At 40.1% G+C, this 57,671-nt stretch carries 48 protein-coding genes and 2 pseudogenes (1 of these 50 only partly in view); 37 read left to right on the top strand and 13 right to left on the bottom strand.

Annotated features, from left to right (window positions below; translation table 11 throughout):
• On the top strand, positions 1 to 581 hold the 3' portion of the coding sequence (locus HMPREF1517_RS07995) for a GIY-YIG nuclease family protein (protein ID WP_037600909.1). It extends 556 nt beyond the left edge of the window; 581 of the gene's 1,137 nt are visible here — the last part of the coding sequence; the start codon falls outside the window, past its left edge; its stop codon occupies positions 579 to 581.
• A gap of 188 nt (positions 582 to 769) precedes the next feature.
• On the opposite strand, the gene HMPREF1517_RS07990 is transcribed toward HMPREF1517_RS07995, so the two are convergent.
• A complete protein-coding gene (locus HMPREF1517_RS07990) occupies positions 770 to 1,132 on the bottom strand; it encodes a hypothetical protein (RefSeq protein WP_051412006.1) in 363 nt (120 codons plus the stop codon).
• A 544-nt stretch (positions 1,133 to 1,676) separates the two neighbouring features.
• Between HMPREF1517_RS07990 and HMPREF1517_RS07985 the strand changes: the two genes are divergently transcribed.
• From HMPREF1517_RS07985 to HMPREF1517_RS07960, 6 genes are all read left to right on the top strand, one after another.
• Positions 1,677 to 2,669: an ABC transporter ATP-binding protein gene (locus HMPREF1517_RS07985; RefSeq protein ID WP_037600906.1), complete on the top strand. Its 993-nt coding sequence runs from the start codon at positions 1,677 to 1,679 to the stop codon at positions 2,667 to 2,669.
• Position 2,670: 1 nt separating this feature from the next.
• Complete coding sequence (locus tag HMPREF1517_RS07980) at positions 2,671 to 3,489, top strand: ABC transporter permease (protein ID WP_037600903.1); 819 nt, start codon at positions 2,671 to 2,673, stop codon at positions 3,487 to 3,489.
• A gap of 1 nt (position 3,490) precedes the next feature.
• Positions 3,491 to 4,276: an ABC transporter permease gene (locus HMPREF1517_RS07975; RefSeq protein ID WP_014634663.1), complete on the top strand. Its 786-nt coding sequence runs from the start codon at positions 3,491 to 3,493 to the stop codon at positions 4,274 to 4,276.
• A gap of 597 nt (positions 4,277 to 4,873) precedes the next feature.
• On the top strand, positions 4,874 to 6,163 hold the full coding sequence (locus HMPREF1517_RS07970) for a hypothetical protein (RefSeq protein ID WP_232219570.1): 1,290 nt from the start codon (positions 4,874 to 4,876) through the stop codon (positions 6,161 to 6,163).
• Positions 6,164 to 6,228: 65 nt separating this feature from the next.
• Entirely contained in the window at positions 6,229 to 7,134 is a 906-nt protein-coding gene (locus HMPREF1517_RS07965) for a hypothetical protein (RefSeq protein ID WP_037600898.1), read from the top strand.
• Positions 7,112 to 8,008, top strand: coding sequence for a hypothetical protein (locus HMPREF1517_RS07960; RefSeq protein WP_037600895.1), 897 nt, complete (start codon positions 7,112 to 7,114; stop codon positions 8,006 to 8,008). Before HMPREF1517_RS07965 ends, HMPREF1517_RS07960 begins: the two co-directional genes overlap by 23 nt.
• Positions 8,009 to 8,114: 106 nt before the next feature.
• On the opposite strand, the gene HMPREF1517_RS07955 is transcribed toward HMPREF1517_RS07960, so the two are convergent.
• The gene (locus HMPREF1517_RS07955) at positions 8,115 to 9,026 is read right to left on the bottom strand and encodes a helix-turn-helix domain-containing protein (RefSeq protein ID WP_037600892.1); all 912 of its coding nucleotides are present in this window, start codon (positions 9,024 to 9,026) and stop codon (positions 8,115 to 8,117) included.
• A gap of 216 nt (positions 9,027 to 9,242) precedes the next feature.
• On the opposite strand from HMPREF1517_RS07955, the gene HMPREF1517_RS07950 reads away from it, so the two are divergent.
• From HMPREF1517_RS07950 to HMPREF1517_RS07940, 3 genes are all read left to right on the top strand, one after another.
• Positions 9,243 to 9,764, top strand: coding sequence for an RDD family protein (locus HMPREF1517_RS07950; RefSeq protein ID WP_226973104.1), 522 nt, complete (start codon positions 9,243 to 9,245; stop codon positions 9,762 to 9,764).
• A gap of 123 nt (positions 9,765 to 9,887) precedes the next feature.
• On the top strand, positions 9,888 to 10,808 hold the full coding sequence (locus HMPREF1517_RS07945) for a DMT family transporter (RefSeq protein ID WP_037600886.1): 921 nt from the start codon (positions 9,888 to 9,890) through the stop codon (positions 10,806 to 10,808).
• 254 nt (positions 10,809 to 11,062) lie between these two features.
• Positions 11,063 to 14,974 (top strand): GH32 C-terminal domain-containing protein, encoded by a 3,912-nt coding sequence (locus tag HMPREF1517_RS07940; protein WP_037600883.1) that lies wholly within the window; start codon positions 11,063 to 11,065, stop codon positions 14,972 to 14,974.
• A gap of 83 nt (positions 14,975 to 15,057) precedes the next feature.
• Here HMPREF1517_RS07940 and sdaAA read toward each other — a convergent pair whose 3' ends face one another.
• Positions 15,058 to 15,927: an L-serine ammonia-lyase, iron-sulfur-dependent, subunit alpha gene (sdaAA, locus tag HMPREF1517_RS07935; protein WP_021147208.1), complete on the bottom strand. Its 870-nt coding sequence runs from the start codon at positions 15,925 to 15,927 to the stop codon at positions 15,058 to 15,060.
• 12 nt (positions 15,928 to 15,939) lie between these two features.
• Positions 15,940 to 16,611: an L-serine ammonia-lyase, iron-sulfur-dependent subunit beta gene (gene sdaAB / locus HMPREF1517_RS07930; protein ID WP_002885347.1), complete on the bottom strand. Its 672-nt coding sequence runs from the start codon at positions 16,609 to 16,611 to the stop codon at positions 15,940 to 15,942.
• Positions 16,612 to 16,889: 278 nt separating this feature from the next.
• On the opposite strand from sdaAB, the gene HMPREF1517_RS07925 reads away from it, so the two are divergent.
• A complete protein-coding gene (locus tag HMPREF1517_RS07925) occupies positions 16,890 to 17,585 on the top strand; it encodes a YjjG family noncanonical pyrimidine nucleotidase (protein WP_037600879.1) in 696 nt (231 codons plus the stop codon).
• A 72-nt stretch (positions 17,586 to 17,657) separates the two neighbouring features.
• Positions 17,658 to 19,442: an excinuclease ABC subunit UvrC gene (gene uvrC / locus HMPREF1517_RS07920; RefSeq protein ID WP_037600877.1), complete on the top strand. Its 1,785-nt coding sequence runs from the start codon at positions 17,658 to 17,660 to the stop codon at positions 19,440 to 19,442.
• Here the strand turns inward: uvrC and HMPREF1517_RS10825 are convergent.
• Positions 19,439 to 19,747, bottom strand: a pseudogene (locus HMPREF1517_RS10825) (hypothetical protein); the annotation flags it as partial. The gene uvrC and the pseudogene HMPREF1517_RS10825 sit on opposite strands and share 4 nt — an antisense overlap.
• Positions 19,748 to 19,896: 149 nt before the next feature.
• On the opposite strand from HMPREF1517_RS10825, the gene cls (HMPREF1517_RS07910) reads away from it, so the two are divergent.
• The 8 genes from cls (HMPREF1517_RS07910) to smc all read left to right on the top strand — a co-directional run bounded on the left by cls (HMPREF1517_RS07910) (position 19,897) and on the right by smc (position 31,447).
• Positions 19,897 to 21,447 (top strand): cardiolipin synthase, encoded by a 1,551-nt coding sequence (cls, locus tag HMPREF1517_RS07910; RefSeq protein WP_198017477.1) that lies wholly within the window; start codon positions 19,897 to 19,899, stop codon positions 21,445 to 21,447.
• 80 nt (positions 21,448 to 21,527) lie between these two features.
• Positions 21,528 to 22,040: a GNAT family N-acetyltransferase gene (locus tag HMPREF1517_RS07905; protein WP_037600872.1), complete on the top strand. Its 513-nt coding sequence runs from the start codon at positions 21,528 to 21,530 to the stop codon at positions 22,038 to 22,040.
• Positions 22,041 to 22,170: 130 nt separating this feature from the next.
• Positions 22,171 to 23,745, top strand: a complete 1,575-nt coding sequence (gene cls, locus HMPREF1517_RS07900; protein ID WP_037600870.1) for a cardiolipin synthase — start codon at positions 22,171 to 22,173, stop codon at positions 23,743 to 23,745.
• Positions 23,746 to 23,760: 15 nt separating this feature from the next.
• On the top strand, positions 23,761 to 24,414 hold the full coding sequence (locus tag HMPREF1517_RS07895) for a DNA alkylation repair protein (protein WP_037600867.1): 654 nt from the start codon (positions 23,761 to 23,763) through the stop codon (positions 24,412 to 24,414).
• A 295-nt stretch (positions 24,415 to 24,709) separates the two neighbouring features.
• Complete coding sequence (locus HMPREF1517_RS07890; RefSeq protein ID WP_003096845.1) at positions 24,710 to 25,786, top strand: aspartate-semialdehyde dehydrogenase; 1,077 nt, start codon at positions 24,710 to 24,712, stop codon at positions 25,784 to 25,786.
• Between the two features lie 343 nt (positions 25,787 to 26,129).
• Positions 26,130 to 27,065 (top strand): 4-hydroxy-tetrahydrodipicolinate synthase, encoded by a 936-nt coding sequence (gene dapA, locus HMPREF1517_RS07885; protein WP_013990425.1) that lies wholly within the window; start codon positions 26,130 to 26,132, stop codon positions 27,063 to 27,065.
• A gap of 156 nt (positions 27,066 to 27,221) precedes the next feature.
• Positions 27,222 to 27,911 (top strand): ribonuclease III, encoded by a 690-nt coding sequence (gene rnc / locus HMPREF1517_RS07880; RefSeq protein WP_002885331.1) that lies wholly within the window; start codon positions 27,222 to 27,224, stop codon positions 27,909 to 27,911.
• A gap of 2 nt (positions 27,912 to 27,913) precedes the next feature.
• Positions 27,914 to 31,447 carry a chromosome segregation protein SMC gene (gene smc, locus HMPREF1517_RS07875; protein WP_037600863.1) on the top strand — a complete coding sequence of 1,178 codons (3,534 nt, stop codon included), beginning with the start codon at positions 27,914 to 27,916 and terminating at the stop codon, positions 31,445 to 31,447.
• A 389-nt stretch (positions 31,448 to 31,836) separates the two neighbouring features.
• On the opposite strand, the gene HMPREF1517_RS07870 is transcribed toward smc, so the two are convergent.
• Together HMPREF1517_RS07870 and HMPREF1517_RS07865 are read right to left on the bottom strand one after the other, a co-directional pair.
• Complete coding sequence (locus HMPREF1517_RS07870; protein ID WP_037600861.1) at positions 31,837 to 32,382, bottom strand: DUF3278 domain-containing protein; 546 nt, start codon at positions 32,380 to 32,382, stop codon at positions 31,837 to 31,839.
• 26 nt (positions 32,383 to 32,408) lie between these two features.
• Entirely contained in the window at positions 32,409 to 32,606 is a 198-nt protein-coding gene (locus tag HMPREF1517_RS07865; protein WP_037600858.1) for a helix-turn-helix transcriptional regulator, read from the bottom strand.
• 437 nt (positions 32,607 to 33,043) lie between these two features.
• Between HMPREF1517_RS07865 and pheS the strand changes: the two genes are divergently transcribed.
• The 5 genes from pheS (at position 33,044) to HMPREF1517_RS07840 (ending at position 38,413) form a co-directional block, all read left to right on the top strand.
• A complete protein-coding gene (pheS, locus tag HMPREF1517_RS07860; RefSeq protein WP_014633009.1) occupies positions 33,044 to 34,087 on the top strand; it encodes a phenylalanine--tRNA ligase subunit alpha in 1,044 nt (347 codons plus the stop codon).
• A gap of 16 nt (positions 34,088 to 34,103) precedes the next feature.
• Entirely contained in the window at positions 34,104 to 34,622 is a 519-nt protein-coding gene (locus HMPREF1517_RS07855) for a GNAT family N-acetyltransferase (protein WP_037600854.1), read from the top strand.
• A gap of 296 nt (positions 34,623 to 34,918) precedes the next feature.
• The gene (gene pheT, locus HMPREF1517_RS07850) at positions 34,919 to 37,333 is read left to right on the top strand and encodes a phenylalanine--tRNA ligase subunit beta (RefSeq protein ID WP_443030969.1); all 2,415 of its coding nucleotides are present in this window, start codon (positions 34,919 to 34,921) and stop codon (positions 37,331 to 37,333) included.
• Between the two features lie 68 nt (positions 37,334 to 37,401).
• A complete protein-coding gene (locus HMPREF1517_RS07845; protein WP_037600848.1) occupies positions 37,402 to 37,983 on the top strand; it encodes a hypothetical protein in 582 nt (193 codons plus the stop codon).
• 91 nt (positions 37,984 to 38,074) lie between these two features.
• Positions 38,075 to 38,413 (top strand): ATP cone domain-containing protein, encoded by a 339-nt coding sequence (locus HMPREF1517_RS07840; RefSeq protein ID WP_002891184.1) that lies wholly within the window; start codon positions 38,075 to 38,077, stop codon positions 38,411 to 38,413.
• 40 nt (positions 38,414 to 38,453) lie between these two features.
• On the opposite strand, the gene HMPREF1517_RS07835 is transcribed toward HMPREF1517_RS07840, so the two are convergent.
• The gene (locus HMPREF1517_RS07835) at positions 38,454 to 39,719 is read right to left on the bottom strand and encodes an aminotransferase-like domain-containing protein (protein ID WP_037600845.1); all 1,266 of its coding nucleotides are present in this window, start codon (positions 39,717 to 39,719) and stop codon (positions 38,454 to 38,456) included.
• A 159-nt stretch (positions 39,720 to 39,878) separates the two neighbouring features.
• Here HMPREF1517_RS07835 and HMPREF1517_RS07830 point away from each other — a divergent pair, with 159 nt between their 5' ends.
• From HMPREF1517_RS07830 to nox, 6 genes are all read left to right on the top strand, one after another.
• Positions 39,879 to 40,409, top strand: a complete 531-nt coding sequence (locus HMPREF1517_RS07830) for a DUF5067 domain-containing protein (protein ID WP_037600843.1) — start codon at positions 39,879 to 39,881, stop codon at positions 40,407 to 40,409.
• A 136-nt stretch (positions 40,410 to 40,545) separates the two neighbouring features.
• Positions 40,546 to 41,055 carry an ECF transporter S component gene (locus HMPREF1517_RS07825; RefSeq protein ID WP_037600841.1) on the top strand — a complete coding sequence of 170 codons (510 nt, stop codon included), beginning with the start codon at positions 40,546 to 40,548 and terminating at the stop codon, positions 41,053 to 41,055.
• Positions 41,056 to 41,913, top strand: a complete 858-nt coding sequence (locus HMPREF1517_RS07820) for a pyridoxamine kinase (protein ID WP_037600838.1) — start codon at positions 41,056 to 41,058, stop codon at positions 41,911 to 41,913.
• On the top strand, positions 41,903 to 42,433 hold the full coding sequence (locus HMPREF1517_RS07815; RefSeq protein WP_037600834.1) for an ECF transporter S component: 531 nt from the start codon (positions 41,903 to 41,905) through the stop codon (positions 42,431 to 42,433). Before HMPREF1517_RS07820 ends, HMPREF1517_RS07815 begins: the two co-directional genes overlap by 11 nt.
• Before the next feature lie 138 nt (positions 42,434 to 42,571).
• Positions 42,572 to 44,110, top strand: a complete 1,539-nt coding sequence (locus HMPREF1517_RS07810) for an ABC-F family ATP-binding cassette domain-containing protein (protein ID WP_002891178.1) — start codon at positions 42,572 to 42,574, stop codon at positions 44,108 to 44,110.
• A gap of 288 nt (positions 44,111 to 44,398) precedes the next feature.
• A complete protein-coding gene (nox, locus tag HMPREF1517_RS07805) occupies positions 44,399 to 45,772 on the top strand; it encodes a H2O-forming NADH oxidase (RefSeq protein WP_004182358.1) in 1,374 nt (457 codons plus the stop codon).
• A gap of 90 nt (positions 45,773 to 45,862) precedes the next feature.
• Here nox and HMPREF1517_RS07800 read toward each other — a convergent pair whose 3' ends face one another.
• Positions 45,863 to 46,849, bottom strand: a complete 987-nt coding sequence (locus HMPREF1517_RS07800) for an L-lactate dehydrogenase (RefSeq protein WP_022496720.1) — start codon at positions 46,847 to 46,849, stop codon at positions 45,863 to 45,865.
• 220 nt (positions 46,850 to 47,069) lie between these two features.
• On the opposite strand from HMPREF1517_RS07800, the gene gyrA reads away from it, so the two are divergent.
• The 5 genes and pseudogenes from gyrA (at position 47,070) to HMPREF1517_RS07775 (ending at position 53,220) form a co-directional block, all read left to right on the top strand.
• Positions 47,070 to 49,538, top strand: coding sequence for a DNA gyrase subunit A (gene gyrA / locus HMPREF1517_RS07795; RefSeq protein ID WP_037600831.1), 2,469 nt, complete (start codon positions 47,070 to 47,072; stop codon positions 49,536 to 49,538).
• Positions 49,538 to 50,299, top strand: coding sequence for a class A sortase (locus tag HMPREF1517_RS07790; protein ID WP_037600766.1), 762 nt, complete (start codon positions 49,538 to 49,540; stop codon positions 50,297 to 50,299). The genes gyrA and HMPREF1517_RS07790 overlap by 1 nt, the downstream gene beginning before the upstream one ends.
• A gap of 36 nt (positions 50,300 to 50,335) precedes the next feature.
• Positions 50,336 to 50,736: pseudogene (gloA2, locus tag HMPREF1517_RS07785) on the top strand (SMU1112c/YaeR family gloxylase I-like metalloprotein).
• 114 nt (positions 50,737 to 50,850) lie between these two features.
• Complete coding sequence (locus HMPREF1517_RS07780) at positions 50,851 to 51,819, top strand: DUF1002 domain-containing protein (protein WP_037600827.1); 969 nt, start codon at positions 50,851 to 50,853, stop codon at positions 51,817 to 51,819.
• A 138-nt stretch (positions 51,820 to 51,957) separates the two neighbouring features.
• The gene (locus tag HMPREF1517_RS07775) at positions 51,958 to 53,220 is read left to right on the top strand and encodes an NRAMP family divalent metal transporter (protein ID WP_037600825.1); all 1,263 of its coding nucleotides are present in this window, start codon (positions 51,958 to 51,960) and stop codon (positions 53,218 to 53,220) included.
• Between the two features lie 126 nt (positions 53,221 to 53,346).
• On the opposite strand, the gene HMPREF1517_RS07770 is transcribed toward HMPREF1517_RS07775, so the two are convergent.
• From HMPREF1517_RS07770 to yghU, 4 genes are all read right to left on the bottom strand, one after another.
• Positions 53,347 to 53,589 (bottom strand): type B 50S ribosomal protein L31, encoded by a 243-nt coding sequence (locus HMPREF1517_RS07770; protein WP_003093591.1) that lies wholly within the window; start codon positions 53,587 to 53,589, stop codon positions 53,347 to 53,349.
• A 106-nt stretch (positions 53,590 to 53,695) separates the two neighbouring features.
• Entirely contained in the window at positions 53,696 to 54,628 is a 933-nt protein-coding gene (locus HMPREF1517_RS07765) for an FAD:protein FMN transferase (protein ID WP_037600822.1), read from the bottom strand.
• Positions 54,615 to 55,559, bottom strand: coding sequence for a DHH family phosphoesterase (locus HMPREF1517_RS07760; protein WP_037600820.1), 945 nt, complete (start codon positions 55,557 to 55,559; stop codon positions 54,615 to 54,617). Before HMPREF1517_RS07760 ends, HMPREF1517_RS07765 begins: the two co-directional genes overlap by 14 nt.
• A gap of 80 nt (positions 55,560 to 55,639) precedes the next feature.
• Positions 55,640 to 56,428, bottom strand: a complete 789-nt coding sequence (gene yghU, locus HMPREF1517_RS07755; protein ID WP_037600817.1) for a glutathione-dependent disulfide-bond oxidoreductase — start codon at positions 56,426 to 56,428, stop codon at positions 55,640 to 55,642.
• A gap of 174 nt (positions 56,429 to 56,602) precedes the next feature.
• Between yghU and add the strand changes: the two genes are divergently transcribed.
• A complete protein-coding gene (gene add, locus HMPREF1517_RS07750; RefSeq protein ID WP_037600814.1) occupies positions 56,603 to 57,613 on the top strand; it encodes an adenosine deaminase in 1,011 nt (336 codons plus the stop codon).
• Positions 57,614 to 57,671 lie beyond the last annotated feature (58 nt).

Here is a 57,671-nt window from a genome sequence, read left to right as displayed (position 1 = left end):
TTTACATCCAAAATGGAGTAATGATGTATATCGTTTCCATTTCGAAGGATACCTTTATCGCTGATAATGGGAAGACAAATGCCAGAATGCATGTTGTTTACGAGAATGGGACAGAGAATAAGAATCTGTTGTTACAATCTTTAGCTTCATCTCTTTATTCGACTGAACGTCATGGAAGAATGGTGACAGAACCAGTGGATGAGGAAACGTTAGCTGAAAGTTTTGGAGAAGAGTTCACGACAGGTTATATCTACGTGTTGAGGTCATTAAGCACGAATCCGGATATTAGTAAATGGACCAATCTTTATAAAATTGGATTCACTCGGAATGATGTGGAAAGTAGGATTGCTAATGCGAAAAATGATGTAACATATTTAAATGCACCTGTAAAAATTATGCTTTCTGCTAAAGTGCAAAATGTGAACGCTCAGCTGCTTGAACGAACCCTGCATCATGCATTCCAGGACAAACAAGTTGTCTTTCAGGATGGAAATTTCAAAAAAGCGACTGAGTGGTACATGCTTCCATTAAATGATATTGAATTAAAAATCAATGAAGTAATCGCTGGATTACAAAAATAAATATGAAAATGTACTGTACTCCTAAATTGGATATTGTGCTTTTTATATTTTTCTAAATTGGTCAAATTATTTTAGATTTTCACAAGTAACCCAGATAAACGTGGTAGGATGTTTGATAGTTCAAAGACGTATTAAAACAAATTGAGAGATTATATTAAAAGCCATCTGTTTCAACAGTTCGAATAGCCTTAATAAGCTGTTAGAGTGTTCATTTGGCCTTCAATGTTCAAGTAATTCTTAATCATAAAAGAAAATATTAATGTCATGCTCATTTGAAATAAACTTACAGTTAGCAATTTCTTTATCACAATCAAAGGTGATTGACTTAAAGAGATGTTTAGAAATTTGAGACAGTCATTGATGGATAGACGTTTTACTATTACTGTTGTTACACCCTTGTTTTTTAGCGTGATGATGACCTTTGAGAGAGTTTTTACCATGGTAGTGACTGCACTTTTTAGGTATCCAAACTCTGTATGAAAATCATGATAGAGATCAGCTCTTTGGCGTAAGTCTCTGCGAAATGTTTGTTTTTCATGTTCTTTCTTCATGGCTTATGGAATTCTTTTTGGATGAAGACTTTCATCTTTTCCATAACTTGGTTCTAAAGCTTACAACTACTTGAAGCAATTGTTCAAAGGAATTTTTATCATTGTGTAAAGTTATGATTTATACTCACAGAGCTCAAAAAAGTAATTATTCCAAATTCTTTTTAGATTGTCTATCATTAAGTCACCATATGGTGGCTTTTTTGTACCTTATAATCTATCTAAATATTCACAAGCAAGCCAAGTCCAGAATTCAACAGAAATTAAATGACCAATCTCCTGTAGATTATAGAAAACTGGTCGCATAAGAGGTTTTTCTCTTGTCCCATTATTGGCGTGCAGTACCGGGTGGTTTTGATTTTTTCAAGTATCAAAACTATTTTCTCTTTTTCGAGAATAACACTTGGTTTCCTTTTTTAACTGCTTTATAATAGAGTAATACTGAGGTCTTCTGCTGTGATAAAGAAGGCAGATTTTAGGAGATGAGAAATTGGCTTTTTGTGTTTAGAGGACACGGTTTGTTGATTTTTTACTGTAGGAGATAGATATGGCAATGATAGAAGTGCAACATCTTCAGAAAAATTTTGTGAAGACAGTCAAGGAACCGGGGTTGAAGGGGGCTTTGCGTTCCTTTATTCATCCTGAAAAGCAGACCTTTGAAGCGGTCAAGGATTTGACCTTTGAGGTGCCCAAGGGGCAGATTCTAGGTTTTATCGGGGCAAATGGTGCTGGGAAGTCGACCACCATTAAAATGCTGACAGGAATTTTAAAGCCGACATCTGGCTATTGTCGGATTAACGGCAAGATTCCGCAGGATAATCGCCAGGATTATGTCAAGGATATTGGAGTCGTTTTCGGACAACGCACCCAGCTATGGTGGGATTTGGCCCTGCAAGAGACCTACACGGTTTTGAAAGAGATCTATGATGTACCGGACTCGCTTTTCCATAAGCGCATGGATTTTTTGAATGAAGTCTTGGATTTGAAGGAATTTATCAAGGATCCTGTGCGGACTCTTTCCCTAGGTCAACGGATGCGGGCGGATATTGCGGCTTCCTTGCTTCACAATCCCAAAGTTCTCTTTTTAGATGAGCCGACTATTGGTTTGGATGTGTCGGTCAAGGACAACATTCGTCGGGCCATTACTCAGATTAATCAGGAGGAAGAGACAACTATTCTCTTGACTACTCATGATTTGAGTGATATTGAGCAACTCTGTGATCGGATTTTTATGATTGATAAGGGGCAAGAGATTTTTGATGGAACGGTTAGCCAGCTCAAGGAGACCTTTGGAAAGATGAAGACTCTCTCCTTTGACCTGACACCAGGTCAAAATCATCTAGTCTCTCATTATGAGGGCTTGCCTGATATGTCCATTGATAGACAAGGAAATACTCTCAATATTGAATTCGATAGTTCCCGCTACCAGTCGGCCGATATTATCAAGCAAACCTTATCTGATTTTGAAGTCCGTGATTTGAAGATGGTAGATACGGATATTGAAGATATTATCCGTCGCTTCTACCGAAAGGAGCTCTAAGATGGTCAAATTGTGGAGACGTTATAAACCCTTTATCAATGCAGGGATTCAGGAGTTGATTAGCTATCGAGTCAACTTTATTCTCTATCGGATTGGTGATGTCATGGGGGCTTTTGTCGCATTCTATCTCTGGAAGGCTGTCTTTGACTCCTCCCAGGAGCCTTTGATTCAGGGCTTCAGTATGGCGGATATCACCCTCTACATCATCATGAGTTTTGTGACCAATCTTTTGACCAGGTCTGATAGCTCCTTTATGATTGGAGATGAGGTTAAGGATGGCTCCATTATCATGCGTTTGCTGAGACCAGTGCATTTTGCGGCCTCTTACCTTTTCACCGAACTTGGCTCCAAGTGGTTGATTTTTATCTCTGTTGGACTGCCATTTTTAAGTGTCATTGTTTTGATGAAAATCCTGTCTGGGCAAGGGATTGTAGAAGTGCTGGGGTTGACGGTTCTATATCTCTTTAGCTTAACGCTCGCCTATCTGATTAACTTTTTCTTTAATATCTGTTTTGGTTTTTCAGCCTTTGTATTTAAAAACCTTTGGGGTTCCAATCTACTCAAGACTTCCATAGTGGCCTTTATGTCTGGAAGTCTGATTCCCTTGGCTTTCTTTCCAAAGGTGGTTTCAGCTATTCTCTCCTTCTTACCTTTTTCATCCTTGATTTACACTCCGGTCATGATCATTGTTGGGAAATACGATGCCAGTCAGATGCTTCAAGCGCTTTTGCTCCAGTTCTTCTGGCTTATAGTGATGGTGGGCTTGTCTCAGTTGATTTGGAAACGAGTCCAGTCATTTATCACCATTCAGGGAGGTTAGTATGAAAAAATACCAACGCATGCATCTGATTTTTATCAGACAATACATCAAGCAAATCATGGAATACAAGGTGGATTTTGTAGTAGGTGTCTTGGGAGTCTTTCTGACTCAAGGTCTGAACCTCTTGTTTCTCAATGTTATCTTTCAACATATCCCATCCCTAGAAGGTTGGACCTTTCAAGAGATTGCCTTTATCTATGGATTTTCCTTAATTCCAAAGGGATTAGATCATCTCTTTTTTGACAATCTCTGGGCTTTAGGTCAACGACTAGTTCGAAAAGGGGAGTTTGACAAGTATCTGACTCGTCCTATCAATCCTCTCTTTCACATCCTCGTTGAGACCTTTCAGATTGATGCCTTGGGGGAACTTTTGGTCGGTTGCATTCTATTGGGAACAACAGTATCAAGCATTGCTTGGACGCTTCCAAAATTCCTGCTTTTCCTAGTCTGTATTCCATTTGCTACCTTGATTTATACTTCCTTGAAAATAGCGACAGCCAGTATCGCTTTTTGGACTAAACAGTCAGGTGCCATGATTTACATTTTCTATATGTTTAATGATTTTGCCAAGTACCCGATTTCTATTTACAATTCGCTCCTTCGTTGGTTGATCAGTTTTATCGTGCCTTTCGCCTTTACGGCTTATTATCCAGCTAGCTATTTCTTGCAGGGTAAGAATGGGCTCTTTAACATCGGTGGTTTGATTCTGATTTCCCTTGTCTTCTTTTTCATTTCCCTCAAACTCTGGGATAGGGGTTTGGATGCCTACGAAAGTGCTGGCTCGTAAGGGGGAAAGATGGATTGACCATCACAGACTCTACACTGGCTGAGAAAATAAAAAGGTCTGTCTAGATCTTTATGATTTAATCATTACGCACCAAAGCAATGATTATTTCGAAGGTTTAAGCAATGACTTTAAGTACCAGCAGTCTACTACCAAGTCTTGAATGCTACTCTTAAAAGAGATATACATAGAGCAAGTTAGTCTTAGAAGATAAATCGCTCTATATCGTTCGAAAGGCTAAACAATACTTGAAGGATGAAGAAAATCATCTGAAAATTTCTCAATCGAATAGAGATTAATTGGAAGTGCTTGAAAAAACTGTACTGATTCCTAAAAGTTAGATTTTTTCTGTCTAACTTTAGGGCTATCGTTCTTATATCTTATTTTAGGTAGTTTTTTACTATTATTTCTAAGTTTTGTGATGTGGTACTTATTTATTATTTTGGCATTATCAGGGCAATTTAAGAAAACCAAATATTTGAAAATCTTGGAGAAGGAAGAGAAACCCTACTAAGCTATTTTTATTGAAGTATTCACCCCTTTGGGTGTTTTCTTTTTCAGCTTATCGGTGAACTTGCGAATGCTAAATAATCAGATATAATGAAAAGTAAGTCTATTTCAAAAATGAATATAGGAGATAAATTGATGGATTATAAGAGGATTTTGAAAAAATATACCCTTATTTTACGTATCACTACTGTATTACTTATTATTTTGTTATTTTTCCTTAGATGGCTCTTTTTAGAAAATTCCACTATACAGTTGATCGCTTTAGTAAGCGTCGTTGGTCTAGTCCTTATATTAAAAAATTACTTAAATAGCTTACTTGTAGGGGAAACTCAAAAGATCCTTAAAGAAACGATGGGTTTGGATTTCTGGTATGAATCTATTCAACTGTATGGTAAGTCTCGACGTAAAAAGAATCAGATCAATGCTAGGATTGCATCTATTACCTACGCTTACATGATTGGCGACTTCCCATCGGTCATCAACCAAACAGAGGAATTACAATTTGCAGGTATTAGGAAGACTTACCTTGATTTTCTATGGTTTATTTCCCTGAAAGCATCCTTACTTTCTGGAAAAATAAACAATAAAGATGACCTTTTAAAATCACTCCATTATCTAAACTCTAAAGACGAGAAAGCAAAAGAAGTCGAGCAGAGGGAATTTATTGCTATGTACGATATTCTTGTGGAGCGTAAACCCAATGATTTCTTTAATCAGACGACTGCTCCACAGGCCTTTGAACGACTCGAACTTCAGTATTTTAAAGCCTTAAACGAGCAATTAAGTGGAAATAAGGCTCAAGCCAGAAGCTTGTTTGAAGAGATTGCACAAGAAGATGAGCGCCTGTACTTTGTACAAATGGCAAGACATTGGTTGGCCAACAATGGGGAAGGGATTCTCAAATATTCAGAACAGGAGTTAGAAAGAATCGAGACTCTAACTGCCGATTTACCGAGCCTAGAACTTGGGAAACCTAAAAAGAACAAGAAAAAATGGTTATGGCTTCTCTTGATTATTCCAGTCCTAATGCTGCTGGGAATTATTCAAACAACCATTGATGAGAAAAAATCAGATGATGGCATTTATTATCTCATCGTCAAAAATCAATCAACAAAAACAGCAACAATCGATAAACGTTTTTGGATAAAAATAGACGGTGAGCAGATTTCTCTAAAGGATGTGGAGGGAGAGCATACCTATCACTTTGACTCCCAAAACGATGAATTCACCAAAGATTCGGAGACTTATAGTTGTATGTTACATGACGGTACCCTACTTCTTGTAAATGATGGCATAGAGAATGAACAAGCAGAGTATGTCAGCCCTGAAAGTAGTTGGTATTCAGGTTATGAACAAGGAAAAGTCAAAATAGAGAAGTAGCTTAAACTGGAAAGACAGGCAAATAGAAGGCTTGAGTATAGTAAGAGAGGGGGGACAGTTAATAAATGAAAAAATCAATCTTTAGTGCAAGTTTTGAAGAGAGTTTAAATTTATTAGACGATGCTTCGCTTCAGTATATAAAAAAAGACTATTACGAAAAACTTGGAAAAGGTTTAAATAATGGAAAGCCAAGTATTGGCTTTAGAATAAAAAGTATTCTCTACAGTATTTTGTTTGTATTCGGATGCAACTTTCTCTTGGCCATATTTGCCTCTTCTTTGGATGTTGCAGAGACTAAGGATTTAACTCTGCCAGTTCACAAGCCATCACTGTTGACCCCTGAATTATTCCTTATTTGTTGTTTTATTTGGCTATCACTCGTTCTTATTGGAAAATTTGTGCGAAAACCATTTCTTCGACCATACAGATATCTCTTTCATATCGAGACCTTTTTGTTTTGGTTCTTTCTTGAATTCAATCTCTTGGCCATAACTGTAGCTCTACCGACCCTAATCTCACTAGGTATCTGTTTCATTTATATTCTCTTGTTTATCATTGCCCTAATATTCCTCCGTATGGAGAAAAAAAGTTTAACCACTTGTTTATTTGGCGAGAAGATTGGAGAGACGCTACTTGATAGGATAGCAAGCCTAATCGCTACCTATGGTTCAGGAGTGCTAGGACTTGCTGTAATCATCAAAATAATCTTATCGCATTCGGGTATAGCAGTTTCACAAAGCTTGACTTTGTTAGGTATGTTCTTGACATGGATAATCATAGATATTGGATTATTGGCAATGGTTATCTTCATGGAGTTCCCTTTCTTTTTAGAAGGTTACTACAAAATAAAATATCCTGAAGAATACCGCGACTGGGAAGGCAAATCAGTAGAAGACTGGTATGGGAAGCGGTACTTGAAGAAACACAAGGAGTTGTTGGAAGCTAACAATGAAAAAGAAATCAATCTTTAAAGCTAGTTTTGAAGAATCTTTAAATCTATTAGATGATGGTATTTCGGGAAAATTTGCTCAGGAAAATTATCAAGATGCTTTAAAAAAAGAAAAATACAGAGGGACCTTGAAGTCGTATATTTGGTTAGTGATTTTGACGATCTTATTTATAATCGGTCCTAATTGGTTGATTGTTGCTTTAAATGATTATTTATTTTATCATGCTAATCCTAGAGATTTGTCAGTAGGCTTGTCCGAAATTAATTTTCTTCCATACTGGGCATTTTGGATGGGGCTAGCAATATGGATTCTGTTGATTATATTAGGAAAGCGATTCAACCAACAGTTCATTTTAATCTATAGAGGTCAGTTTCATTTTATGGTTTCTTTTATAATATGGCTGCTAATTGAACTTAATCTTTTCTTGATGAATTTACTTTATGGTTTAGTTGGATATTTGGGGTTATTTGCCATGGAAGGATTAATTCTATTCACAATCATTTATATGATACGTGATAAGTCTACCTCATTGCTAAATTTATTATATGGTGGTACTGAAATAGAGAGTTCGACCGATAGAGTGTTTAATAGAGTATTTAGATTCATTGTCAAGTATGGTGGAGTAGTCGTAGCACCCTGGATAATTTTTCGTATGATATTTTCGGATTCAATAAGAAATGTAGATAGTCTGGTTGGAGGATTAAGCGTTCTATTTTTATTCCTAGTGTTCAATATACTAATTGCTGCCTTTGAAATTTATTTCATGTTTCCCTATATGTTGCAAGCCTACTACAAATGGAAATATCCTGAAGAATACCGTGACTGGGAAGGCAAGTCAGCAGAAAAATGGTATGGGAAAAAGTATTTGAAGAAGCATAAGGACAAGTTTAAGTGAAAAAATTGAAATAATAAAAGAGGCATCTGAGTTTAACTTCAGATGCTTCTTTGGTAGTTATTACATTTAGAATGAATCACGTTTAAAATGTTGCTGATATATTTGTCTATTCTAAGTTTAAATCTTTTTCCATTTCCATTTTAAGATTTTTGATGAAGACTTGGTCACCGAAGGCTTGAGATAACACCTGAGCCGTATTATAGATTTCTCTTGCTTTGTCTAGGTCATTTTCAAAATATAAATAATATTTCGCTTCAAAAATGAGTACGGCGGGTTTGTAAGCATGTTGTAGCGTCTTATCAATAATAGTATGCATTTTATCGACAATAGTTTTCATATTTCTATAATCATGATGCATCACATAGATTCCACCTATAGTTGACAATGCCCCCAGTAGTTCAACATTAACTAGCTCTTCCCCTTGTAATTCTTGATTAATTAATTTACATCGAAAACTTTCAACAATTTCTTCATCATAGTCACCAACTTGACATTGAAAGGTATAGTATTTTATTAGCAGAAGGTCATTCAAGGTGTACTCTTCTTTTTTTAATACCTGGTTCAAATAGTCTTCATATACAATCTCAACAAGATCTTCTTTCTTCTCTTCAGATATAAAATTCAGGGTTCTTTCAATGATATCAATGGTTAAAAGTTCTTCTTCTGGTAGAATATCAATATAGTTGTCGTAGAGTTCCTCAATATCTTTTAGCTTCTTCTTGATACGTTCGGGGTCGCCATAGACAGGAGACTTCATGAGTTTATATTTAGCCTTGTAATAGTCTTCAGGAATGTCTAGTTTTGTTTCACCTAGCAAATAGTTGAGGGAAACTCCCAATTTATCACTGATATACTGCAGTTTGACAATAGTTGGTAATGAGCGACCGAGTTCAATTCTCATCAGTTGTTTTACTGTTATTTCTTCCTCAGTATCACAAACTTGCTCTCGAGTTAGCCCTTGGCGCTCACGTTCTTGACGAATTCTTTTTCCAATTTCTACTTTAATATTCTGAGACATATATTACCCTTATGATTTAGATTTTTAATACTACTATAACGTAAAATCGAAATAAAGTCCAAAAGCCATAATAGAAGTAGTGTAAAATAAAACCTATAGGTGTTTACAGTTATGAAATAATCTCAATTTGCGAGCTCAATGACCTGCAATTTTCCTCTCAAATATTATTTAGAATATTAAAAAATGTTATAATAGGAGATGAGAAAGGAGGAGTCGATGATGAAGATCTTAGCAATCAATCCTATTTCGTTTAAAAAAAGAATGATTGAATTTCTATTCGATTATCTTTTCATTCTAGCTTATTTAGGTCTTCTGTTTTTAAGTTCTATGCCTATATACATTATTTTTTTTAATGGCGTCCCAGAGTTTACAGAAATTCAGTCGCAGTGGCTTGTATTTTTCACCTCTGTTTTGCCAATCACGCTCCTTTTCACATTCTTGGATTATAAACATGATGGCAGTTTTGGGAAGGTAAAAGCTGGACTTGAACTGGTCTACCAGAAAAAAACAGTGCAGGCTAGCTTGACTAGAAATGTCATCAAATTTTTACCTTGGCAACTCGGTCATATGGGCACGATTCATGGCTTATATAGTGATTTTGATGTATTGTCCATTATCCTCTCTATTTCGGCGACTCTCCTCGCAGTTTCCTTACTGGCAATGACGATGTTTCGGAAAGATAAGAGACATCTAGGAGACCTACTAGCACATACACAAGTGCAGCTAAAAGGTGATTAAAATATAGATTGTTTACTTGGTCCATAAGTAAAAATTGAAACGAAACTAAGGAAGTCATCATAATGACCTCCTTTTTCTATTGCTTCAATTACTGTATAATAGAATCTACAGGAGTTTACACTTATGAAACAAACGCATTTTGTGAGGGCTCTTTGGTTTGGTATTCTTGGTGCTCTCTTTTTTGCTTTTACTTTTATTTTCAACCGTAGTATGAACCTTTCAGGTGGGTCCTGGATGTGGAGTGCTAGTCTACGCTATTTGTTTAGCTTGCCTATGCTGGCTGTTTTGGCCTGGCGTAAGGGTGAGCTGGCAGGTGTTCTGTCTGCCATTAAGAAAGCACCCCTGACTTGGTTGATTTGGAGTACGGTTGGTTTTGGGCTTTTCTATGGGCCACTGTCTCTAGCCTCCATTTATGGTGAGTCCTGGTTTGTGGCAGCCACTTGGCAGATTACCATTCTAGCTGGTCTGCTCTTGACACCTCTCTTTGGTCAGAGGGTACCTGGTAAGCAACTGCTTATGACATTGGTTATCCTTTTAGGTATTATTCTCATCCAGATTCCTTACTTTGGTAGTGGTCTTGGTAGCGGTGTGGTTCGTGCCAGTCTCTTGATTTTACTGGCTGCTTTTGCCTATCCTTTGGGCAATCGTAAGATGATGGTCCACTGTAAAGAGGATCAGCTTTCAACGACGCAGCGCGTGTTTGGGATGACCTTGATGAGTACGCCTTTTTGGGTGATCTTATCAGTTTTTGCTGTAACGGATTCTGGACTTCCATCAGGGGGACAGATTTTACAATCTTTAATTGTAGCTGTCTTTTCTGGGGTTGTCGCAACCTTGCTTTTCTTCGAGGCGACTAATCTGGTTAAGCATAACCATAAGCAACTGGCAGTAGTTGAGGCTACTCAGGCTGGTGAAGTTCTCTTTACCCTCTTGGGTGGTTGCCTCTTCCTCGGAGATAGTCTACCTAGCCTTTTGGGATACTTAGGGATTGCTATTGTAACCATTGGTATTATTGGAAATAGCCTGCTAACAGGCTCAGATTAAGCATAAGTATGAGACTTTCGAATGGCAAATTCGGAAGTTTTTTATTTTTATTGAAAATATTATAGAAAAATGCGACATTTTCAGACTATAGTGCTATAATGATATTAAAAGTAAGCGTTTACCGTTTTAATGTAAATCCTAGAGATATTTCCAGAAACTTTGATAGGCTTATTAATAAAGGCGAATGTATTGACTTTGAATTTTCATGAAAACTGAGTTAACATTTAATGTTGCTCTAAAGAAGGAGAAGAGTCATGAATGATACTGTTTGTAAAAATTGGTTTATGCGTAAAAGTGGGAAGACTTGGGTCTATGGCTGTGCCTTGGTAAGTTTTGCAGGTTTGGCTCTGGCTGGTCCTGTCTATGCGGATCAAGTGGAACAGGCAACTGTGAGCCCAACACCTCAAGAAGTGGTAACTCAAACTGACCATCAAGTTGCCCCTCAAGCGGAGCTTGCTCCTAGCACGACCAAGGAAGTCCCCCAAGTGGTAGAGCCGAGCTCGTCTCTTGTTTCCGAATCTGCTAAAACAGCTCAAGAGAATCCCACTCAGCCTAGCCTTGACCAGTCAAAAGAAGTACAAACACAGGCTAGTGAGGCTGAGAAAGTGACTAACCAAGCGCAAGAAGCCGATTTGAATCAGACCAGTCAAGACCAATCTCCAGTTGTAACGAATAGCACCAGTCCTGTTCATGTGACAGCGGAAAAAACGGATTTGCCTAATAATGAAGCGGTTACCAATCTAGAAGGGATGACCGCAGACCAAAATGGTCACTGGGAAATGCAGGCTGACGGTATTCATTCAGAAGCCAAAGACAAGGGAGACTCTTTCCTTTATTCTCAATCTGAGGGCAAGAATTTTATCTATTCAACAGATGTGACCTTCAAGGAAGCTGGTGGTGCCGCTGCCCTCATTTTCCGTGGTAACAATGATAGTAGCGATAAAAATATGTACGGGGTCAATGTAGACTCTGGTAACCATAAGGTTAAGTTTTGGCGTTGGGTCAATAATCATGATATTCAACTTGTAGATGAGAAAGATGTGACACCAACTGCCGATGAAACCTACAATCTTAGAGTAGTTGCGGCTAATCAGTGGCTATCTTACTATGTCAATGATGTGCTTGTCGCAAGTACAGGTGACGCTGTTCTTCAAAAAAGTGACAAGGGCCAACCTCAAGTCCTTCCAGAAGGTTACTTTGGACTTCTTAATTGGAATGCCAATGTCATTTTCAAAAACACCCGCTATGTTAATCTTGATGATGCCAGTCTTCCTTTGATTGACAATCTTGTAGTGACCTCAAAGACAGGTTCTGTTGAAAAACAAGCCCAATTCTTCTCTGAAGAACCACTCCATATTCAATATGTGGGACACAATGCTGAGACAGTAGGCTTTGACATCACTAAGCATAATCCAAATGCTGTTATCAAGGTAGAAGATGCCAAGGGAAATGTCTACACAGATATTTCACAATTGCCAGTGGCTGTAGGTGCCAATTACTTTATTATTGAAAGTAGTATGACTGATTCGCTTGACCGTCCTGTGACCTTGACTTATCGTGTTAATATCCACCGCAGACAGAGTGATGATGTGTATTACAACGAGCTTTATCGTGATCAGTATCATTATTCTGTCAAGGATGGCTGGGCTAATGACCCTAATGGCTTAGTCTTCTACAAGGGACGTTACCATCTCTTCTATCAATTTTACGATGATACCAAATGGGGTCCAATGCACTGGGCCCATGCGACCAGCCGAGATTTACTTCATTGGGATGAAGAGCCGATAGCCTTTTATCCAGATGCGACAGGTCACATGTTCTCAGGCTCTGTCGTGGTTGATAGTACCAATAGCTCAGGCCTCTTCAAATCTCCGGAAGGTGGCCTAGTAGCTATTATCACTTCAAATGGTAATGGGCAACGGATTGAAATCGCCTATAGTGAGGACGAGGGTAGAACTTGGCAAAAATATGACAAGGTAGTTGCCGACTGGTCTCAGGACCCACTTCAAAACCAAGATTTCCGTGACCCTAAGGTCTTCCGCTGGGATAACCAATGGTTTATGGTCCTTGCAGGTGGTCCACTCCGCATTTATTCTTCACAAGACTTGAAGAACTGGCAAGTGGAAACAACCTATAAGGATTTGCATACGGAATGTCCTGACCTTTATCCGATTGTAGCCAATGATGGCGCACTCAAGTGGGTCCTCTCACGTGGCGGTCGTTCTTACAAGGTTGGTGATTTTAAACAAGTGGATGGCAAGTGGGCCTTTGTAGCTGATGATGTTTACCAAGATTATGACGAAATCATGAATTTTGGTAAGGATTCCTATGCTGCTATGACTTATTATGTTCATGATTTTGGAACAGCTGACCATCCAAACATCCCACAATTGACTGAAATTAACTGGATGAACACTTGGGAAGATTATTGCAATCTGGTTGCAGATACTGTAGGTCAAAAATTTAATGGTACCTTTAACCTTAACCTTGACCTTGGTTTGGTTAAATCAGGCGATCGTTACCTTTTAACCCAAACCCCTGTTAAGGCCTATGAAAGCCTTCGTGATACAGACGACGCTCAGTATTTTGAAAATGTCACAGTAGCTTCTGACAATGAACTGCTTAAAGATTTTAAAGGTGACACTTATGAAGTGGTTTCTCACTTTGTACCAGGTAAGGACACGACAGCAGTTGGATTTAACCTTCGCGTCGGTGATGGTCAAGCTACCAAAGTCGTTTACGATTTAACTAAGGAAACTTTGTCTATTGACCGTAGCCAATCTGGTACTATCCTTTCAGATGCTTTTGCTAAGGTTAATAGTCAACAAGTGACTCGCAATGAAGATGGTTCAATTGATTTGCATCTTTATGTGGACCGTGCGAGTGTGGAAGTCTTTGCTAAGGGGAATACGGTAGCTGGTGCTAATCAGATTTTCCCAAGCCCAAGAGCCGTTGGAGCGAGCGTCTTGGTTGAAGGTGGTCCAGCCAAAGCAAATATTGCTATCTACCCAATTAAGAGTACTTGGACTGACAAGAAGGAAGTCACTAAGGCTGTTGCCATGAACACCACAGTTGCAGGTCATTTGGCTCTTGAAGTTGGTCAAAGTAAGGATTTGCAAGTTTACCTCGCACCAGCTTCTGAAGAGCAGGATGTGACATGGACAGTAAGTGATCCAAGTTTGGTGTCCTATACTGAACATGACAATAAACTTTCTCTCAAAGCCCTTCACAAGGGTCATCTCACTGTCACAGCAACTTCAGTTGAAAACCCTTCATTGACCAAGACCTTTAATATTGACATTACGCTCAACAATTTTGCGACCAACCTTAAAGGCTTAAAGGCTGTTACTGGTGATTGGTATATTGATGACGATACCCTTTACGATAGCAATGTTAGTGCCAATGACTTCTTCATGGCCTATGAAAGTAATGGCTTCAAGCAATTTGACTATGATATCGATGTCAAATACCAACATGGCTTGGTCAACCTCTTTGTAGCTGCGGAACGTGAAGAACCAGGTCGTGCCTACTCTGTCCAATTTGCTGATAACGATACTGTTCGTCTCTTCCGTTTTGGTGGTGAAACCATCGCTGAAGCTCACTTGGATAAGGCTATCAATGACGGCCAGTACCACCACGTCAAGGTTGAAAAGGGCAAGGACACCATGACAGTCTATGTCGATGGCAAGGAAGTGCTCCATCATCAATTTGATGCTGTGGATAATTACTTCAATCAAGCCCATGTAGGTGTTGGTCTTTGGGATGGCTCAGTAGAATTCCAAAACTTCTTCGTTACTGAAAAAATGACAAACACAAGCAGTGACACTACTGACGAACCAATTAAACCTGATCCTCAGCTAGAACCTAGTCCAGAGCCAAATCCAGAAAATAAAACAGATGAACCTGAGCATCAGCCTGAGCTTGCTCCAGAGCCTGAACCGACAGGACAAAATAATGGTCACGACAGTACAAACACAGTGCCAGATCCATCTCAGGATAATACTAGTAAGCAAGAAGAAAGTAAGGCTCCAGTGGAAACACCTAAGACTGTCACTCCACTAGTTGAGAACCTTCTCAAAAAATTCAACGCATTTAGTCTCTCAACTTTTCTTGCAAGTATTGCCAAAGAAACATGGCACTTTTTGACAAAATGGCTATTCAGCTAAAATCAAAACGTTGAAAAGGCTATGTAAGAAGAAAAAAACTTAGAAGTATGAGTGCTTCTAAGTTTTTTTGTTTCTACTAAAAATTATCCAAAAATTTCTTTTGCGAGTGCTTTTCCTTTCGGAGTTGCTGCTAAGCCACCTTCAGCAGTTTCACGGAAGGCAGTTGGCATAGCTGAACCAACCTGATACATAGCATCAACGACCTGGTCGACTGGAATGGCTGATGTGATGCCTGCCAAGGCCATGTCAGCAGCTACTAGGGCAAAGCTTGCCCCCATAGCATTACGTTTGACACATGGGACCTCAACCAATCCGGCTACAGGGTCGCAAATGAGTCCCAACATATTCTTAAGCACAAAGCAGATGGCCTGGCTGGCTTGGAAAGGTGTTCCACCAGCAGCCATTGTAATAGCGGCAGCAGCCATAGCAGAGGCGGAACCGACTTCAGCTTGGCAGCCTCCCTCGGCACCAGATATCGAGGCATTATTTGCGATGACTAAGCCAAATGCACCAGCAGTAAAGAGAAAATCCAATTGTTGTGATTCGGTTAAGCCCAGTTTTTCGATAGCAGTTGTAAGAACAGCAGGTAGACAACCAGCTGATCCAGCAGTTGGTGTGGCACAAACCAAGCCCATCTTGGCGTTAGATTCATTGACTGCCATGGCATTTCTAGCAGCACCTAAGACGGCAGAATCAGCCAAGGTCTTTCCATTTTTGATATAGGCATCCAGTTTGGCAGCGTCTCCCCCGGTTAAGCCAGTTGGTGATTTCTCAGGAGACAAACCAGCCTGAACAGACTCCTTCATCACTTCAAGATTTCGAGCCATCAGAGCTAGGATTTCAGGACGTTCCCGTCCAGTTAGCTCTGTCTCTGTAGCAATCATGAGTTTGGCGATATTACCTTGGTAATCTCGGTCAGCTTGTTGAACTAATTCTTCAATAGTGTAAAACATGCAATCCCCCTCTTAGCTGAAAAAGTTGACATTATGTAGATGAGGAATTCTAGCGATTTCAGTGACGGCCTCATCACACTGGTGCGAGTCAATTTCGATAATCATAATGGCCTTTTCACCGGCGTTTTCCCGAGTAACAGTCATTTGGGCGATATTGATGCCATAACGCGACAAAATATCTGTGACAAGGGCAATCATTCCTGGAACGTCTTGGTGGACAATGATGAGAGTCGGTGTATTCATCTTGAGATTGACCGCAAAACCATTGAGTTCAGTTACTTGGATATTTCCTCCACCGATAGAAACGCCTGTGGCAGAAATGGTTTTTGTAGCATTTTTTAAGGTGATACGAGTCGTATTGGGGTGTGGCGCATTACTATCCTTGTTAATTTTCCAGTAGACCTTAATGCCTTTTTCGTATGCGATATCCAGAGCGCGTGGGATGTCAGGGTCGTCCGTTTCCATACCTAAAATACCAGCCACTAGAGCCACATCTGTCCCGTGACCTCGATAGGTTTTGGCAAAGGAATTAAAAAGTTGAAATTCTACCTCAGTCGGTGTCTCACCAAAGATGGCAGAAACAATCTTGCCAATACGAACAGCTCCTGCAGTATGACTAGAGGAAGGCCCGACCATGACAGGTCCAATGATGTCAAAAACGGATTGAAATTTTAAATTTTTCATAACACGCCTCGTTTGATTAATCTTGTATTTTCAGTATACCATGAATTATAGAGATTAGGTATTTAAGTAAAATCTATAGAAATCATAAAAAAATAACCTATTTTAAGCTTTCTTTAAGGTTCAATAGATATAATAGTGGTCTATTAAGTAAGCAATACTTATTTTTCATAAATCTGAGAGGGTGGCCTGCGGGTCGCCTTTTTGTGTTTCTTTCTTTATATGTAGCTGGATTGTGGTAAAATAGAGCCTAAAGATTTTCCAGTTAGAAAGGATATACCATGACCTACACCCATTTACTTTTCGACCTTGACCACACCCTCCTAGATTTTGACCGTGCTGAAGATTTGGCTTTGACCTACCTTCTTGAAGAGGCTGGGGTGGCTTCACGAGATCTTAAAGTTTACAAGGATCACTATATTCCCATGAACCGTTCCATGTGGGAAGATCTTAATCATGGTTTAATCACTAAGCCTGAGTTGCTTCGCACGCGCTTTTCTCGTCTTTTTGAGCATTTTGGACAGGAGGTTGATGGCAGTCACTTAGCTGGCCGTTACCAACATTTCTTGAGCCAACAGGGGCAGGAGTTGCCTCAGGCCCATGCCTTCTTATCGAACGTTAAAGACCGAGGCCACAAGATTTATGCAGCCACTAATGGTGTTAGCTACATTCAACGCGGCCGTCTGCAAGCCTCAAGCATCTTGCCATTCTTCGACGATATTTTCATTTCAGATGAAGTGGGTGCCCACAAACCGTCTACGGACTTTTTTGAAAAAATTGCGGATCAGGTACATGACTTTCACCTTGCTTCAGCCCTCATGATTGGTGATAGTCTAACTGCCGATATCCAAGGTGGTAATAATGCAGGAATTGACAGCATTTGGTTTAATCCCAAAGGTTTGGTTAATGAGACTCCAGCTGTTCCAACCTATCAAGTCAAAAACTACCAAGAAATCTTGACGATTTTGAGCAAATAGGCCACTTTTCAAAATTGTATTCACCCATGACTATTAAGAGCTTTTCAGCTCTTTTTTTGCTACAATGAAAGCATGAATGATCTGATTAAACATAAGTTGGAATTGCTCCCAAACAACCCGGGGTGCTATCTCCACAAGGACAAATTCGGCAATATTATCTATGTCGGTAAGGCTAAAAATCTAAAAAATCGTGTGCGTAGCTATTTTCGTGGAAGTCATGATACCAAGACAGAGCTTTTGGTATCTGAGATTGCGGACTTTGAATTTATCGTAACCGAGTCTAATATCGAGGCCCTGCTTTTGGAAATTAATCTTATCCAAGAAAATATGCCCAAATTCAACATTCGCCTCAAGGATGACAAGTCTTACCCTTTTATCAAGGTTACTAAGGATCTCTATCCAAGGCTCTTGATTACTCGCCAGGTTAAGAAGGATGGTGGTCTTTATTTCGGACCCTACCCAGATGCTGGTGCAGCCAATGAAATCAAGAAGCTTTTGGACCGTATTTTCCCCTTTAAGAAATGTAAAAATCCTGCCAACAAGGTCTGTTTCTATTACCATATTGGTCAATGTAATGCTCACACCATCTGTCACACCACTGAGGACTATTGGCAAGGTTTGGTTGAGGATGTCAAGAATTTCCTAAACGGTCATGATGATAAGATCGTTAACCAGCTCAAGGCCAAGATGAAGGACATGTCTGACCAGATGGAGTTTGAGCGGGCAGCGGAGTATCGAGATCTGATTGAGGCAGTGTCGACGCTCAGGACCAAACAAAGGGTTATCCGTCAAGACATGCAGGACCGTGATATTTTCGGCTACTATGTGGACAAGGGTTGGATGTGTGTTCAGGTTTTCTTTGTCCGCCAAGGGAAACTCATTCAGCGTGATGTCAATATGTTCCCCTATTATAATGAAGCCGAAGAGGATTTCCTGACCTATATGGGGCAGTTTTACCTGGATAGTCGGCATCTCAAGCCTAGGGAAATTTTTATTCCTGGAGACATTGATCAAGAGTCTGTCGAAGCTCTGGTCGGAGATGAAGTCAAGGTTTTTAAACCACAAAGAGGCGAGAAAAAGCAGTTGGTTAATCTGGCGACGAAAAATGCCCGAGTCAGTTTGACCCAAAAATTTGATCTCCTCGAAAAAGACTTGGCTAAGACCCAAGGAGCTATTGAAAATCTAGGCAAACTCATGGGGATTCCGACACCGGTCCGTATCGAGTCTTTCGATAACTCTAATATCATGGGAACTAGCCCTGTCTCTGCCATGGTTGTCTTTGAAAATGGTAAACCTAATAAAAAAGAATACCGCAAATATAAGATTAAGACTGTTGAAGGCCCTGACGATTATGCCAGTATGCGTGAGGTCATTCGTCGTCGCTATAGTCGTGTCAAACGAGATGGTTTAACGCCACCAGACCTCATTATCATGGATGGTGGTCAAGGTCAGGTCAATGTCGCCAAGGATGTGCTTCGCAAGGAACTCAATCTATCTATCCCAGTTGCAGGTCTTCAGAAAAATGACAAGCACCAAACCAATGAATTGCTTTTTGGAGATCCTTTGCGAGTCATTGATTTGCCACGTCAATCCGAGGAATTTTTCCTCCTTCACCGTATTCAGGATGAAGTACACCGCTTTGCCATCACCTTCCATCGTCAAGTCCGTAGTAAGAATAGTTTCAGTTCTAAACTTGATGGCGTGGAGGGGTTAGGACCTAAGCGCAAACAAAAACTTCTCAAACACTTCAAGTCTATGACAGCTATCCAAAAAGCCAGTGCCGAAGACATTCAAGCTCTTGGAATCCCTGAAAAAGTAGCAGAGGCTCTGTTAGATAAATTAAATGATAACAATTAAGTTAGACTTTTCAAGTAACTCAGAAAAACTTGGTAGGGTGATTGATAATTCAATGATTTCCTAGGAATTCTATTTCTTGAGAGTGGGACAGAAATCGGTAATTCGTTAGAATTCGATTTCGTCGTCCCACCTCCGCACAGTTGAGTAGGGCTGTAAAAGCTGATGAAATCAGCGTAGTAGAGCCCACTCAACCACTGTGTCTTTCTCGACAATCCAAAGACAAATTGAGAGGCTAGGACTTTTGTCCCAGCCTCATAATTTTGAGAAACATTCGTAAAATCCATTTGTTTCGGTAATCCATTTCGTCCTATATGTTAGTTCCTTTCAGACAAATGTGGTGTTTATCTGAGACTAGCCTAGATGGCTTTTTCTGTCTAGCTTAATTTTACAAATTTGGTTATAATAAGATTAATTAAAAAGGGAAAGGAGTCATGCTATCAAAAACGAAGCTAAAATTGAACGTCTTTATGATAAGAGTCGTCGTGGCTTTCTTCGTGGAATCTTTAGTCGTGCTACGATTATCTTCTTAATCATCTTACTGCAGCTTGTTGTTGTAGCCATGTCATACTTATGGTTGAGTCAGTATAGGGTGCACTTGCAAGTAACAGAAGTGGTCCTTCGTATTCTGGCCATCATCTATCTCTTTCAAAGTGATATGGAATCAACGGCTGTTAATACGTGGCTGCTGATTGTCTTACCTTTCCCTATTATTGGAACCTTACTCCTAGCTTATACGAAACTAGATTTGGGCTATACAGGGATGAAACGTGCGATTCAGAGCAATATTGACCGTAGTTCTGGCCTATTGAAACAGGATGATCAGGCTCTCGAAGAGCTTAAGCAACGTCACACGAGCAACTACAACTTGGTCCAATATCTTGAAAATGTGAATGGGCATTTTCCTGTCTATCGATACACGAAGACGACCTATTTTCCAAGTGGTGAAGCCAAGTTTGAGGAAATGAAGAAGCAACTTCTTAAAGCGGAGAAGTACATTTTCTTGGAATATTTCATCATTGGTGAAGGTGAAATGTGGGGTGAAATCCTAGCCATCTTGAAACAAAAGGTTCAAGAAGGGGTGGAAGTACGTGTCATGTATGATGGCATGATTGAATTTTCAACCTTGAGTTTCGACTATAAGAAACGTCTGGAGAGAATTGGCATTCAATCTCGTGTTTTTGCGTCAGTAACGCCTTTCTTGTCAACCTATTACAATTACCGTGACCATAGAAAAATCTTGCTGATTGATGGTAAGGTAGCCTTTACAGGTGGGGTTAATCTAGCTGATGAATATATCAACAAGATTGAGCGTTTTGGCCATTGGAAAGATACTGCACTCATGGTTGAGGGGCCAGCGGTTGATACTTTCTTAGTCCTCTTCCTTCAAATGTGGACTTACTCACATGAAACACTGGATGTGACACCATATATGGTTGAGCATGAGACCTTTGATACTCCTGGTTTTGTTGTTCCTTACGGGGATATCCCACTGGATAAGGATAAGGTTGGTGAGAATGTTTATATTGATATTCTTAATCATGCGCGTGATTTTGTTCATATCATGACGCCCTATCTTATTTTAGATGGCGAGTTACTACATGCTTTGAAGTTTGCGGCTGAGCGTGGAGTTGATGTTAGTATCATCATGCCTGGTATTCCTGATAAAAAGTCAGCTTATTACTTAGCTAAGACTTACTACCCAACACTTTTAGCATCTGGTGTTAAGATTTATGAGTACACACCCGGTTTTGTTCACGCCAAGATTTTTGTGAGTGACAATAGTAGGGCTGTTGTAGGAACAATCAACTTGGATTACCGCAGTCTTTATCATCACTTTGAGTGTGCGACTTATCTTTATAGGACGTCATCAGTGGTTTCCATTGAGGAAGATTTCCAAGCGACCAAAGCCAAGTGTCATCGAGTTAGTGTCGCCGAGATTGAAAATCTGCCGTTCCATCAAAAGGCTTTAGGATTATTGACTAGATTAGTTGCTCCGTTGATGTAGTGACAATTTGTGTTAGAAGAGGGTTGAGCCCTCTTTTCTTATAGTTTAAAATAAAGGTAATGAAGTCGAAGGAGAAAATGATGTTAACTATTCGTCCAGCCAAGTTATCCGATGCACCAGCTATTCAGGCCATCTATGCACCCTATGTTGAAAAGACAGCTATTACTTTCGAATACGAGGTTCCCAGCGTTCAAGAGTTTGAAGTACGCATCAGCAAGACGCTTGAAAAATTCCCCTATCTAGTGGTAGAAGAGGATGGCCGAGTTCTCGGCTATGCTTATGCTTCAACCTATTATGCCCGTACAGCCTATGATTGGACAACAGAATTGTCTATTTATCTTCATGAAGATGCGCGTGGTAGAGGTTTGGGAAATCAGCTCTATGATGCCCTTGAGGAGGAACTTGAGAAGCGAGGGTTCTTGCGTTTCTTAGCCTGCATTGCAGTCCCTAATGAGGCCAGCGTTGCTATGCATGAAAAGCGGGGTTATGTCCAAGTTGCCCATTTTCCAAAAGTTGGCTACAAGTTTGAGCAATGGCACGATATCGTCTGGATGCAAAAAATCCTGGATGGGCCTGTTAGAAAGATACAGTAGATGCCCCATCAATCTTAAATCGCAATGGCTAATTATCCCTGCCTTTTGCATATGCTAAAATGATACTAATAAAATCACTGGGAGAGACCGAAAAGTTTGTGGTGCTCCCCCATACATGAGAGGAACCTATATGACTCAAGTAACCAGTGCTAGACTGTTACCCCAAAAGCCCTCCAGATGGGCTAAAAGTCTTCTTAATCGCAAGGTACCTATTTTCCTGTTCTTCTTACTGGAATTGACTTTTCTCGTTTTCTCATATCTCAGTCTACAAGAGCATTTTCCATCCATTATCTTATGGGAACACTTGTTGAGTGTTTTTACCTTCTTTTATTTGCTGAATCGTTCCATGGATTCTCGTTCCAAATTATCCTGGCTGATTATCATTGCTCTTTTCCCAATTTTTGGGACAGCCTTGCTTTACTTTTCACTTGCTGATTTGGGTGTGAGACGGTTGAAGAAACGACTTGAGGATGCTACAGTGCAGGCTTCTAATTATTTAAGCACCGATCCAGAAGTAGCTGATTATTTATCTCATGGTGATCGTCAACTACAGCGTTTAGCTTATTTTCTGGAGCATAGTCCAGCTCAGTTTTCTATCTACAGAGATACTGAGGTGACCTATTTTCCACTTGGAGACGACATGCTTCCAGCACTGTTGGAGGATTTGAAAAAGGCAGAGCGTTATATCTTTATGGAGTATTTCATCATTGACGAAGGCATCATGTGGGGTGAGATTTTAGCCATTTTGGAGGAAAAGGCCAAGGAAGGTCTGGACGTTCGTGTCATGTTTGATGGGATGAATGAGATGACCACCTTGTCCTACGATTATATTGAGCGACTACACAAGGTGGGTATTAAAGCTCAAGCCTTCTCGCCAGTCAAGCCCATCCTATCAACCTATTACAATTACCGAGACCATCGGAAGATTACTGTGATTGATGGTCAAGTTGCTTATACTGGTGGTGTAAATATCGCTGATGAGTATGTCAATAAACGAGAACGCTTTGGTCATTGGAAGGATACAGCCCTTCGCCTAGATGGATCAGCAGTTCAAACGCTAAAAGCTCTCTTTTTGACCATGTGGACGGTGACTGGAGTAGAAGACAAGACAGATATGGAGCACTATCTACAAGAAAAACCTCAAAAAAGCAAGAGTCAGGGTTTGGTTCTCCCTTATGCCAATTCACCTTTGACCTACCACAAGGTTGCAGAAAATGTTTATTTACATCTTCTGAATACATCTACCGATTATGTCTATATCATGACACCTTATCTGATTTTGGATGATGAATTGGTTCAATCTATGACCTTTGCGGCTAGACGAGGTGTAGATGTTCGTATCATTATGCCAGGGATTCCAGATAAGCAGTATGCCTTTGATATTGCGACTACCTATTTTAAAGTGCTCTTGGATGCTGGCGTCCGTATTTTCCGTTATACCCCAGGCTTTATCCATGCTAAAGTTTATGTTTCTGACGCCAAACAAGCTGTGGTAGGAACCATTAATACTGATTACCGGAGCCTCTATCAAAATTTTGAAGATGGGGTCTATCTCTATAAAAATCTGGAAGTGCTTAACATTGAACAAGATTTTGAGAAAACCCAGGCACTCTCAGAGGAAGTCACTCTGGAAAGTTTGTCTAAAATACCTATGGCTCATCGTCTAGGTGGCTATCTCTTTTCTCTGATTGGACCTTTGATGTAATATAGGAGTGTTCATATGGATGCAAAAATTCTTTTGAAACAGTTAGAAGACCAAGCTGATCCAGCTAAAGTACCACCCATGGAAGCCTATATGAAAAATAAATTCAGCTTTCTTGGCGTTCAAAAACCAATTCTCAAAAAGATCGAAAGAGAGTATTTTAAGCCTTTTATAAAGGATCCAATTGATTGGACTTTTGTAGAAGAGTGTTGGCAGCAACCCTACCGTGAGTTTCAATACATTGCTATGGATTATCTGAATAAAAAGAAGAAGGAGCTTAGACCTGAAGATTTTCCAAAGCTAAAGGAATTGGCTCAAACCAAATCATGGTGGGACAGTATAGATCAATTGGACCTTATCATCGGAGAGATTACTTTTCACTATCCAGAAACCAAGAATATCATGCGCAAATGGAGTCTTGATGAGGATTTTTGGTTAAGACGTATTGCCATCGACCACCAGCTTATGCGTAAAGATTTGACAGATACTGATCTCCTAGCAGAGGTTATCTGTAACAACTTTGGGCAGACGGAGTTTTTCATTAATAAGGCTATCGGTTGGAGTTTGCGCAATTACTCAAAGGTAAATCCTGATTGGGTTCGGGCTTTTATTGATCAACATGCTAGTCAAATGGCATCTCTTAGCATTCGTGAGGCAAGTAAGTATTTATAGAAATCAAGTGCTTGACTCTGTGATCTATTATGCTAGAATAGGAGTATGCGATGAGTCGATTGGCTCTTTAGAGCCTTTTGCGCTGAGGAGGTCTACATTAGATTGTAACGCAGGAGCGGACCTTGAGTAGTTGTGTGAACCTGCTACTCTCATCGAAAGATGCCTCTTATCCCTTGCCGTTTGGTAAGGGATTTTTCTTTATTCTTGGCTTTTTTACCCTTTTCAACTGGACTTAAACGTAGTATAATAGATTCACTGAACTAAATTGATAGAAAATTCCGAAAGAGGTTTAACTATGGGATACACAGTTGCTGTTGTCGGTGCTACAGGTGCCGTCGGTGCTCAAATGATCAAAATGTTGGAAGAATCGACACTTCCAATCGATAAAATTCGCTACCTTGCGTCTGCTCGTTCTGCAGGAAAAGTCTTGCAGTTTAAAGGTCAAGACGTGACCATCGAAGAAACGACTGAAGACGCATTTGAAGGTGTAGACATTGCCCTTTTCTCAGCTGGTGGATCTACCTCTGCTAAATATGCACCATACGCTGTTAAAGCCGGTGCAGTAGTCGTTGATAACACATCATACTTCCGTCAAAATCCAGATGTGCCATTGGTTGTACCTGAGGTCAATGCACATGCGCTTGATGCTCACAACGGTATTATCGCTTGTCCTAACTGTTCAACTATCCAAATGATGGTTGCCCTTGAGCCAGTTCGTCAAAAATGGGGCTTGGACCGTATCATCGTGTCAACTTACCAAGCTGTATCAGGTGCTGGTATGGGAGCAATCCTTGAAACACAACGTGAGTTGAAAGAAGTTTTGAATGACGGCGTTAACCCACGTGATGTTAAAGCTGAAATCTTGCCATGTGGTGGTGATAAGAAACACTTCCCAATCGCCTTCAACGCCTTGGCTCAAATCGACGTCTTCACTGAAAATGACTATACTTACGAAGAAATGAAGATGACAAATGAAACTAAGAAAATCATGGAAGACGACAGCATTGCTGTATCAGCAACATGTGTACGTATTCCAGTTTTGTCAGCTCACTCAGAGTCAGTCTATATTGAAACAAAAGAAGTGGCACCAATTGACGAAGTGAAAGCTGCTATTGCAGAATTCCCTGGTGCAGTTCTTGAAGACGACGTTGCTAACCAAGTCTACCCACAAGCTGTTAACGCTGTAGGTTCACGTGATACATTCGTTGGACGTATCCGTAAAGATTTGGATGCTGAAAAAGGTATCCACATGTGGGTTGTTTCAGATAACCTCCTTAAAGGTGCCGCTTGGAACTCAGTCCAAATCGCAGAAACACTTCACGAACGTGGTTTGGTTCGCCCAACTTCAGAATTAAAATTTGAATTGAAATAGGGAGCAAAACAGAAATCAGTAACTCGAAGAGTTTGATTTCTCCTTCGCTTTTATACACCCCCCGCACAGTTGATTAGGAAGTACGACTGTTGCAAACATGAGTAGTTCCAATCAACCACTGCGTCATGATTCAGAAATCAGTAAGGATTTAGTGTTGTATTTGAATACTAAATCCAAGCTGAATCCTATAAAGCAGAGAGACTTCTCTCTGTTTTTTTGTGTTTTGACTATCATATTGAAACAGTCAGTCCTCCCGTTTTCAGAAAATTGTTAACTTATCTGTCTGTCTGGTCAAAATTATGGTAAAATGGAAAGGATTAGAAAACGGTTGAAGGAGAATATTATGTCAATTGATCAATTAAGAGATGTCAAACTGATCACAGCCCTTATTACACCTTTCCACGAAGATGGCTCTATCAATTACGATGCGCTTCCAGAATTGATTGAGCATCTTTTGGCTCACCATACAGAAGCTCTTCTTTTGGCGGGGACAACAGCTGAAAGTCCAACACTTACTCACGATGAGGAGTTGGAACTCTTTGCGGCTGTTCAGAAAATCGTTAATGGACGTGTGCCATTAATTGCTGGTGTCGGTACCAACGATACACGAGACTCTATCGAGTTTGCCAAAGAAGTTGCCAAATTTGGTGGTTTTGCAGCTGGTCTTGCTATTGTGCCTTACTACAACAAGCCATCACAAGAAGGTATGTACCAACACTTCAAAGCTATTGCGGATGCTTCTGATTTGCCAATTATCATCTACAACATCCCTGGTCGTGTGGTTGTTGAAATGGCTCCTGATACCATGCTTCGTTTGGCTGAACATCCAAATATTATCGGGGTTAAAGAATGTACCAGCCTTGCTAATATGGCCTACCTTATCGAACATAAACCAGAAGATTTCTTGGTTTATACTGGTGAAGATGGGGATGCCTTCCACGCTATGAACCTTGGAGCTAACGGTGTTATCTCAGTAGCCTCTCATACAAATGGTGATGAGATGCACGCCATGCTTGAAGCTATTGAAAATAGTGACCTCAAGACAGCAGCAGCTATCCAACGTAAATTTATTCCTAAAGTTAACGCTCTCTTCTCAGTACCAAGTCCTGCACCTGTTAAGGCTGTTCTTAACCATCTTGGTTTCGAAGTTGGACCACTTCGTTTGCCATTGGTTGCATGTACTTCAGAAGAAGCTAAACGTATCATCAAGGTCGTTCTTGAAGAAGATGTCGAAGCAACACGTGAGACAGTTACAGGTGTCGTTCGTCCAGATTATTAAGAAAATGAAGTTGAGCAGCTTGCTCAGCTTTTTTAGTTGAATAGGTTAAATCTCACAAAATAAGCTGATATAGGGTCTAAAAGCAGTTTTCTATCATGAAAATTGGCTTTTTTTGATATAATTATAGTTAGTGTGCTTAAAAAGAAAGGAAGTTTCATGAATCAACTTGAACAAAAACTTGAGCAGGATTTTGGTATTGTTTTCAGCCAAAAAGACCTCTTAGAAACAGCATTTACCCATACCTCATATGCCAATGAGCACCGCCTCCTAAACATTTCACATAATGAACGTTTGGAATTTTTAGGAGACGCGGCTCTGCAATTAGTCATTTCTGTTTATCTATACAAACGCTACCCTAATAAGCCAGAGGGGGAAATGTCTAAGATGCGTAGTACTATCGTTCGTGAAGAGAGTTTGGCAGGTTTTACAAAGGCTTGCGGTTTCGAACAATATATTCGTCTTGGTAAAGGGGAAGAAAAATCTGGTGGACGTGAACGTGCCACTATCCTTGGTGACCTCTGGGAGGCCTTCCTCGGTGCTCTTTATCTAGATCAAGGTTTGCCTGCTGTTGAGAAATTCTTGAATCAGGTCATGATTCCTCAGGTTGAAAAGGGGAACTTTGACCGCGTAACAGACTATAAGACAGCCTTGCAAGAGCGTCTTCAGGTCAATGGTACGGTTGATATTACTTATACCGTTATCGACGAGTCTGGACCAGCTCATGCCAAAGAATTTACTATGCAGGTAGCTGTTGATGGTAAGGAGCTCAGCACAGGTCTTGGAAAATCTAAGAAATTAGCTGAACAGGCAGCGGCTAAGGCTGCCCTTGAACAACTAGGAAATTAAGCATGTATTTGAAATCAATTGAAATGCAGGGCTTTAAATCCTTTGCGGACAAGACGCAAGTCGTCTTTGACAAGGGAGTAACAGCCGTTGTAGGTCCAAATGGATCGGGAAAATCAAATATTACAGAGAGTCTACGCTGGGCATTGGGTGAATCATCTGCCAAGAGTTTGCGTGGAGGCAAGATGCCTGACGTTATTTTTGCAGGAACAGAGGTTCGTAAGGCTCTCAACTATGCGGAAGTGGCAGTCACTCTTGATAACAGTGATGGTTTTATCGCGGGTGCTGGCGAAACCATTCGTGTGGAGCGTCACATTTATCGAAACGGTGACAATGATTACTTGATTGATGGTCGCAAAGTTCGTCTGCGTGATATTCATGACCTCTTCATGGATACCGGTCTGGGGCGTGATTCTTTTTCTATTATTTCCCAAGGTCGTGTTGAGGCTATTTTTAATGCCAAACCTGAAGAACGCCGCGCTATTTTCGAAGAAGCCGCAGGGGTTCTTAAATATAAGACACGTAAGAAAGAAACGGAAAGTAAGCTTAATCAAACCCAAGATAACCTTGATCGTTTGGAAGATATCATTTACGAGCTGGACGGTCAGGTTAAACCGCTTGAAAAGCAAGCAGCGACTGCTAAACGTTACTTGGAATTAGATGAGGAACGTAGACAGACTCAGCTTAATCTTTTGGTCCACGATATTGAAATTGGTAAGTCTGACTTGAGCCAGACCCAAGAGGATTTGTCAGAGGTCAAGAAAAAATTAACCAGCTATTATGAGGAACGTCATCGTCTAGAGATTGAGAACCAGGAGCTCAAACAGAAACGACATCAAATTTCAGAACAAATTTCTTCTGACCAACAAACCTTGGTGGATGTCACACGTCTTATTAGTGACTTTGAGCGTCAAATTGATCTTTATACCATGGAGAGTCAGCAGCGTTCAGAGAAAAAAGAAGAAACTGAAGCTCGTCTCAGTGAGTTAGAGCATTTGAAAGCAGAAGCTCAGGTAGCACTTGATAAGGTTAATCAAGGCCAAGGTGAATTGAATGCTGAGTTGGATAGCCTTGCCCAAGAGCTGATTGCTATTCAAAAAGAACTGGAGCAATTTTCTGATGATCCAGATACGCTTATTGAACGTTTACGTGAAGACTATGTTGGTCTGATGCAGGAGGAAGCCAAGGTTTCTAACAGTTTGACTCAGGTCACTCACGACATGGACAGTCAGACACAAGCGCTTGAGGCACAAGCTGAAGAATTTAAACAAGCTCAAGCTGACTTGCTTTCTGCTCAGGAAGTGGCTAGTGAAACCCAAAAAGCTTATCAAGCAGCCCAAGCGAGTCTTCAAAACCTCTTAGCTAGCTACAAAGAAAAGGCTCAGGCTTATCAAGCTCTTGATAAGGACTATCAAGACGCTCAAAAGCAGATGTTTGACCTCATGGATCACCTTAAGAGTAAAGATGCCCGTCGTCAAAGTTTAGAGTCTATCCAAAAAAATCATTCTAATTTCTATGCAGGGGTTAAGGCTGTCCTTCAAAACTCCCAATCCATTCAAGGAATTATTGGTGCAGTTAGTGAACACTTGACTTTTGATACGCGTTATCAGACGGCTCTTGAAATTGCTATGGGACCTAGTGGGCAGAATATTATTGTTGAGGACGAAGCGGCTGCTAAGCGTTCGATTGACTACTTGAAGCGCAATCGTCAGGGGCGTGCAACTTTCTTGCCGTTGACAACCATCAAACCACGTCAACTTAATGGACAATTTGCTCAAAGTCTTGCCAATGCACCAGGTTTTATTGGTATGGCTTCCGATTTGGTTACCTATGAGGACCGCTTATCTAATATTTTCCAAAACCTCCTAGGGGTAACGGCAATCTTTGATACCATTGACAATGCTAATAAAGCAGCTCGAGCTGTTCGTTTCCAAGTTCGTATGGTTACTCTTGACGGGTCTGAGATTCGTCCCGGTGGTGCCTTTGCTGGTGGTACTAACAAACAAAATAATAACCTATTTATCAAGCCTGAACTGGATGCATTGACTGCTGAAATTAACCAGATTAAGGCTCAATTAAGTGATAGTGAAGCTAAAGTTGAAGCCCTCAAGATCAAACGTAAGGCTTTACAGAAAGAGTTAGAAGATCTGAAGCTAGATGGTGAAAATGCTCGTCTGCAAGAGCAAAAACTAGACCTAGAACACCAACAAGCCTTGTCAGAGGTGGAGAAAAATCAAATCCTAGTGGATAGTTTCAAACAGGATTCTCAGGGAACTGATGGGGCAAATCTTCAAGATAAGGCTGAACAACTTAAAGCAGAGTTAGCACAAATTGCATCTAAGCGTGAGGCCATTAACGACCGTATTGAGGCTATTAAGGAAGACAAAGACGCACTTGGCCAACAAAAACAGGTTCTCTTAGACAAGCAATCTAAACTTCAGTTGGAGGAACGTGATTTGCAAGCAGAATTGCGTTTTGCTAAGACAGAAAGTAATCGTCTTCAAGCCGACCTGTCTGAGTTAATGAAGGAATCGGATAGTCTTAAAGCTCTCCTTAATAACCAGGTCAATGATGACCAAACTGACCGCCTTCCGCATTTGCAAGCACAGCATAAAGAAGCTGTCCAACGTAAGGACGATTTGGAACAAGCTCTTGTCCGTGCCAAGATTCAGGTGCAAGATTACGAAGGTCAGTTGGAAGACTTGGAGGAGCGTTTGGCTAAAGCTGGCAATCGTAACGAGGACTTGATTCGTCAGCAGACTCGTTTGGAAGAACGTGAAAGTCAGATTAGTCAATCACTTCGTAAGTTTGCGACCCAGTTGGCTGAAGATTACCAGATGACACTTGAAGTCGCCAAAGGTCAGGCTAGTCCTCTTGACAATGTTGAACAAACTCGCCAGAATCTGCAAGGTCTTGAGCGTTCGATTAAATCTTTGGGTCCGGTCAATGTAGATGCTATTGCCCAGTTTGAAGAGGTTAAGCAACGTCTTGATTTCTTGAACGGACAAAAGGATGATTTGCTCGAAGCTAAGAGTCTCCTTCTGAATACCGTTAATGACATGGATGATGAAGTGAAATCACGCTTTAAAACAACCTTTGAGGCTATCCGAGAAAGCTTTAAACAGACCTTTACCCAGATGTTTGGTGGAGGTTCAGCAGACTTGATTTTGACTTCAGACAATCTCCTAGAGGCTGGAGTAGAAATTTCTATGCAGCCACCAGGTAAGAAAATTCAATCGCTTAACCTTATGTCTGGTGGTGAGAAGGCCTTGTCAGCTTTGGCCCTTCTCTTTGCCATCATTCGTGTTAAGACCATTCCATTTGTTATCCTAGACGAAGTAGAAGCGGCTTTGGATGAAGCCAATGTTAAACGCTTCGGTGACTACCTTAATCGTTTTGACAAGTCCAGTCAATTTATTGTAGTTACCCATCGTAAGGGAACGATGTCTGCAGCAGACTCTATTTATGGGGTAACTATGCAGGAATCAGGTGTCTCGAAAATCGTTTCGGTCAAACTAAAAGACCTTGATTTAGACTAAAAATAGATTATATTTTCATGAAAGATAGTTGATAGCTTTATCACTATCTTTTTTCATAGTCTCAAAAAATTTGTAAGGACTTTCAGAAAAACATTAAGTTTGCGCTTTCAAAATTGCGCAATCGATTGCGTAAAATGGCATAACAAAGGCTATGATTAGGATTTTAGGGTTTATGAGAGAGAGGGCGACTTGTCATTTCCCACTGACATGTTACAATATTTAAGGAAATGTCATATGGGGATATGGTGTTTTTTGAAGTTAGTTATAGTGTATGTGTTAAGATACGATTTTCTGGACACATTTAGGCTTCGCGTATACAAGTCTAAGAAGTCTTCTTTCGAGCGAAAAATCCAGGCTGGGAAACCTGGATTTTTCTTTGTCTTTTTAGTTTATTGGTCACCTTTCTCAGCTTGAGATTTGGCTTGTTTGATACCAGCATTGACCAAGCCCTGCATGATAGCCCCAAAAAGGATAGCTTCAAAAATGCCTGATAGCATATTATGGATTGAGAATAATTCTGTCAAATAGTCTTTATTGTCAACTAAGAAGTGAACTAGGGGCATGCCTAAGAACATGCTAATCCCAAAGTATAAACCTGACTTAAGCCCCACGTGCTTAAGTTGTTTTTTCTCTTTCTCAGTCAGTTCTTCCTCGTCAAAAGCATTAACAGCACTTATCTTTAACTTATAAGTAAGGATGCTGCTAACTAACAGAATGATAATCAAGAGGAGGATAGGGTAAATACGACCTACAAGTTCGGGATACTTAAAGCCTATAAGAAAGGCAATACAATTACCACAAAGTAAGGTAAAGAAAAGAACTACGAAAGCTATGTTACCCATTCGATCAACCTGTTGGCGCTTTTGTTCATCTAAAGGACCTGTGATACCATAAAAACGTTTAATTAGTTTGTCAGTGAAAGTTTCTTTAATCATGATTTACCTCTTTCTAACTTATATCTCTATTCGTAATTTCCATCCCAAAAGAGACTGTTAAGATCTGTGTCTAGTGCTTTAGCTAGATTTAGACAGAGCTCCAGTGTTGGGTTATACTTGTTATTTTCGATCATGTTAATGGTCTGTCGGGAAACGCCAATAGACTTTGCAAGTTCTAATTGTGAAAGCCCCATATTCTTTCTAAATTCCCTGACATGATTCATAAAGGGCCTCCTTCTGAAAGACAAGCTAATGTGTTGCTGTAAGTCGCAATTTATTAATTATGTCAACTTTATCTGACATAATTGTAGCAAGTTCCTATGGATATGTCAATTATCTTAGACATAATTTTAATTTGGTATTAACTAAAGGATCCTTTGTCAGCTCTTGAAAGCTTTTTGCTTTTTTGGTAAAATAAATAGTAATTGAATAGAAGTCGTAGAGACTAGTAACCTTATGGAAATTGACAGGGATTGGGGGCCATGGACTGGAAGCCTCCTCAAGGGAAGTTTGGCGAATTCACTCGTGAAGACGGCTGGCGAATCAAGGTCTGGGTAACCAGATAAAAACGGATGGTACCGCGTGTCAACGCTCCGGGTTGGAGTTTTGGCATGTGGTTTTTTGTTTGCGATTCGAAATTGTTACATAAGAAAGGAATCTCATGGATTTACAAACACAATTGCAAGAGTTGAAAACCTCAACGCAGGCTAAATTGGCTGAAATGCGTGGTGAACACTCTAAAGAATTACAAGAATTGCGTGTTGCAGTTTTAGGTAAAAAAGGTTCTTTGACGGATCTTTTGAAGGGGCTTAAAGACCTTCCTAATGAAGAACGCCCTAAAGTTGGTAAAATGGTCAACGAAGTTCGTGACGTTTTGACTGAAGCTTTTGACGAAGCCGCTAAAATTGTCGAAGCCGCTAAAATTCAAGCACAACTTGACTCTGAAAGTCTTGACGTAACTCTTCCAGGACGCCAAGTCAAACTCGGTAACCGTCATATTCTTAGCCAAACAGCTGAGGAAATCGAAGACATTTTCTTGGGGATGGGCTTCCAAATCGTTGATGGTTTTGAAGTTGAAACAGATTACTATAACTTTGAACGTATGAACTTGCCTAAGGACCATCCAGCGCGCGACATGCAAGATACTTTCTATATTACGGAAGAAATTTTACTTCGTACTCACACAAGTCCTGTTCAAGCTCGTACACTTGATAAACACGATTTTTCTAAGGGTCCTCTTAAGATGATCTCACCAGGACGTGTTTTCCGTCGTGATACAGATGATGCGACTCACAGTCACCAGTTCCACCAAATTGAAGGTTTGGTCGTTGGTAAAAACATCTCAATGGGTGATCTTAAGGGAACGCTTGAAATGATTATCCAAAAAATGTTTGGTGCAGAACGTCAAATCCGTTTGCGTCCATCTTACTTCCCATTCACTGAGCCTTCAGTTGAGGTTGACGTGTCATGCTTCAAGTGTGGTGGTAAAGGATGTAACGTATGTAAGAAGACAGGTTGGATTGAAATCCTCGGTGCAGGTATGGTTCACCCACAAGTTCTTGAGATGTCTGGTGTTGATTCTGAAGAATACTCAGGTTTCGCCTTCGGTCTTGGTCAAGAACGTATTGCCATGCTTCGCTATGGTATCAACGACATTCGTGGTTTCTACCAAGGGGATGTTCGCTTCTCAGAACAGTTTAAATAAGGTTTAGGAGGTTGTCATGTCAGTCGTTATTCGTAAGGTTCTTCCGGAAGAAGTAGCAGAATTAAAAGTTATCTCCGAAGATACCTTTAGAGAGACTTTTGCTCATGATAATACCGAAGCCCAGTTGCAAGGTTACTTTGACACTGCACTTTCTGAGGAAGTCCTCTTAGATGAAATCACTCATGAAGAATCGCGTTACTTTTTCATTCTCGTTGATGGTGAAAAGGCAGGTTTTCTAAAGACCAATGTTAGTTCTGCCCAAACAGAGCAGCATCTAGACAATGCCTTTCAAATTCAGCGTATTTATATCAGTCAGGCCTTTCAAGGCATGGGTTTGGGTAAGCAACTCTTTGAATTTGCATTGCAGGAAGCCCGTGATCTAGGTTGTGATTGGGCCTGGTTGGGTGTTTGGGAAAGAAATTTCAAAGCACAGATTTTTTACGATAAATATGGCTTTGAAAAATTTGCAGAACACGATTTTCCAGTTGGTGACGGTAAAGTAGACTGTGACTGGTTGCTTAAATTAAAACTATAAACCGATTATTAAGTTGATAGAGAGGAGTTTATAAGGCGATTAAACGTGTCAGTTCGTCTTCCTCTTATATCAGCTATACATATTCCTAAATTACAGAAAGGATTTGAACCCGCCCTAAGTAGAGGTTTAAATTCTTCTCTCATTTATCAGTTGAACTGATAATTTTACAGAAAGGATTTGAATACGACCTCAAAGTTCGAGATTTAGATAAGTCGCTACTGAAATTAGGATTTCAGGCGACTTCCTAAAATCTTGTCACTTTGGTCCTTGCTCTGCAAGGACACGGTCTTAATATCATAATTATGCTAGTTAGTTATAAATGGTTAAAAGAGTTGGTTGATGTGGATGTTACCACTGCTGAACTCGCTGAAAAAATGTCGACGACAGGTATTGAAGTAGAAGGTGTTGAAACACCTGCTGAAGGCTTGTCAAAATTGGTTGTTGGTCATGTCTTGTCATGTGAAGATGTGCCTGAAACACACTTGCACTTGTGCCAAGTTGATACAGGAGATGCTGAGGGTCCACGTCAAATTGTTTGTGGAGCTCCAAATGTTACTGCTGGAATCAAGGTAATTGTTGCCATTCCTGGTGCCCGTATTGCGGACAATTACAAAATCAAAAAAGGTAAGATTCGCGGCATGGAATCTCTCGGTATGATCTGTTCTTTGGCAGAACTTGGACTTCCAGATAGCATTATTCCTAAGGAATTTGCGGATGGTATCCAAATTTTGCCTGAAGATGCTGTACCTGGAGATAGCATTTTCCCATATCTCGACCTTGATGATGAAATCATCGAATTGTCAATCACACCTAACCGTGCTGATGCTCTTTCTATGCGTGGTGTGGCCCATGAAGTCGCTGCAATCTATGGTAAATCTGTTCACTTCCCAGAAAAAACAGTCACAGAAGACAGCAAACCAGCTTCTGATAAGATTTCAGTAGCTATCGAAAGCAAAAAAGTGGCTACTTATGCTAGTCGTGTGGTTGAGAATGTTACTGTTCAACCAAGTCCACAATGGTTGCAAAACCTTCTTATGAATGCTGGTATCCGTCCAATCAATAACGTGGTTGACGTGACAAACTATGTTCTTCTTTACTTTGGACAACCAATGCACGCCTTCGATTTGGACAAATTTGAAGACTCACGTATTGTTGCTCGCGATGCCCGTGATGGAGAAAAATTAGTCACTCTCGATGGTGAAGAACGTGAATTGACTGCTGAAGATATTGTTATTACAGTTGCTGACAAACCAGTTGCCCTCGCAGGTGTTATGGGTGGCGCTTCAACTGAAATTGACAACAATTCTAAAAATGTTGTTCTCGAAGCTGCTGTATTTGATGGTAAATCAATTCGTAAGACAAGCAGCCGTCTCAACCTTCGTTCAGAATCATCATCACGTTTTGAGAAAGGTATCAATAACGATACTGTCCTTGAAGCTCTTGATTTTGCTGCAGCAATGTTGCAAGAATTGGCAAATGGAACGGTGCTTGCAGGCCGTGTTCAAGCGGGGTCAGTTGATACAGAGCCAGTTCAAGTTTCTACAAGTCTTGACTATGTGAATGTTCGCCTTGGTACAGAATTGACTTTTGCAGATATTGAAGATGTCTTTGCGAAACTTGGTTTTGGATTGACAGGTGATGCCGATAAATTCACAGTATCTGTACCACGTCGTCGTTGGGATATCAGTATCCAAGCAGACCTGGTTGAGGAAATTGCACGTATCTACGGCTATGAAAAATTGCCTACGACACTTCCAGAAGCAGCAGGAACAGCCGGTGAATTGACTGAAACACAAGCACTTCGCCGTAAGGTTCGTAGCATTGCTGAAGGTGCTGGATTGACTGAAATCATCTCATATGCTTTGACAACACCTGAAAAAGCCGTTGAATTTGCTGCGACACCAAGTAATTTGACTGAGTTGATGTGGCCAATGACTGTTGACCGTTCAGCTCTCCGTCAGAATATGGTTTCTGGCATGCTTGATACTGTTGCTTACAATGTTAACCGTAAGAATAGTAACGTTGCTATTTACGAAATCGGTAAGGTCTTTGAACAAAAGGGTGATCCAAAAGAGGAATTGCCAAATGAAATCAATACCTTTGCCTTCGCTATTTCTGGTCTTGTAGCTGAAAAAGATTTCCAAACCAAAGCAACGCCAGTTGATTTCTTCTATGCCAAAGGTATTGTTGAAGCACTCTTTGATAAACTTGAAGTTTCAGTTGACTATGTACCAACAAAAGAGCTAGCAAGCATGCACCCAGGTCGTACAGCTGCTATTCTGCTTGATGGTCAAACTATTGGATTCCTTGGTCAAGTTCACCCACAAACTGCCAAAAACTATGGCATTCCTGAGACTTATGTGGCTGAAATTAATCTTAGTGCTGTAGAAGCTGCCTTGCAACCAGCTCAACCATTTGTTGAAATCACAAAATTCCCTGCAGTATCACGTGATATCGCCCTTCTTCTCAAGGCAGAAATAACTCATCAAGAAGTTCTGGATGCTATCTACTCTGCAGGAGTCAAACGCTTGGTTGCCGTTAAACTCTTCGACGTTTACGCAGGTGAAAAACTTGGTGCAGGTATGAAATCAATGGCTTATAGCCTTACCTTCCAAAATCCAAATGACAACCTTACAGACGAAGAAGTTGCCAAATACATGGAAAAAATTACTAAAGCTCTCACTGAAAAGGTCGAAGCAGAAGTACGTTAATCATTAGAAAATCCATCTGAGAAGATGGATTTTTAAGTGATTAGACGATATTACATAAAGGAGATAATTTGTTTTTAGAGTTCTTTGACGGGATATGGGGACATTACACTTTTGAATCTGATAAAGTCAATGTACTTATTGATGGCTTACCCAGTTTTGCTTATCCCTTGGGGCAATTAACATTTTTAGTGTTAGTCTATAGGTTACTCGTTCATCAGTATGTTAAGAAGTTTTTAATCATGTCACCTCAAGATATCTGGGCTTGGCAGAAGGAAAAGTTTTGTCAAAGTAAATTATCTTTCATTGTCATCCCAATAGTTTATCTGTTTATTTTCGGAATGACCTATGTTTTGGTTGAGGATGTTTTAGCTACCGTCACTATTTACAAGGATTATGGAGGACCTATAGCTAAAACCATTGATGGCAAAGTTGAACAAATAGATATTAGTCATGTTGGGTCTAAAACGAGTAGTGCTAGGATTAATGCTCACTTTGAAAGTTCTGATGGGCAGACTTATGACATTCACCTGATAAACGGCGATAAAAGAATCGCTAATTATATGCGGCACCATGAGTCAGATTCCTATACTGCAACGCTTTCCTTTGATAAACATGGAAAACCAGTTTACATTTCTAAATTCTGGGAATAAGCAGTCTGGATAGCTCTTTCAGGGATTTGCACTTGACAAATATGTAAATTCTCTGCATAATAAAAGAAAAAGCCATGAAAAGAGGGTAGCCATGCAAATTATTAAACGTAATGGTCAAGTTGCTGAATTTGATCCTGATAAAATTTACCAAGCCATCTTAAAAGCAGCACAGACTGTGTATGTTCTCGATGATACTTGGCGCCAAAACCTTGCTCAAGTTACGAAAAAAGTAGTGCTTGATCTTCAAGATGCTCAGGTAGAACGCCCAACCATTAATATGATTCAGTCATTGGTTGAAAATCGTCTCATGGAAGCAGGCTTTATCAATATTGCTGAGCATTATATTTCATACCGTTTGCAACGAGATTTGGAGCGTAACGGTTATGGTGACAAAGTAATTGTACACCTACGCTTTGAGCAGACTAAATAAGCAAAAGCCATCAAGCGATGGCTTTTGTTGTGTCTATTTGTCACTTTGTCTTTTTTAAAATTTTTATAAAGGATTCCAGTTCCTGCCCATGACCTATCTGCAGATAAGTTTCAGAAGTTGGTCTAATAAAGGATGATTCTAAAAAACGGATCTGCTTGTGGGCTTTGAATTTTTCAAGTGAAAACTCCTTAGGAAGTTGCCAGGTCACATGTCTAGGGGAAATCTGATAAGGAATGCTAACCTTAGATTTGTCAATGATTGCTTGACTTTTAGCCATGTTTTGTTGAAAGAGGTCACCAAGTTTCTTAATGTTTTTTTGGAACATGCCATTTTCGAGATAAACGGAAAGTGCTTTTTGCATGATGAGATTGGTATCATAGTCAATAAGTCCCTTGTGGCTCAAAAAGGTAGACTTAAGATTAGGAGGTAAAACAAGGCTACCTAGGCGCAAACCTGGAAAAAGGGTCATGGAGAAGGATTTGATATAGATGGTCTGATTTTGAGTATCATAGTAGTGAATAGGGAGATTTTTACTATCACTAAAGTCTCCCATATAGTCATCCTCGACGATATAAACATTATACTGATTGGCAAGTTTGGCTAGCTTTTCTTTTTCGCTAGCATTATAGCTTAATCCGAGAGGATTGGAGTAACGACTGATAGTATAGAAGAACTTAATCTGTCCAGATTTAAAGTACTCTTCCAAGCGGTCAAAATCCAAACCATCAAAACCACGGTTAATCGTCTCGTAAGCTAGATTTTGACGGTTGACCAGCTGGTTCATGCGATGATAGGTAGGTTGTTCTAAAAGAATTTTGTGGCCCCCATTACCAAAATCCATCTGTGAAAGGATATAGAGGGCCTGTTGACTTCCTGAGGTTATGACAATCTGGTCCGAATTGACATAAATATCGTCAGCAATTAATCGACTCTTTAAGGCTTCAAGCAAATCTTTGAGTCCAGCTTGTTCATGATAATAGTTGAAGAGGTAGTCCTGATGACCCGCCAAACTTTCATCCAAACAAAGTTTAAAATCCTCGTAGGCCAATTGATTGTAATCGTTAAGGTTAAGAAGGACCTTATTATCGACTTCATTGCGTCCTTCGAGAACATAATAGCCACTTTTGGGTACGGCGTAAATATAGTTTTGATACTTGAGTTCCAAGAGTGCTCTTTGGGCTGTATCCTTACTACAGGTATAAGTCTGGCTAAGTTGACGAATAGAGGGAAGCTTACTCCCTTTTTTTAAAGTACCATTTTGGATATCTTTGATAATGGTCTCGACAATATATTGATAAATACTCATAACTGACCCCTTACAGATTTTTCCTTATTTTACCTTACTTCCCTTGTCAGAGCAATAGGCCCAGAGAAATTTGACAAGATTATTAGATTTTGACATAATAAGAAGGTTGTAAGGTAAAACTAAATTCCCCTTCCAAACAAGTTTAAGGAGATTATAAGAATGACTTTTAAGAAAATCTTAGGACTTCTCGCTCTTGCCTGCTTAACCATTATTGGTTTGTCAGCCTGCACGCCGGAGAAAGAGCCTACTTGGACATATGATAAAAATAAAATGCTATTTGTGGGACAAGATGCTAGCGTACAAGTTCTTTCTGCCACTAAAATCGAATCCCCTGAAGGTCAAAAAGCAGTTCGTGTTCACTACAAACTCAGCAACACAAGCAAAGAAACCATGAATGCCTACACTCTTTTGATGAAGGTGGTTCTCGATGTTAAACAGGAGAAGGAAGAATTGAAAGTTGCGACAATGGTCTTCTCTAAAGATGATGATAGAGACAAGATTGCTAATAAGACAGAGATTGCACCTAAGGAAGTTAAGGAAATTGTTGTTGACTATGCCGTTGCGGATTTTGATCATGATCTTAACATTGATTTCTCTGATTATGGTACTGAGGCAAACGCGACAGCCAAGCTTTCACTACAAAATCTTGAAAAGGCACCTGTCAAATATTTTGATAAAAAAGCTCAATAAGTTTGATCGCCACACGAACGTGTGGTTTTTTTATTGCTCAAAATCTGTACCCATACAGTAATGAAAATACTATCTTGTTTAATCGTCAGAATTTTCATAAACTTATACTATATTTATTGACTAAGGAGTTTTAGGTATGTCAGCAAAACGTTTAACCATTTCTGCATTTTTCATGGCACTTGTCATTATTTTGAGTTCGAGTCTCTTATCTATCCCTGTGCCAGGAGGTCATTTCTATTTTAACGGGATTGTTATTTTCCTAGTTGGTTTAATTTTCCCACCTACAGAAGCAGTTATTATTGCGGGAGTAGGTTCCTTTATTGGAGATTTTCTTTTTTACCCTCTTCCTATGTGGGTAACTCTAGTAACACACAGCCTTCAAGTTCTTGCTATTGCACTCATTGTTGGAGGGCGTTTAGGAGAATTGAGCAAATCTAGGGCATCCTTAGGTCTCTTACTTGGAGCTATTATTGATCTAGTAGGTTATGGCTTAGGAAGAGCCTTTATCTATGGTACGCCAGCTTATGCTATTATGAAGATTCCATTTGACCTTGTAGCTGCTATTCTTGGTTTAGGAGTGGCCTATTACATTTATTTCCACACAAGCTTTGTTAAACAGTTTAAAAAGATTTGGGAAGGGAAATAGATGACCAAAGTAATTGTTGCCAATGACCTCGTTGGTCTAGGTAAGGTTGCTTTAACTAGTAGCCTCCCTATCATGTCAGCTTGTCAAACTGAAGTCCTTCCTTTACCAACGGTTCTTTTATCTTCGCATACAGGAGAGTTTGAAAATATCTATGTACGGGATCTTACGGATGACCTAAAGGGATTTTGTAAGCAGTGGGAGCACTTGGATTTTATAGTAGATGGCCTTGTGAGTGGTTATTTTAAGTCAGAAGAAGCACTAAAATGTGTAGGTCAATTGGCTCGCGATAAACAGATAGCTCTATTTGTTGACCCTATTATGGGTGACAATGGTAGTCTCTATCAAGGTTTTGATAGAAACTATGTAGAAGCCATGAAAGCTTTCTGTCAACAAGCAGATGTCATCATTCCTAATCTGACAGAAGCTGCCTTTTTGACGGATACTCCCTATCTTGAAGAAGGTTCCTATGATGAGGCCACTATTGAAAAGCTTCTGAGAGAGTTGACCAAGCTTGGCCCTCGGAAAGTTATTGTGACAGGTATCTCTTTTGAGACAGACAAAATTGGGCTGGCTTATTTTGATAAAGAGACCAATGAAACGGTTTTTCGCATGCAAAATCGTTATGGGAATCATTTTTATGGAAGCGGCGATTTGCTAACGGCAATCTTATCAGCAGGTTACTTTTATAATCTTGATTTACTAAAGGTTTGTGATTTGGCCTTGGATGTTATGGATAGGGTTCTTTCGTCAACACTGTCTGATGGTCGTCCTTTAAAATATGGTCTTTGCTATGAGCCCCATATCGGTTATTTATTCAGTGGTTTTAATGCCCTATTGGAGGAGAAAAATGAAAAGTGATAAAACACGTGAATTAGTTGAATTGAGTTTGTATGCAGCTTTAATTATTGTGAGTGTACAGTTTATTCGTATTCCTTTTGGAGCTCAATTTGTCCATCTGGGAAATGCCCTAGTTGTGATTGCTGTTTTGATTTTCGGTGCCAGAAAAGGTGCGCTAGTCGCAACAGTAGGGTTAGGTCTATTTGATATTTTCAATGGCTATGCTGCTGAGGTTTGGATTACTATTTTAGAATCTTTGATTGTTTGTTATGTTCTCTATCTTGTTTTTGAAAAGCTTCTAAAATCAAATGACAAAATAGCTAACATCATAATTATTGGAGTCATAGCGGCAGTGATCAAAATTATTTTGAATTTTATTAAGTATACGATTATTAATAGTGTTGTTGCAGCTTTACCACTCAATGCAGCCATGGTATTGGCACTTACTAAAATTGGTGGAACCTTTGGAACATCAGTAGTGACAATCATTGCGGTTCCTCTCCTCTATCCTGTCTTCAAACGTATTTTACAGAGAAACTAAAGATTTAGCAGGTAGGTCCTGCTTTTTCTTTTTCATTTTCCAGAAGTAGAGGTCCAAATTTTCACTAAAAAATGGTAAAATAGTAAAGTTAATGTCAAGAAAGGAAAGGGCTGAAGGCAGGTTCAGCCCAGATATGCTATGTCTATTTTAGAAGTCAAAAATCTTAGTCACGGATTTGGTGACCGTGCTATTTTTGAAAATGTCTCATTCCGTTTGCTCAAAGGGGAGCACATCGGTCTTGTCGGTGCTAACGGTGAAGGAAAGTCAACCTTCATGTCTATCGTTACTGGAAAATTGCAGCCAGATGAAGGTAAGGTAGAGTGGTCTAAGTACGTTACAGCGGGTTACTTGGATCAGCATGCTGTTCTTGAAAAGGGAATGACCGTTCGTGATGTCCTTCGTACGGCTTTTGATGAGCTCTTTAAGACTGAAGAACGTATCAACGAGATTTACATGTCTATGGCTGATGAAGGAGCTGACGTTGATGCTCTGATGGAAGAAGTGGGTGAGCTTCAGGATCGCTTGGAAACGCGTGATTTCTATACACTAGATGCTAAGATTGATGAGGTTGCCCGTGCACTAGGTGTCATGGATTTTGGTATGGATACAGATGTAACGGACCTTTCAGGTGGTCAACGTACCAAGATTCTCTTGGCTAAGTTATTGCTTGAAAAACCAGATATCTTACTTCTCGATGAGCCAACCAACTATTTGGATGCTGAACACATTGCCTGGCTTAAACGTTATCTTCAAGAGTATGAGAATGCCTTTGTCCTCATTTCACACGATATTCCGTTCCTAAATGATGTGATTAATATTGTCTATCATGTTGAAAATCAAGACTTGGTTCGCTATGCAGGTGATTATGACAATTTCCAATCTGTCTATGCTATGAAGAAAGCTCAATTAGAAGCTGCCTATGAACGTCAGCAAAAGGAAATTGCAGACCTTCAAGATTTTGTTAACCGTAACAAGGCACGTGTTGCTACTCGAAATATGGCCATGTCTCGTCAGAAGAAATTGGATAAAATGGAAATTATCGAGTTGCAGGCTGAGAAGCCAAAACCTGAATTCCATTTCAAGGAAAGTCGTACGCCTGGACGCTTTATTTTCCAAACTAAAGACCTCGTTATTGGTTACGACCGCCCTTTGACCAAGGCTCCTTTGAATCTTACCTTCGAACGTAATCAAAAAGTAGCTATCGTGGGTGCCAATGGTATCGGTAAGACTACTTTGCTTAAGAGCTTGCTTGGTATTATTCAACCACTCGAAGGAGAAGTTGAAACAGGTGACTTTATTGATCTAGGTTACTTTGAGCAAGAAGCAGAAGGGTCACGTCAGACGCCTCTTGAAGCAGTTTGGGATGCCTTCCCAGCATTAAATCAGGCTGAAGTTCGTGCAGCTCTAGCCAAATGCGGATTAACCTCTAAGCATATTGAAAGCCAAATTCAGGTGCTTTCAGGTGGAGAACAGGCTAAAGTTCGCTTCTGTCTCCTTATGAATCGTGAAAATAATGTCCTTGTTCTGGACGAACCGACCAACCACTTGGATGTTGACGCCAAGGATGAATTGAAGCGTGCCCTTCAGGCCTTCAAGGGTAGTATCCTTATGGTATGTCACGAACCAGAATTTTATGAAGGTTGGACAGACGTTTGGGATTTTAATGAGTTAGTATAGAGATAAAAGAGTGTTGACATTCTCTAAAGAGAAAGTTACTCACTCTTTTTTTATATTTTAAAGCAAAGTAACTTTCTAGGATTTGGTAAGACAGTGATGGTGTTAAGAAAGGTAACCGTCATCATAAAGCGATTTTCTACCTATTTTGACATGTTCTACATGGGTTTTGAGCATAGAAACTTAATTTGTTCAAAAAGTAACAAAGTCTGAGCATAAAAGGTGTAACCGTTTTCTGATTATGGTAGAATAAAATGGTAAACTATTATCAAAAGAAAGTTGGATAAACTTATGTCAAAAATCGTAGTTGTTGGTGCTAACCACGCTGGTACTTTTAGTATTAATACTATTCTCGATAATTACGGAGACCAAAATGAAGTAGTTGTTTTCGACCAAAACTCTAACATTTCATTCTTGGGTTGTGGGATGGCTCTTTGGATCGGTAATCAAATCTCTGGTTCTGATGGTCTTTTCTATGCCAACAAAGAAGGACTTGAAAGCAAGGGTGCTAAAGTTTATATGAACTCACCAGTTGAGTCTATTGACTTTGATGGTAAAACTGTTACAGCCCTTGTAGATGGTAAAGAGCACGTTGAATCATATGACAAATTGATTTTGGCTACTGGATCTCAACCAATCTTGCCTCCAATCGAAGGTGCTGAAATTAAAGAAGGTAGCCGTACTTTCGAAGCTACACTTGAAAACCTTCAATTCGTTAAACTTTTCCAAAACGCCCAAGAGGTTATTGATAAGTTGAACGACAAATCTCAAGATATCAAACGTGTAGCGGTTGTAGGTGCTGGTTACATTGGTGTTGAATTGGCTGAAGCTTTCCAACGTCACGGTAAAGAAGTTATCCTTATCGACGTTGTTGATACATGTTTGGCAGGTTATTACGACCATGACTTGACTGAACTTATGGCTAAAAATATGGAAAGCCACGGTATTAAATTGGCATTTGGTGAAACTGTTAAGGCAGTTGAAGGTGATACTAAAGTTGAACGTATCGTCACTGATAAAAATGCTTACGATGTCGACATGGTTGTCCTTGCAGTAGGTTTCCGTCCTAACACAGCTCTTGGTGCTGGTAAATTGGAAACATTCCGTAATGGGGCTTACCTTGTTAATAAGAAACAAGAAACATCAATCAAAGATGTTTATGCAGTTGGTGACTGTGCTACCGTTTATGACAATGCCCTTGAAGATGTGAACTACATTGCCTTGGCTTCAAACGCTGTTCGCTCAGGTATTGTCGGTGGTCATAATGCCGGTGGTGGCGATGTTGAATCAAACGGTGTTCAAGGATCAAATGGTATCTCAATCTATGGTTTGAACATGGTATCTACTGGTTTGACAGAAGAAAAAGCAAAACGCTTTGGCTTCAATCCAGCAGTAGTAGAATCAACGGATCTTCAAAAAGCTGCCTTCATGGAAGATGAAAATGAAGACGTTACAATCAAGATTGTCTATGACAAAGATACACGCAAAGTTCTTGGTGCTCAAATGGTATCACGTATGGACATCTCTATGGGAATCCACATGTTCTCATTGGCTATCCAAGAAGGTGTAACTATTGACCGTCTTCAATTGCTTGATTTGTTCTTCTTGCCACACTTTAACCAACCGCTTAGCTATATTGCTAAAGCAGCTATCTCAGCTAAATAATCTTAAACAGCTAATTCAGTCGAATTAGCTGTTTTTTTTTTAATACGAAAAAAGCCTCCTACTGGAGACTTTTATTTAACTAATGTTAGATTAGTTTTTTGAAGCTTCTTGGAAGTCAGGGTTTTTCCATGCTTCATCAATGATAGCTTGCAATTCGTCAGCAGAAGCTTTCATTTTTTGTTGTTCCGCATCGTTCAATGGGATGTTAACTGGACGTACGATACCATGTGCACCTACGATAGCAGGTTGACCGATAAAGACGTTGCTTACACCATATTGACCTTCTTGGAATACAGACAATGGAAGTACTGCATTTTCATCGTCAAGAATAGCTTTAGTGATACGAGCAAGGGCAACGGCGATACCATAGTAAGTAGCACCTTTTTTGTTGATGATTGTGTAAGCGGCATCACGAACACCTTCGAACAATTCAACCAATTCAGATTCTTGAACATTTTGAGTGTCTTTAAGGAATTCTTCAAGGTTTACACCGGCGATGTTAGCGTGTGACCAAACGGCAAATTCTGAGTCACCGTGTTCACCCATGATGTAGGCGTGAACTGAACGAGCATCAACGTCAAGTTTCTCAGCAAGTGCTTGACGGAAACGAGCTGAGTCAAGTGAAGTACCTGAACCGATAACGCGTTCTTTAGGGAATCCTGAGAATTTCCATGTTGAGTAAGTCAATACGTCAACTGGGTTAGCTGCTACAAGGAAGATTCCTTTGAAGCCTGATTCAACAACTTGAGTAACGATAGATTTGTTGATAGCAAGGTTTTTACCAACAAGATCAAGACGAGTTTCACCTGGTTTTTGTGGAGCACCAGCAGTGATAACTACAAGGTCAGCATCCGCACAGTCTTCGTATTTAGCTGCGTAGATTTTTTTAGGTGAAGTGAAAGCAAGCGCGTGGCTAAGGTCAAGCGCATCACCAACAGCTTTTTCGAACAATTGTGGAATTTCTATGATACCAAGTTCTTGAGCGATACCTTGGTTTACAAGTGCGAAAGCGTAAGATGAACCTACGGCACCGTCACCAACGAGGATGACTTTTTTGTGTTGTTTAGTTGCAGTCATGGGTCTAAACATCTCCTTTTTTTTAATTGGGTTACCCCATACACTGCTTATTCTACCACTTTAAGTGATGGATGTCACGAAATATTAAGTAAATAATGGATGAAAGCGTTTTACACAACTGAAAAATAAAGCGTTTTATGGTATAATATTATAGAAATCTTCTATACTCTTTTATTAGAGTTTGGAATGATTTGAATGAAAGAAAAGAGGCATTTTTAGAGTGCAAGATAATAATTTAATTGACGTTAATTTGACGTCTGAGATGAAGACGAGCTTTATCGATTATGCCATGAGTGTTATCGTGTCTCGTGCTCTTCCAGATGTTCGTGACGGTTTAAAACCTGTACAACGTCGTATTCTTTATGGAATGAATGAGCTTGGGGTGACACCTGATAAGCCACATAAAAAATCTGCCCGTATTACCGGGGATGTCATGGGTAAATATCACCCACACGGGGACTCATCTATCTATGAAGCCATGGTCCGTATGGCGCAATGGTGGAGCTACCGTTACATGTTGGTTGATGGTCACGGGAACTTTGGTTCTATGGACGGAGATGGGGCTGCCGCTCAGCGTTATACTGAGGCGCGTATGTCTAAAATCGCCTTGGAAATGCTTCGTGATCTTAACAAGAATACTGTAGATTTCCAAGATAACTATGATGGATCAGAACGTGAGCCAATCGTTCTTCCGTCACGTATTCCCAACCTTCTTGTCAATGGTGCGACAGGGATTGCTGTTGGTATGGCGACTAACATTCCACCACACAATTTGGCTGAAACGATTGATGCTGTCAAATTGATGATGGATAATCCTGAAGTCACAACGCGTGAACTGATGGAAGTTCTTCCTGGACCAGACTTTCCAACTGGAGGCTTGGTCATGGGGAAATCTGGTATTCACCGTGCTTATGAAACTGGTAAGGGTTCTATTGTCCTTCGTTCGCGTACCGAAATTGAAACAACTAAATCAGGTCGTGAGCGTATTGTTGTCACTGAGTTTCCTTACATGGTCAATAAGACCAAGGTCCATGAACATATTGTGCGTTTAGCTCAAGAAAAACGTATTGAGGGGATTACAGCAGTCCGTGACGAGTCTTCTCGTGAAGGGGTACGCTTTGTCATCGAAGTGCGTCGTGATGCTTCGGCCAATGTTATCTTGAACAATTTGTTCAAATTAACGCAACTTCAGACTAACTTTAGTTTCAACATGTTGGCCATTGAAAAGGGTGTTCCTAAAATTCTTTCTTTGCGTCAAATCTTGGCTGACTATATTGCTCACCAACAAGAAGTTGTGGTTCGTCGTACACAGTTTGATAAAGACAAGGCTGAAGCACGTGCCCACATTTTAGAAGGTTTGCTGATTGCGCTTGATCATTTGGATGAAGTGATTACGATTATTCGTAACAGTCAAACTGATGCAGAGGCTCAAGCCGAGTTGATGGCTCGCTTTGAACTCACTGAACGTCAAAGCCAAGCCATTCTTGATATGCGTTTGCGTCGTTTGACCGGTTTGGAACGTGATAAAATTCAAAATGAGTACAATGATCTCCTTGCCTTGATTGCTGATTTGGCTGATATTTTGGCAAAACCAGAGCGTGTCATTGCTATCATCAAGGAAGAGTTGGATGAAAGTAAGCGTAAATTCGCAGATGCTCGTCGTACAGAGCTGATGGTCGGTGAAGTTGTCTCACTTGAAGATGAAGACCTAATCGAAGAAGAGGATGTCGTTATCACTCTTTCTAACAAGGGATATATCAAACGTTTGGCTCAAGACGAATTCCGTTCTCAGAAACGTGGAGGTCGTGGAGTTCAAGGTACAGGTGTGAACGATGACGACTTTGTTCGTGATATCGTTTCAACAAGTACTCATGATCACCTTTACTTTATGACCAATAAAGGGCGTGTATACCGTCTTAAGGGTTATGAAATTCCTGAGTATGGTCGCACAGCCAAAGGTTTACCTATCGTTAATCTCTTGAAGTTGGACGAAGGTGAGACCATTCAAACAGTCATTAATGCCAAGAGTGAAGAAGCTTCTGAAAATAATCACCTAGTCTTTGTAACTCGTCAAGGTTTGGTTAAACGAACTAAGGAAGCCGAGTTCAAAAACATTCGCCAAAATGGTTTGATTGCCTTAAAACTTAGAGAAGGTGACGAGCTAATCAACGTCTTCTTGACTACTGGTAATGAAGAAATTGTCATTGGTACTAAATTTGGTTACAGTGTTCGCTTCAAAGAGGACACTATTCGAAGCATGAGTCGTATGGCTGCTGGTGTTAAAGGGGTAACTCTTCGTGATGGTGACCAAGTTGTTGGTGCAGCTGCCATTACAGAAAACCAAGAAGTCTTGATTATCACTGAAAAAGGTTACGGTAAGCGTACCTCAGCTACTGAATACCCAACGAAGGGTCGTGGTGGTAAAGGTATCAAGACTGCCAATATCACAGAGAAGAATGGTAACCTAGCAGGTATTGTAACAGTGTCTGGTGATGAGGATATCATGGTCATCACCGATACAGGTGTTATCATCCGTACTGCCGTTGCTAATATTTCACAAACTGGTCGTGCCACTCAAGGGGTTAAGGTCATGCGTTTGGATGACTCTGCTCGTATTGTAACCTTTGCTTTAGTTGAGCCAGAAGAAGTTGAACAAGCTTCCGAAGATCAAGAAAGTGGTGACAACTAATGAGCAAAGATAAGAAAAATAACGTAACAAAAAAACGCCGTAAGTGGCTTGATATTCTTCGCTGGGTGTTGATTGTTGTTCTCTTAGTTGTTGGTCTAGCCTTGATTTTCAATAAGTCTATTCGAAACACAGTGATTGCTTGGAATACAAATAAGTATCAAGTGAGCAAGGTTTCTAAAAAGACTATTGAGAAAAACAAGGAAGCTAAGACTAGCTTTGACTTTGATACCGTTAAATCAATTAGTACAGAGTCTGTCTTGCAGGCACAGATGGATGCTCAAGAGCTTCCTGTCGTTGGTGGTATTGCTATTCCAGAGGTAGGTATCAATCTCCCTATTTTCAAAGGACTTGGCAATACAGAGTTGACTTACGGTGCAGGAACGATGAAAGAAGATCAAGTCATGGGTGGTGAAAACAACTATTCACTAGCTAGCCACCACGTCTTTGGTATTGCCGGTGCATCTGACATGCTATTTTCACCACTAGATAAGGCTAAGGAAGGTATGAAGATTTATCTTACGGATAAAAATAAAGTCTATACTTATGTTATTAGTGAGGTGAAGGTGGTCCAACCAACTGAAGTAGCAGTAGTTGATGATACACCTGGCAAGTCTGAAGTTACCCTTGTAACTTGTACGGATGCCGAAGCAACTCAGCGTACAATCGTCAAAGGTGAATTGAAATCACAGGTAGATTTTGACAAGGCAAGTTCAGATATTATTGAAGCCTTTAATAAGTCATACAATCAATTTCAAAGTTAAAAAAGGGCCTTCGGGCCTTTTTCAATGGCGGAAAATATGTTTTTAAATACAGTGCACCATGTTGCTATTATTGTTTCTGATTATGACTTGTCTCGAGATTTTTATGTCAATAAACTTGGTTTTGAGATTATTCGGGAAAATCACCGTCCGGAACGTCATGATTATAAGTTAGACCTAAGCTGTGGAGGTATAGAACTGAAATCTTCGGCAATAAGACCAGTGATCCGAACTATGTGGAACCCCCAAAACGTCCGTCTTATCCTGAGGCATGTGGCTTACGTCATTTAGCTTTCAGAGTGACTAATATTGAAGAGGTCGTCCAAGAGTTAGAACAAAAGGGTATCTCCTGCCAACCTATTCGCAAGGACACTTTTACCGGTGAAAAGATGACTTTCTTTGCTGATCCAGATGGTCTTCCTTTGGAGTTGCACGAGTAGTTTTTTTGACCTTAATTTTTTAAGTCATGGTATAATAGGTGAGCGGCTGGGCCTAGAGTCAGTCGTCCTTTAGGAGATTATGGAATACTATTCTATTTTCGAAAGGAAACACACATGAAATTGAAAAAACTTCTTGTTACTGGGATGGCTATATTGGCTTCAGTAACAGCCTTTACTTCGGTTGCTCAAGCAGCAACATCATCACAAGTCCAAAAGGTTATTGATGAATCTTATGTTCAACCAGACTATGTGATGGGGTATTCATTGTCGGAAGAGCAACGAAATGAAACCTTGAATTTATTAGGGTATGATAGTAGTAAGGATACTAATGTCAAGACCTTGACGACATCTGCTTACGCTAATATCATGAATGTGGCTGACGATTCTAGTCTTCAGCTATATTCTTCGGTTAAGATTGCTAAGCTGGGTGCTAAGGAAACCTTGAGTGTAGAGATTGTGACACCGCAAAATATCACGAAAATCACTCCAGATATGTACCGTAATGCTGCCACGACACTTGGTATTGAACATGCTAAGATTACGGTAGCAGCACCAATTGCAGTTACAGGAGAAAGTGCCCTGGCTGGTATTTACTATTCCCTTGAGCAAAATGGGGCTAAAGTTTCAGATGAAAGTAAAGAGCTTGCGCAAGAGGAACTTAAAACCCTTTCTCAAATCAATGAGGAAAATTCTGGTAAGACTGACTATGATGCAGACAAGCTTAATGTAGCTATGACTGATATTAAGTCAGCTGTTGCTGATAAAGGGAATAAGTTGACTGAAGATCAAGCTAAAACGATTGTTCAGCAAACCATCAATAACTACAACTTGGATCTTTCTGATACGCAAGTTAATCTTCTGGTGAATTTTGCTTTGAATTTGTCTAAGTCTTCAATCATTGACAGTGCTAGCTTTAAGTCAACCTTGAGTTCACTTAAAGATTCTATCGTTTCGAAAGCTGGTAATACCTTCTCTGGAATCAACCTAAACTTTAATGCCAACAAAACCCTTGAGAATAGCAAAAATATTTTTGCACAAATTTGGCAAGCTATCGTAGATTTCTTTACAGGACTGTCTAAATAGTAAAAGAGCTATCCGTTGGATGGCTTTTTCTATTTTTCAGAAAATATGTGAAATGCTATTGAAATTATTCCAACAATTGTGTAAAATGGTAAACATCAATTCAGATTATTCTGAAAATTTGTTTTAGGAGATTCTCTTATGTCACAAACAAGTGTAACTAGTCAGTCTACCTGGCGTAGTAAAATAAAAGCAATGGGACCTGGTATCCTAATGGCTTCAGCGGCCGTAGGTGGTTCCCATATCGTTTCATCAACCCAAGCTGGTGGTTCTTATGGATGGGCCTTGTTAGGCTTGGTTATTCTAGCTAACCTCTTCAAATACCCATTCTTCCGTTTTGGTGCTGAGTATACCGCAGATACAGGTAAAACCCTCGTTGAAGGTTATGCTGAGAAAGGTAAATTCTATCTTTGGGTATTCTTCATTTTGAATGTTTTCTCAGCTTTGGTTAATACTGCGGGAGTTTCTATTCTTTGTTCAGCCATCATTGCTAGTGCCTTTCCAATGCTTGGTTTGAGTATTACCACATGGTCAATTATTTTGGTTGCCATTATCTGGGGTATGTTACTCTTTGGTGGTTACAAACTTCTTGATGGTATGGCTAAATGGATCATGTCAGCTTTGACTATTGCAACAGTAGCAGCAGTTATTATTGCGGCAATCAAACACCCAGAGTACAGTGCTGACTTCGTTGAAAAAACACCATGGCAGCTCGCAGCCCTTCCATTTATCGTTTCACTTCTTGGATGGATGCCAGCACCAATTGAAATTTCAGCCATTAACTCACTTTGGTCAGCTGAGAAAAAGAAAACTGTTGATTTCAACACTGATGATGCCCTCTTTGACTTTAACGTTGGTTACATCGGAACAGCTATTCTTGCGGTATTCTTTGTAGCACTCGGGGCTCTTATTCAGTATCCAACTGGTAAGCCTGTAGAAGCAGCATCAGCTAAGTATATTGCACAGTTTGTTGGTATGTACGCATCAGTACTTGGTGAATGGTCACGCTATTTGATTACCTTTATCGCTTTCTTGTGTATCTTTGGTACTGTAATTACCGTTATTGATGGTTACTCACGTGTTAACGAAATTTCTCTTCGTCTTTTGTTTAACCAAAAAGAAAAAAATCAAACACCTTTGAATGTTTGGATGACCTTGACAGCTATTCTTGGTCTCATCATTATTTTCTTCTTCCAAGGTCAAGTAGCAACCATGCTTCGTTTCGCCATGATTGGTTCATTCCTTACAACACCTTTCTTTGCGCTTTTGAATTACGTACTTGTTACAAAAGAGAAGAAAGACCTTCCAACTTGGTTGAAAGGACTTGCCATTGCAGGTTTGATCTTCTTGTTCGGATTTGCCCTCTTCTTTATCTGGGCTTTGGCTATTGGTAAAGCAGGTTAATAGGAATAAACGGTTTCCATATGGAAGCTGTTTTTTTATTTTATAAATATGGGAGTAGGAGAGCTTATACCCAAGAGCATACAAAAAAACCATTCCAATCGGAATGGCTTAACAACAAGATGTTGCTTATTTGAGACCGTATTTTTTGTTGAAACGATCCACGCGTCCGTCTGCTTGTGTGAATTTTTGACGGCCAGTGTAGAATGGGTGTGAATCTGATGAAATTTCTACACGGATAAGTGGGTAAGTTTCACCTTCGAATTCAACTGTTTCGTTTGAGTGTTTAGTTGAACCGCTAAGGAATTGGTAACCAGTAGTTGTGTCCATGAATACTACTTGACGGTAATCTGGATGGATATCTTTTTTCATGTTAAAATATTTCCTTTCTGCCATGGTACTTTCCGCACCATAGTTTTTTTTAACTATTTTAGTTTATCAAAAGGTGGTCTACTTGACAAGTCTTTTTTACTATTTTTTAGGAAATTCGCATTTTGTAAATGCCACCTGTCTGAAAGCAGTGATTGTCTTTATCAACGATGATTGCTTCCAGCTCAGCTTGTGAACTAACTTCCTGGAAAATATGTTCGAGACTAGAGCCAAATAAGCGGGTTGTCCAAATTTCACCATCCACTGAGAGGGATGAAATAATGGTAAGGCTGGCTAGGTCACTGGAGACTGGATAACCAGTTTGGCTATCAAAAATATGATGGTAGGTTTTGCCATCTATCTCAAAAGTACGTTCATAGATTCCCGAAGTGACCACAGACTGGTCTCTTATAGCAAGCACCATAAGATTTGTGTTTCTAGTCTCCTTAGGATTTTGAATACCAATTCGCCATTTGTGGTCAGGATTATGGAGAGCTGGTCCAAAGGTTAGGACATTACCCCCGAGATTGATTAGGGCGCTGGTTACTTTTTCAGCTTTGAGAAAATCTGCAATACGATCTGCAATATATCCCTTTGCCAGAGCACCAAGATCAATTTTCATCCCTTTTTCTTTGAGAAAAACACTTTGATTTTTCTCGGATAGAACAATAGCATCGGGATTGATGATATCCAGGAGCGGACGAATTTCTTCAGGAAGAGGCAGCTTAGCATCAGAAAAACCAATGCGCCAAGTCTGAATGAGAGGCCCAATAGCAATATTAAGGTGACTTCCAGGTTGGCAGCTATGCCATTTTCCAAGAGAAATAAGTTCAAAAAGTTCTGGGTGAACTGTCACTGGATGTAAGCCTGCTGCCTTGTTAATTTTCATGAGTTCGGAACTGTTGTCATTGGCTGAGAAGCGCTTATTGTAGGTATGTAGAAGTGCTTCAACTTGGTCTAGCAGGGGTTCTGGTTCTTTATGATAGATAGAGACGTCAATCACAGTTCCCATGAGACGTACACGACGATTAGTGAGTTGCATGGGCAACAGTATCCTTAATTTCTTGATAGATTTGTTCGTTTTCTTCTAAGCTGTAGGAATTGGCCCCACTAGCAAGTGGGTGGCCGCCACCATCATGGCGTTTGGCAATCTCGTTGATGACAATGCTTTTACTACGTAGACGGACACGGTAATGTCCCTCAGGCTGCTCTACGAAAATAGCCCAAGATTCGACACAATCAATACGTCCTGGAGTTCCAACAATAGCAGAACTTTCAGCATCAGTAACATTGAATTCATCCAAAATCTTTCGTGTCAAGACAACTCGAGCTGCACCATTTTCATCAACTTCTAGATTATCGAAAACATAACCTTGTAGTTTAGCAATTTTGAAAGGGAAACTGTCCATACGACGAGCCATTGCTGCAAAATCAAAGTCGTATTCACGAAGTTTAGCCGCGATTTGAAGTGTTTTAGGAGTAGTAGATGGAAAGAGGAAGCGGCCTGTATCACCAACAATACCATTGTAAAGAACACGCGCAGCGGCATCTGACAAGGAAAGGTCAAGGCTGAGGGCCCAGTCAGTTACAATTTCGCTGGCACTTGAAGCAGTCGTATCAACAAGTAGAAGATCACCGTAGGCATCATCGTTAGGATGATGGTCAATTTTGATAAGGAAGTCACCTTTATCATAACGATCGTCGTCGATACGAGGGGTGTTGGCTGTATCGGTAACAATAACAAGCGCCCCTTCATAATCTTGGTCAGTTACCTCATCCATCTCAGCAATCCAAGATAAGGTAGGCTCATTGACACCTGTCGCAAGAACTTTTTTATCTGGAAAGTTTGTTTTTAAAATTTCCTTCAGTCCCACTTGACTACCAATGGCATCAGGGTCAGGTCTTTGGTGGCGGTGAATAATAATAGTGTCGTAGGCTCTGATTTTTTCTAAAATAGCTTGAAATACAGTCATGAATGTCTCCTTGTAATTTTGCTTCTATTATATCATGAAACAATAGAAAAACGGTTAGCCTAGGCAAACCGTTATAAAAATTAGATCTCTTTATAGTCGACTTCAAGTCCCCGTTTAACCGCTGGACGGTCAGCAATTTTTTCAGTCCAAGCTTGAAGGTGCTTGTATTCTTTAACATCAAGGAAAATACCAGCCTTGTCCCAGATCTTATCTTGAGCAAGACGACCATACCAAGACCAGATAGCGATATCAGCGATAGTATACTCATCACCAGCAATATAAGGTTTGGTTGCTAATTCTTTATCAAGCAAGTCAAGTTGGCGTTTGGCTTCCATGGCAAAACGGTTGATGGCATATTCGATTTTTTCAGGTGCATAGTGGAAGAAGTGCCCAAAGCCACCACCTAGAAAAGGAGCAGCACCTGTTTGCCAAAAGAGCCAGTTGAGAACTTCTGTATGTTTTGCGTGATCAGTTGGAATGAGTTTGCCGAATTTTTCAGCCAAGTAAAGGAGGATGTTAGCTGATTCGAAGACACGAACTGGTTGGTCTTCAGAGTAATCCATCATGGCTGGAATCTTTGAGTTTGGATTGATTGAAACAAAGTCTGAGCCGAATTGGTCACCATCACCAATCTTAATACGATAAGCGTCATAACCCGCTTGAGTCACACCAAGTTCTTTCAATTCTTCCAGCATGATAGTTGCCTTGATACCATTTGGTGTCGGAAGAGTATAGAGTTGGAAAGGTTGGTCACCTTTAGGTAGAGTTTGTTCAAAACGTGCACCAGCTGTAGGTTGATTGAGGCCACCCCAGGCACCTCCCATAGAGGTTGGGTTTTCCCAAACTTCTGGTAAAATATAGTCAGACATAAAGTTTCTCCTTGTATTCTTGATAGTTACATCCTAACAAAATGCTAATGGCATTTCAAGAATCTACTACGTCCTATTAGGCGCGATACCTTGACTTTTTCTATAAGAATGATAAGATAGTAAAAATTAATTTTTATCTGATAAAAAACATATTGTTTAGAGAGGAAGAAAAGAATGACTGCTATTGATTTTCATAAGTTGGCTAAAACAGAACTACACTGTCATTTGGATGGTTCTCTATCATTGGAAACCATTCGCCACCTAGCTGACTTGGCACAGATTGAGTTACCTGAGGACGATGCGGAGCTCAAACACCATGTGACAGCACCTGCTACCTGTGAGAGTCTCTTAGATTATCTTGAGGCTTTTGATTATATTCGTCCTTTGCTTCAAACAAAGGAAGCCTTGACCGTTGCGGCTTATGATGTTGCTAAACAGGCTGCTCTTGAAAATGTTATCTATATTGAAGTGCGTTTTGCTCCAGAATTGTCAATGGATAAGGGATTGACTGTCGCTGAAACCATTGATGCTGTTTGTCAAGGCTTACGTCAAGCTCAAGAAGAATTCGGTATTGTAGCCAAGGCCCTAGTTTGTGGCATGCGCCAATCAGATCAAGAATTAACGGCTCGTATTCTTGATGAAGCAAATGAAGTTGAAGATAGTGACTTTGTTGGTTTTGATTTTGCTGGAGATGAGCATCATTATGGACCTAAAGCGATTAAACCTCTAATTGAACAAGTCCAAAGTTACAACCGTCCGATGACTTTTCATGCTGGTGAGTGTGGTTGCCCAGCCTTTTTGGCTGAGTCAATTGCCATGGGAATTAAGCGTAATGGTCATGCAACGATCCTGGCTCAAGAGCCTGAGCTTCTGGAAGAGTTTGTCAAAAATGGTGTCACAGGAGAGTTATGTTTAACAAGTAATCTCCAGACTAAGGCTGCTATTACAGTTGATGATTTTCCTTATCTAAAAATGAAAGCGGCAGGGGCTAATATTACCATTAATACGGACAATCGTACCGTTTCTGATACAAACCTGACCAAAGAGTACGAACTCTATCACAAGCATTTTGATAGCTCATTTCAAGACTTCTATGCTCATAATAAGACAGCAATCGAAGCTTCATTTGCTAGTGATGAGGAGAAAGAAGAACTCCTTGAAAAATTGGCTAAAGCCTATTCATAAGAAGTAAATAGACTGGTAAAACTTTATAAAGGTGATAAAATTGAGCCATTTGGAACAT

This window comes from Streptococcus sp. ACS2 (genome assembly GCF_000525585.1).
In the GTDB taxonomy this organism is placed as follows: Bacteria; Bacillota; Bacilli; order Lactobacillales; family Streptococcaceae; genus Streptococcus.
This window is presented reverse-complemented; position numbering and strand designations above follow the sequence as displayed.

Coding starts and splice junctions, on each gene's coding strand:
- smc (WP_037600863.1), top strand. CDS start 27,914: ATGTATTTGAAATCAATTGAAATGCAGGGCTTTAAATCCTTTGCGGAC.
- nox (WP_004182358.1), top strand. CDS start 44,399: ATGTCAAAAATCGTAGTTGTTGGTGCTAACCACGCTGGTACTTTTAGT.
- cls (WP_037600870.1), top strand. CDS start 22,171: ATGACTCAAGTAACCAGTGCTAGACTGTTACCCCAAAAGCCCTCCAGA.
- add (WP_037600814.1), top strand. CDS start 56,603: ATGACTGCTATTGATTTTCATAAGTTGGCTAAAACAGAACTACACTGT.
- HMPREF1517_RS07960 (WP_037600895.1), top strand. CDS start 7,112: ATGAAAAAGAAATCAATCTTTAAAGCTAGTTTTGAAGAATCTTTAAAT.
- HMPREF1517_RS07810 (WP_002891178.1), top strand. CDS start 42,572: ATGTCTATTTTAGAAGTCAAAAATCTTAGTCACGGATTTGGTGACCGT.
- HMPREF1517_RS07830 (WP_037600843.1), top strand. CDS start 39,879: ATGACTTTTAAGAAAATCTTAGGACTTCTCGCTCTTGCCTGCTTAACC.
- HMPREF1517_RS07905 (WP_037600872.1), top strand. CDS start 21,528: ATGTTAACTATTCGTCCAGCCAAGTTATCCGATGCACCAGCTATTCAG.
- HMPREF1517_RS07780 (WP_037600827.1), top strand. CDS start 50,851: ATGAAATTGAAAAAACTTCTTGTTACTGGGATGGCTATATTGGCTTCA.
- HMPREF1517_RS07940 (WP_037600883.1), top strand. CDS start 11,063: ATGAATGATACTGTTTGTAAAAATTGGTTTATGCGTAAAAGTGGGAAG.
- sdaAA (WP_021147208.1), bottom strand. CDS start 15,927: ATGTTTTACACTATTGAAGAATTAGTTCAACAAGCTGACCGAGATTAC.
- uvrC (WP_037600877.1), top strand. CDS start 17,658: ATGAATGATCTGATTAAACATAAGTTGGAATTGCTCCCAAACAACCCG.
- HMPREF1517_RS07760 (WP_037600820.1), bottom strand. CDS start 55,559: ATGACTGTATTTCAAGCTATTTTAGAAAAAATCAGAGCCTACGACACT.
- rnc (WP_002885331.1), top strand. CDS start 27,222: ATGAATCAACTTGAACAAAAACTTGAGCAGGATTTTGGTATTGTTTTC.
- HMPREF1517_RS07855 (WP_037600854.1), top strand. CDS start 34,104: ATGTCAGTCGTTATTCGTAAGGTTCTTCCGGAAGAAGTAGCAGAATTA.
- HMPREF1517_RS07955 (WP_037600892.1), bottom strand. CDS start 9,026: ATGTCTCAGAATATTAAAGTAGAAATTGGAAAAAGAATTCGTCAAGAA.
- HMPREF1517_RS07825 (WP_037600841.1), top strand. CDS start 40,546: ATGTCAGCAAAACGTTTAACCATTTCTGCATTTTTCATGGCACTTGTC.
- HMPREF1517_RS07775 (WP_037600825.1), top strand. CDS start 51,958: ATGTCACAAACAAGTGTAACTAGTCAGTCTACCTGGCGTAGTAAAATA.
- HMPREF1517_RS07980 (WP_037600903.1), top strand. CDS start 2,671: ATGGTCAAATTGTGGAGACGTTATAAACCCTTTATCAATGCAGGGATT.
- HMPREF1517_RS07890 (WP_003096845.1), top strand. CDS start 24,710: ATGGGATACACAGTTGCTGTTGTCGGTGCTACAGGTGCCGTCGGTGCT.
- HMPREF1517_RS07990 (WP_051412006.1), bottom strand. CDS start 1,132: ATGAAGAAAGAACATGAAAAACAAACATTTCGCAGAGACTTACGCCAA.
- HMPREF1517_RS07865 (WP_037600858.1), bottom strand. CDS start 32,606: ATGAATCATGTCAGGGAATTTAGAAAGAATATGGGGCTTTCACAATTA.
- HMPREF1517_RS07765 (WP_037600822.1), bottom strand. CDS start 54,628: ATGCAACTCACTAATCGTCGTGTACGTCTCATGGGAACTGTGATTGAC.
- pheS (WP_014633009.1), top strand. CDS start 33,044: ATGGATTTACAAACACAATTGCAAGAGTTGAAAACCTCAACGCAGGCT.
- HMPREF1517_RS07965 (WP_037600898.1), top strand. CDS start 6,229: ATGAAAAAATCAATCTTTAGTGCAAGTTTTGAAGAGAGTTTAAATTTA.
- HMPREF1517_RS07985 (WP_037600906.1), top strand. CDS start 1,677: ATGGCAATGATAGAAGTGCAACATCTTCAGAAAAATTTTGTGAAGACA.
- HMPREF1517_RS07975 (WP_014634663.1), top strand. CDS start 3,491: ATGAAAAAATACCAACGCATGCATCTGATTTTTATCAGACAATACATC.
- HMPREF1517_RS07895 (WP_037600867.1), top strand. CDS start 23,761: ATGGATGCAAAAATTCTTTTGAAACAGTTAGAAGACCAAGCTGATCCA.
- HMPREF1517_RS07800 (WP_022496720.1), bottom strand. CDS start 46,849: ATGACTGCAACTAAACAACACAAAAAAGTCATCCTCGTTGGTGACGGT.
- HMPREF1517_RS07925 (WP_037600879.1), top strand. CDS start 16,890: ATGACCTACACCCATTTACTTTTCGACCTTGACCACACCCTCCTAGAT.
- HMPREF1517_RS07970 (WP_232219570.1), top strand. CDS start 4,874: ATGAAAAGTAAGTCTATTTCAAAAATGAATATAGGAGATAAATTGATG.
- HMPREF1517_RS07770 (WP_003093591.1), bottom strand. CDS start 53,589: ATGAAAAAAGATATCCATCCAGATTACCGTCAAGTAGTATTCATGGAC.
- dapA (WP_013990425.1), top strand. CDS start 26,130: ATGTCAATTGATCAATTAAGAGATGTCAAACTGATCACAGCCCTTATT.
- yghU (WP_037600817.1), bottom strand. CDS start 56,428: ATGTCTGACTATATTTTACCAGAAGTTTGGGAAAACCCAACCTCTATG.
- HMPREF1517_RS07870 (WP_037600861.1), bottom strand. CDS start 32,382: ATGATTAAAGAAACTTTCACTGACAAACTAATTAAACGTTTTTATGGT.
- HMPREF1517_RS07945 (WP_037600886.1), top strand. CDS start 9,888: ATGAAACAAACGCATTTTGTGAGGGCTCTTTGGTTTGGTATTCTTGGT.
- HMPREF1517_RS07835 (WP_037600845.1), bottom strand. CDS start 39,719: ATGAGTATTTATCAATATATTGTCGAGACCATTATCAAAGATATCCAA.
- HMPREF1517_RS07840 (WP_002891184.1), top strand. CDS start 38,075: ATGCAAATTATTAAACGTAATGGTCAAGTTGCTGAATTTGATCCTGAT.
- HMPREF1517_RS07790 (WP_037600766.1), top strand. CDS start 49,538: ATGAGCAAAGATAAGAAAAATAACGTAACAAAAAAACGCCGTAAGTGG.
- HMPREF1517_RS07815 (WP_037600834.1), top strand. CDS start 41,903: ATGAAAAGTGATAAAACACGTGAATTAGTTGAATTGAGTTTGTATGCA.
- sdaAB (WP_002885347.1), bottom strand. CDS start 16,611: ATGAAAAATTTAAAATTTCAATCCGTTTTTGACATCATTGGACCTGTC.
- HMPREF1517_RS07950 (WP_226973104.1), top strand. CDS start 9,243: ATGATGAAGATCTTAGCAATCAATCCTATTTCGTTTAAAAAAAGAATG.
- HMPREF1517_RS07820 (WP_037600838.1), top strand. CDS start 41,056: ATGACCAAAGTAATTGTTGCCAATGACCTCGTTGGTCTAGGTAAGGTT.